Source organism: Pseudoalteromonas rubra, assembly GCF_001482385.1.
In the GTDB taxonomy this organism is placed as follows: domain Bacteria; phylum Pseudomonadota; class Gammaproteobacteria; order Enterobacterales; family Alteromonadaceae; genus Pseudoalteromonas; species Pseudoalteromonas ardens.
On sequence record NZ_CP013611.1, the window covers coordinates 576,714 to 633,248 of the forward strand.

General features: G+C 48.1%; 62 protein-coding genes (2 of these 62 running past the window's edge). 31 read left to right on the plus strand and 31 right to left on the minus strand.

Features of this window, described 5'->3' with window-relative positions; translation table 11 throughout:
- From AT705_RS02505 to AT705_RS02525, 5 genes are all read left to right on the plus strand, one after another.
- A protein-coding gene (locus AT705_RS02505; protein WP_058795344.1) for a 6-carboxytetrahydropterin synthase crosses the window boundary here: on the plus strand, positions 1-357 show its end. Its footprint begins 498 nt before the window's first position; only the last 357 of its 855 coding nucleotides appear in the window; the start codon falls outside the window, past its left edge; the stop codon is at positions 355-357.
- Positions 358-400: 43 nt separating this feature from the next.
- Positions 401-1,198: a M23 family metallopeptidase gene (locus tag AT705_RS02510; RefSeq protein WP_058797888.1), complete on the plus strand. Its 798-nt coding sequence runs from the start codon at positions 401-403 to the stop codon at positions 1,196-1,198.
- Positions 1,195-1,626 (plus strand): acyl-CoA thioesterase, encoded by a 432-nt coding sequence (locus tag AT705_RS02515; protein ID WP_049864149.1) that lies wholly within the window; start codon positions 1,195-1,197, stop codon positions 1,624-1,626. The genes AT705_RS02510 and AT705_RS02515 overlap by 4 nt, the downstream gene beginning before the upstream one ends.
- A 276-nt stretch (positions 1,627-1,902) precedes the next feature.
- Positions 1,903-2,436, plus strand: a complete 534-nt coding sequence (locus AT705_RS02520; RefSeq protein ID WP_058795345.1) for a GNAT family N-acetyltransferase — start codon at positions 1,903-1,905, stop codon at positions 2,434-2,436.
- A gap of 153 nt (positions 2,437-2,589) precedes the next feature.
- Positions 2,590-2,937 (plus strand): hypothetical protein, encoded by a 348-nt coding sequence (locus AT705_RS02525; RefSeq protein WP_058795346.1) that lies wholly within the window; start codon positions 2,590-2,592, stop codon positions 2,935-2,937.
- A 47-nt stretch (positions 2,938-2,984) separates the two neighbouring features.
- Here the strand turns inward: AT705_RS02525 and AT705_RS02530 are convergent, their stop codons facing one another.
- From AT705_RS02530 to AT705_RS02550, 5 genes are read right to left on the minus strand one after another with little or no spacing between them, the layout of a single operon-like run.
- On the minus strand, positions 2,985-4,322 hold the full coding sequence (locus AT705_RS02530) for a Na+/H+ antiporter family protein (RefSeq protein ID WP_058795347.1): 1,338 nt from the start codon (positions 4,320-4,322) through the stop codon (positions 2,985-2,987).
- A 4-nt stretch (positions 4,323-4,326) separates the two neighbouring features.
- On the minus strand, positions 4,327-6,273 hold the full coding sequence (locus AT705_RS02535) for a transglutaminase family protein (protein WP_058795348.1): 1,947 nt from the start codon (positions 6,271-6,273) through the stop codon (positions 4,327-4,329).
- Positions 6,263-7,213: a DUF58 domain-containing protein gene (locus AT705_RS02540; protein ID WP_058795349.1), complete on the minus strand. Its 951-nt coding sequence runs from the start codon at positions 7,211-7,213 to the stop codon at positions 6,263-6,265. The genes AT705_RS02535 and AT705_RS02540 overlap by 11 nt, the downstream gene beginning before the upstream one ends.
- Before the next feature lie 2 nt (positions 7,214-7,215).
- Complete coding sequence (locus AT705_RS02545) at positions 7,216-8,127, minus strand: AAA family ATPase (RefSeq protein ID WP_058795350.1); 912 nt, start codon at positions 8,125-8,127, stop codon at positions 7,216-7,218.
- Positions 8,124-8,507 carry a response regulator gene (locus tag AT705_RS02550; RefSeq protein ID WP_058795351.1) on the minus strand — a complete coding sequence of 128 codons (384 nt, stop codon included), beginning with the start codon at positions 8,505-8,507 and terminating at the stop codon, positions 8,124-8,126. Before AT705_RS02550 ends, AT705_RS02545 begins: the two co-directional genes overlap by 4 nt.
- A gap of 168 nt (positions 8,508-8,675) precedes the next feature.
- Here AT705_RS02550 and AT705_RS02555 point away from each other — a divergent pair, with 168 nt between their 5' ends.
- Positions 8,676-9,338, plus strand: a complete 663-nt coding sequence (locus tag AT705_RS02555; RefSeq protein ID WP_058795352.1) for a hypothetical protein — start codon at positions 8,676-8,678, stop codon at positions 9,336-9,338.
- 1,209 nt (positions 9,339-10,547) lie between these two features.
- On the opposite strand, the gene AT705_RS02560 is transcribed toward AT705_RS02555, so the two are convergent.
- The 17 genes from AT705_RS02560 to AT705_RS02635 all read right to left on the minus strand — a co-directional run bounded on the left by AT705_RS02560 (position 10,548) and on the right by AT705_RS02635 (position 20,025).
- Complete coding sequence (locus AT705_RS02560) at positions 10,548-11,687, minus strand: phage head morphogenesis protein (RefSeq protein ID WP_058795353.1); 1,140 nt, start codon at positions 11,685-11,687, stop codon at positions 10,548-10,550.
- Positions 11,687-12,217, minus strand: coding sequence for a hypothetical protein (locus tag AT705_RS02565; protein WP_058795354.1), 531 nt, complete (start codon positions 12,215-12,217; stop codon positions 11,687-11,689). Before AT705_RS02565 ends, AT705_RS02560 begins: the two co-directional genes overlap by 1 nt.
- A 7-nt stretch (positions 12,218-12,224) precedes the next feature.
- Complete coding sequence (locus AT705_RS02570) at positions 12,225-12,839, minus strand: DUF3164 family protein (protein WP_058795355.1); 615 nt, start codon at positions 12,837-12,839, stop codon at positions 12,225-12,227.
- Positions 12,840-12,841: 2 nt separating this feature from the next.
- Positions 12,842-14,317: a phage portal protein family protein gene (locus tag AT705_RS02575; protein ID WP_058795356.1), complete on the minus strand. Its 1,476-nt coding sequence runs from the start codon at positions 14,315-14,317 to the stop codon at positions 12,842-12,844.
- Positions 14,310-16,049, minus strand: coding sequence for a hypothetical protein (locus AT705_RS02580; RefSeq protein ID WP_058795357.1), 1,740 nt, complete (start codon positions 16,047-16,049; stop codon positions 14,310-14,312). Before AT705_RS02580 ends, AT705_RS02575 begins: the two co-directional genes overlap by 8 nt.
- Positions 16,049-16,552 carry a DUF1804 family protein gene (locus tag AT705_RS02585; RefSeq protein ID WP_058795358.1) on the minus strand — a complete coding sequence of 168 codons (504 nt, stop codon included), beginning with the start codon at positions 16,550-16,552 and terminating at the stop codon, positions 16,049-16,051. Before AT705_RS02585 ends, AT705_RS02580 begins: the two co-directional genes overlap by 1 nt.
- Before the next feature lies 1 nt (position 16,553).
- Positions 16,554-16,805, minus strand: coding sequence for a hypothetical protein (locus AT705_RS02590; protein ID WP_058795359.1), 252 nt, complete (start codon positions 16,803-16,805; stop codon positions 16,554-16,556).
- Positions 16,802-17,215 carry a glycoside hydrolase family protein gene (locus AT705_RS02595; protein WP_058795360.1) on the minus strand — a complete coding sequence of 138 codons (414 nt, stop codon included), beginning with the start codon at positions 17,213-17,215 and terminating at the stop codon, positions 16,802-16,804. The genes AT705_RS02590 and AT705_RS02595 overlap by 4 nt, the downstream gene beginning before the upstream one ends.
- A gap of 363 nt (positions 17,216-17,578) precedes the next feature.
- Positions 17,579-17,734: a hypothetical protein gene (locus AT705_RS25145; protein ID WP_157576638.1), complete on the minus strand. Its 156-nt coding sequence runs from the start codon at positions 17,732-17,734 to the stop codon at positions 17,579-17,581.
- Between the two features lies 1 nt (position 17,735).
- Positions 17,736-17,939, minus strand: a complete 204-nt coding sequence (locus AT705_RS02600) for a hypothetical protein (RefSeq protein ID WP_058795361.1) — start codon at positions 17,937-17,939, stop codon at positions 17,736-17,738.
- A complete protein-coding gene (locus tag AT705_RS02605; protein WP_058795362.1) occupies positions 17,936-18,163 on the minus strand; it encodes a hypothetical protein in 228 nt (75 codons plus the stop codon). Before AT705_RS02605 ends, AT705_RS02600 begins: the two co-directional genes overlap by 4 nt.
- A gap of 2 nt (positions 18,164-18,165) precedes the next feature.
- On the minus strand, positions 18,166-18,474 hold the full coding sequence (locus tag AT705_RS02610; protein WP_058795363.1) for a hypothetical protein: 309 nt from the start codon (positions 18,472-18,474) through the stop codon (positions 18,166-18,168).
- The gene (locus AT705_RS02615) at positions 18,471-18,665 is read right to left on the minus strand and encodes a hypothetical protein (RefSeq protein WP_058795364.1); all 195 of its coding nucleotides are present in this window, start codon (positions 18,663-18,665) and stop codon (positions 18,471-18,473) included. The genes AT705_RS02610 and AT705_RS02615 overlap by 4 nt, the downstream gene beginning before the upstream one ends.
- Entirely contained in the window at positions 18,666-19,100 is a 435-nt protein-coding gene (locus AT705_RS02620) for a Mor transcription activator family protein (RefSeq protein ID WP_058795365.1), read from the minus strand.
- Positions 19,093-19,296, minus strand: coding sequence for a hypothetical protein (locus tag AT705_RS02625; protein WP_058795366.1), 204 nt, complete (start codon positions 19,294-19,296; stop codon positions 19,093-19,095). The genes AT705_RS02620 and AT705_RS02625 overlap by 8 nt, the downstream gene beginning before the upstream one ends.
- Entirely contained in the window at positions 19,289-19,669 is a 381-nt protein-coding gene (locus AT705_RS02630; RefSeq protein ID WP_237113771.1) for a regulatory protein GemA, read from the minus strand. The genes AT705_RS02625 and AT705_RS02630 overlap by 8 nt, the downstream gene beginning before the upstream one ends.
- A complete protein-coding gene (locus tag AT705_RS02635; protein ID WP_058795367.1) occupies positions 19,666-20,025 on the minus strand; it encodes a hypothetical protein in 360 nt (119 codons plus the stop codon). Before AT705_RS02635 ends, AT705_RS02630 begins: the two co-directional genes overlap by 4 nt.
- Before the next feature lie 66 nt (positions 20,026-20,091).
- Between AT705_RS02635 and AT705_RS02640 the strand changes: the two genes are divergently transcribed.
- On the plus strand, positions 20,092-20,583 hold the full coding sequence (locus AT705_RS02640; RefSeq protein ID WP_058795368.1) for a hypothetical protein: 492 nt from the start codon (positions 20,092-20,094) through the stop codon (positions 20,581-20,583).
- 65 nt (positions 20,584-20,648) lie between these two features.
- Here AT705_RS02640 and AT705_RS02645 read toward each other — a convergent pair whose 3' ends face one another.
- The 5 genes from AT705_RS02645 to AT705_RS02665 all read right to left on the minus strand — a co-directional run bounded on the left by AT705_RS02645 (position 20,649) and on the right by AT705_RS02665 (position 25,316).
- Complete coding sequence (locus AT705_RS02645) at positions 20,649-21,893, minus strand: AAA family ATPase (protein WP_058795369.1); 1,245 nt, start codon at positions 21,891-21,893, stop codon at positions 20,649-20,651.
- On the minus strand, positions 21,893-23,545 hold the full coding sequence (locus AT705_RS02650) for a Mu transposase C-terminal domain-containing protein (protein ID WP_058795370.1): 1,653 nt from the start codon (positions 23,543-23,545) through the stop codon (positions 21,893-21,895). The genes AT705_RS02645 and AT705_RS02650 overlap by 1 nt, the downstream gene beginning before the upstream one ends.
- Entirely contained in the window at positions 23,545-24,456 is a 912-nt protein-coding gene (locus AT705_RS02655) for a hypothetical protein (RefSeq protein WP_058795371.1), read from the minus strand. Before AT705_RS02655 ends, AT705_RS02650 begins: the two co-directional genes overlap by 1 nt.
- Before the next feature lie 63 nt (positions 24,457-24,519).
- On the minus strand, positions 24,520-24,948 hold the full coding sequence (locus tag AT705_RS02660; RefSeq protein ID WP_058795372.1) for a hypothetical protein: 429 nt from the start codon (positions 24,946-24,948) through the stop codon (positions 24,520-24,522).
- Between the two features lie 35 nt (positions 24,949-24,983).
- Positions 24,984-25,316, minus strand: a complete 333-nt coding sequence (locus AT705_RS02665) for a hypothetical protein (RefSeq protein ID WP_058795373.1) — start codon at positions 25,314-25,316, stop codon at positions 24,984-24,986.
- A 141-nt stretch (positions 25,317-25,457) separates the two neighbouring features.
- On the opposite strand from AT705_RS02665, the gene AT705_RS02670 reads away from it, so the two are divergent.
- Genes AT705_RS02670 through AT705_RS02680 form a run of 3 tightly spaced genes read left to right on the plus strand, consistent with a single transcriptional unit; the run spans position 25,458 to position 29,219 of the window.
- Entirely contained in the window at positions 25,458-25,955 is a 498-nt protein-coding gene (locus AT705_RS02670; protein ID WP_058795374.1) for a helix-turn-helix domain-containing protein, read from the plus strand.
- Between the two features lie 12 nt (positions 25,956-25,967).
- Positions 25,968-26,489, plus strand: a complete 522-nt coding sequence (locus AT705_RS02675) for a hypothetical protein (RefSeq protein ID WP_058795375.1) — start codon at positions 25,968-25,970, stop codon at positions 26,487-26,489.
- 51 nt (positions 26,490-26,540) lie between these two features.
- Positions 26,541-29,219, plus strand: a complete 2,679-nt coding sequence (locus tag AT705_RS02680) for a sensor histidine kinase (RefSeq protein ID WP_058795376.1) — start codon at positions 26,541-26,543, stop codon at positions 29,217-29,219.
- A gap of 601 nt (positions 29,220-29,820) precedes the next feature.
- Here the strand turns inward: AT705_RS02680 and AT705_RS02685 are convergent.
- Positions 29,821-30,507, minus strand: a complete 687-nt coding sequence (locus tag AT705_RS02685; RefSeq protein WP_058795377.1) for a hypothetical protein — start codon at positions 30,505-30,507, stop codon at positions 29,821-29,823.
- A gap of 329 nt (positions 30,508-30,836) precedes the next feature.
- Positions 30,837-31,580 carry a potassium channel family protein gene (locus AT705_RS02690; RefSeq protein WP_058795378.1) on the minus strand — a complete coding sequence of 248 codons (744 nt, stop codon included), beginning with the start codon at positions 31,578-31,580 and terminating at the stop codon, positions 30,837-30,839.
- Positions 31,581-31,751: 171 nt separating this feature from the next.
- On the opposite strand from AT705_RS02690, the gene AT705_RS02695 reads away from it, so the two are divergent.
- The 12 genes from AT705_RS02695 to AT705_RS02745 are packed head-to-tail and all read left to right on the plus strand — an operon-like array spanning position 31,752 to position 41,104.
- Positions 31,752-32,903 carry a hypothetical protein gene (locus AT705_RS02695; protein ID WP_058795379.1) on the plus strand — a complete coding sequence of 384 codons (1,152 nt, stop codon included), beginning with the start codon at positions 31,752-31,754 and terminating at the stop codon, positions 32,901-32,903.
- On the plus strand, positions 32,896-33,282 hold the full coding sequence (locus tag AT705_RS02700; protein ID WP_058795380.1) for a hypothetical protein: 387 nt from the start codon (positions 32,896-32,898) through the stop codon (positions 33,280-33,282). Before AT705_RS02695 ends, AT705_RS02700 begins: the two co-directional genes overlap by 8 nt.
- A 9-nt stretch (positions 33,283-33,291) precedes the next feature.
- Positions 33,292-34,227 carry a hypothetical protein gene (locus tag AT705_RS02705; RefSeq protein WP_058795381.1) on the plus strand — a complete coding sequence of 312 codons (936 nt, stop codon included), beginning with the start codon at positions 33,292-33,294 and terminating at the stop codon, positions 34,225-34,227.
- A gap of 42 nt (positions 34,228-34,269) precedes the next feature.
- Positions 34,270-34,740, plus strand: a complete 471-nt coding sequence (locus AT705_RS02710) for a phage protein Gp36 family protein (RefSeq protein ID WP_058795382.1) — start codon at positions 34,270-34,272, stop codon at positions 34,738-34,740.
- A 23-nt stretch (positions 34,741-34,763) separates the two neighbouring features.
- Positions 34,764-35,099: a hypothetical protein gene (locus AT705_RS02715; RefSeq protein WP_058795383.1), complete on the plus strand. Its 336-nt coding sequence runs from the start codon at positions 34,764-34,766 to the stop codon at positions 35,097-35,099.
- A gap of 3 nt (positions 35,100-35,102) precedes the next feature.
- The gene (locus tag AT705_RS02720) at positions 35,103-35,546 is read left to right on the plus strand and encodes a phage virion morphogenesis protein (RefSeq protein WP_058795384.1); all 444 of its coding nucleotides are present in this window, start codon (positions 35,103-35,105) and stop codon (positions 35,544-35,546) included.
- Positions 35,547-35,557: 11 nt separating this feature from the next.
- Entirely contained in the window at positions 35,558-35,995 is a 438-nt protein-coding gene (locus AT705_RS02725; RefSeq protein ID WP_058795385.1) for a hypothetical protein, read from the plus strand.
- Complete coding sequence (locus AT705_RS25150) at positions 35,992-36,156, plus strand: hypothetical protein (protein ID WP_157576639.1); 165 nt, start codon at positions 35,992-35,994, stop codon at positions 36,154-36,156. Before AT705_RS02725 ends, AT705_RS25150 begins: the two co-directional genes overlap by 4 nt.
- Positions 36,153-37,049 (plus strand): hypothetical protein, encoded by an 897-nt coding sequence (locus AT705_RS02730; RefSeq protein ID WP_058795386.1) that lies wholly within the window; start codon positions 36,153-36,155, stop codon positions 37,047-37,049. The genes AT705_RS25150 and AT705_RS02730 overlap by 4 nt, the downstream gene beginning before the upstream one ends.
- A gap of 5 nt (positions 37,050-37,054) precedes the next feature.
- The gene (locus tag AT705_RS02735; RefSeq protein ID WP_058795387.1) at positions 37,055-37,378 is read left to right on the plus strand and encodes a hypothetical protein; all 324 of its coding nucleotides are present in this window, start codon (positions 37,055-37,057) and stop codon (positions 37,376-37,378) included.
- Between the two features lie 20 nt (positions 37,379-37,398).
- Complete coding sequence (locus AT705_RS02740; RefSeq protein WP_058795388.1) at positions 37,399-37,743, plus strand: DUF1799 domain-containing protein; 345 nt, start codon at positions 37,399-37,401, stop codon at positions 37,741-37,743.
- The gene (locus tag AT705_RS02745; protein WP_058795389.1) at positions 37,703-41,104 is read left to right on the plus strand and encodes a tape measure protein; all 3,402 of its coding nucleotides are present in this window, start codon (positions 37,703-37,705) and stop codon (positions 41,102-41,104) included. Before AT705_RS02740 ends, AT705_RS02745 begins: the two co-directional genes overlap by 41 nt.
- Here the strand turns inward: AT705_RS02745 and AT705_RS02750 are convergent.
- Positions 41,101-41,496, minus strand: coding sequence for a hypothetical protein (locus tag AT705_RS02750; protein ID WP_058795390.1), 396 nt, complete (start codon positions 41,494-41,496; stop codon positions 41,101-41,103). The genes AT705_RS02745 and AT705_RS02750 overlap by 4 nt on opposite strands.
- Positions 41,497-41,654: 158 nt before the next feature.
- On the opposite strand from AT705_RS02750, the gene AT705_RS02755 reads away from it, so the two are divergent.
- The 9 genes from AT705_RS02755 to AT705_RS02795 all read left to right on the plus strand — a co-directional run bounded on the left by AT705_RS02755 (position 41,655) and on the right by AT705_RS02795 (position 56,027).
- Positions 41,655-42,533, plus strand: coding sequence for a DUF2971 domain-containing protein (locus tag AT705_RS02755; RefSeq protein ID WP_058795391.1), 879 nt, complete (start codon positions 41,655-41,657; stop codon positions 42,531-42,533).
- 157 nt (positions 42,534-42,690) lie between these two features.
- Complete coding sequence (locus AT705_RS02760) at positions 42,691-43,704, plus strand: hypothetical protein (protein ID WP_058795392.1); 1,014 nt, start codon at positions 42,691-42,693, stop codon at positions 43,702-43,704.
- A gap of 75 nt (positions 43,705-43,779) precedes the next feature.
- Positions 43,780-44,385, plus strand: coding sequence for a hypothetical protein (locus AT705_RS02765; protein ID WP_058795393.1), 606 nt, complete (start codon positions 43,780-43,782; stop codon positions 44,383-44,385).
- Between the two features lies 1 nt (position 44,386).
- Positions 44,387-44,977 (plus strand): hypothetical protein, encoded by a 591-nt coding sequence (locus tag AT705_RS02770; RefSeq protein ID WP_058795394.1) that lies wholly within the window; start codon positions 44,387-44,389, stop codon positions 44,975-44,977.
- Positions 44,961-45,368, plus strand: a complete 408-nt coding sequence (locus tag AT705_RS02775) for a DUF6950 family protein (RefSeq protein WP_157576640.1) — start codon at positions 44,961-44,963, stop codon at positions 45,366-45,368. Before AT705_RS02770 ends, AT705_RS02775 begins: the two co-directional genes overlap by 17 nt.
- Positions 45,361-46,638 (plus strand): phage tail protein, encoded by a 1,278-nt coding sequence (locus tag AT705_RS02780; protein ID WP_058795396.1) that lies wholly within the window; start codon positions 45,361-45,363, stop codon positions 46,636-46,638. The genes AT705_RS02775 and AT705_RS02780 overlap by 8 nt, the downstream gene beginning before the upstream one ends.
- Positions 46,639-46,679: 41 nt before the next feature.
- The gene (locus AT705_RS02785) at positions 46,680-52,706 is read left to right on the plus strand and encodes a hypothetical protein (protein WP_058795397.1); all 6,027 of its coding nucleotides are present in this window, start codon (positions 46,680-46,682) and stop codon (positions 52,704-52,706) included.
- A gap of 5 nt (positions 52,707-52,711) precedes the next feature.
- Complete coding sequence (locus AT705_RS02790) at positions 52,712-55,510, plus strand: hypothetical protein (RefSeq protein WP_058795398.1); 2,799 nt, start codon at positions 52,712-52,714, stop codon at positions 55,508-55,510.
- Between the two features lie 10 nt (positions 55,511-55,520).
- The gene (locus AT705_RS02795) at positions 55,521-56,027 is read left to right on the plus strand and encodes a DUF4376 domain-containing protein (protein WP_058795399.1); all 507 of its coding nucleotides are present in this window, start codon (positions 55,521-55,523) and stop codon (positions 56,025-56,027) included.
- A 175-nt stretch (positions 56,028-56,202) separates the two neighbouring features.
- Here the strand turns inward: AT705_RS02795 and AT705_RS02800 are convergent, their stop codons facing one another.
- Positions 56,203-56,535: the 3' portion of a hypothetical protein gene (locus tag AT705_RS02800; protein WP_058795400.1), read on the minus strand. The gene runs 39 nt beyond the window's last position; 333 of the gene's 372 nt are visible here — the last part of the coding sequence; its start codon lies off the right edge, out of view — the gene reads right to left on this strand; its stop codon occupies positions 56,203-56,205.

Genomic DNA, 56,535 nt, shown 5'->3' on the forward strand with positions numbered 1-56,535 from the left:
GGCCACCGCTCTGATATTGGCATCTACCTGGACGATATTAGTATGCCGCGCCTGCAAAAAGAGTGGGCAGAGCGCTGGCAGGATATCTACCTGGGCAGTCGGGAGGATCTAATCGATGTGAGTGACTTACAATACATTAAACCACACGATGATGATTATGCATTTGCCTATACGGCCTCTCAGGGCTATTTTGAATTAGCTATCAGTAAGGCGCGTTGTGATTTGATACCCTGCGACAGTACTGTAGAGTGCTTAGCCGAATATCTTGCTGGAGAGATCAAGGCTCAGTATCCTGATAGAAAAGTTAAAGTTAAGGCGTTTGAAGGCGTCGGAAAAGGAGCGATCGCTTATGCCTGACTGGCTGAGTAAAGCGAAAAAGACCAGTATAATACTGGCCGGTATGTTGGTGAATATAAGCTCGGGTCATGCCGTTGAACTAAAAGGCTCGCTGACCCAGGGGGGGTTGGTAATCGCGGAGTTGGCTGGAGTACAATCAGCCAGACTTAACGACAAAGAATTGGCTATCTCACCTGAAGGTAAATTTGTTTTTGGTTTTGGTCGAGATGCTGAAACAGAACACACCCTAAGCTGGGTTGATCAAGGCGGCAAAGTACATTCAAAAACCTTGATGATCACTACGCGCGACTATGACATTGACCGTATTACTGGTGTAGAGAAAAAGTATGTATCTCCGCCAAAGGACGTTTTAGCCCGGATCCGTAAGGAAGGTGCGCAAGTTAGTGCTGCCAGAAGTAAGCTAAGTACCTTATCTTATTTCGACGATCCGGTTTATCGGCCAGCAAAAGGCAGAATATCGGGTGTTTACGGCAGCCAGCGTTATTTTAATGGTCAACCCAGAAGGCCACATTTTGGGTTGGATATTGCCAATAAAACGGGCACGCCAGTACTTGCTCCCGTAGCTGGTAAAGTTGTATTTGCCAACCCTGATCTCTATTACAGTGGTGGTACGCTGATCCTGGACCATGGATATGGCATTACCTCTACCTATATACATCTCAACAAGCTTCATGTTGAAGAAGGGCAGATAGTTGAGCTGGGCGATCATATCGCCGATATAGGTGCCACTGGCAGAGTAACCGGACCACACCTGGACTGGCGTTTTAATTGGTTTAATGAACGCTTAGATCCTCAACTTATTATGATTGATAAACTCGCAACGAAAAGCAGTAAAGAATGACACAAACAGATAAAGACGCAGTAATTGCACAAAGAATTAAAGACTCGCAAACCTCGGTTACCAAAACCGTTTTCCCAGGTCGAACGAACCACCACAATACGCTGTTTGGTGGTGACGCACTGGCATGGATGGATGAGGTTGCGTTTATCGCAGCGACGCGTTTTTGCCGCAAACCTTTGGTTACCATTTCATCAGACAGAGTCGACTTTAAAGAAGCTATCCCGGCTGGTACATTTGCCGAATTGGTTGCTAAAGTAGCCCATGTAGGTAATACCAGCTTAAAAGTCGAAGTTCATATCTACCTGGAGACCATGCATAAGGACGATAAGCACCTAGCTATCTCTGGTAGCTTCACGTTTGTTGCTGTTGATGACAATCACAGACCAACACCTGTTGTATGCGATCAAATGCTAAATGGGTTTAGCTAATCAATTTTTAAATCTTTAAGTTACAACAGCCAGACAGGAGTTTTTAACTCCTTTATATCAAATAGAACACATCATACTATAGGTGATGTTATAAATATCTTTGCACCGGAGGGGTTATTCAGATAAATCCTTACAAAGGAAAGCTGCTTCGACTTTACTTTTAAGTTCCAGATTGTGAACATCTTTCATAGACTTTATGAGAGAATAGACTTAACGTGATACTAGGGACAACGCTAATAACCAAGAGCAATAAGGAATATTATCCAGAAGGACATTATGGAACACCGCATTTCAACAAATTTATACCTCACTCCTTTAAATACTGAACATGCAGGCACATTGTTTGATGCAGTTGAAACGAGTCGTGAAAGCTTGCAAAAATTTTTGCCGTGGGTGGAAAAGTTAACAGTGCTTCGGGATGCAGAAAGTTACATTGCCGAGCGCACTCAGTTAGCAAACACAGAATATTTTGCCATCATGCAACGGAATCATTTTATTGGGGTATTTGCGATTAAGCCCGCTGAAGCCCACAATTCTTGTGAAATAGGCTATTGGCTCATTGATAAAGCACGGGGAAAGGCGGTAATCAGCCGGGTATTAGGCTTAATCTTGCCTTATCTGAAAAACGTTCGCCAAGTAGATTATGTAGAATTTCACTGCCTGGAAAATAACGAGGCGAGTATAAAAATAGCAAAGCGAGCAGGCGCCTCGCTTATCGAGTGTTATCCGAGCAAGTCAGATATCAATGCAGCACCAAGTATGATGTACCTTTATAGGACTTACTTGCAGGAGTGTGAGTCTTTATGCTGAGGTTATACGAGTTTTCATAAATCTCAGGTACAATTGCGTTCCTTTTTTAAAAACAACCCGCAATTATGGGATGGTCATAACCTATAAAGCAGTGGAGATAACTGCTTATCATTTAAATTAAAGGCTAAACAATAGGAATTTCAGGATAAATTCATGATAAAAAAAACACTACTATCTTTGGGCTGTATACTTGCACTAAGCAGTTTTGGCGCGTTTGCCAGCGGCAAATGGCATACATCAAAAATCAATTCAGTATACCCAACCTCTCAAGGCGGTTTTGTGCTGACCTTTAAAACCAATGCGCCTGATTGCTCACAAGCAATTAATGCAGTAAATAAGTATCACTATGTTGAAGTAAATAAACACAGTATGACTATAGAAGGCGCCAATAAGATTTATTCATTAGCTCTGATGGCAGCAGCGTCAGGTAAGGCAATGAGTTTCTACTATGATAGTACAAGCGACAAGTGTTACATCAACAGAGCCCACGTGCAGTTTTAATTAAAGCTATGCTCAAAAAAGTCGACCTTTGGTCGACTTTTTCGGTATTATAGCACCATTGCAGCTATCCAGCCAAAGATTAACAATGGAATGTTGAAATGAATAAATGTGGGAACCACTGAATCCCAGATGTGATCATGTTGACCATCTGCATTTAAACCCGAGGTTGGGCCTAATGTAGAATCAGACGCCGGTGACCCTGCATCTCCCAGTGCGCCGGCTGTTCCGACGAGAGCAACTGTGGCCATTGCAGAGAACCCGACTTCCATAGATAAAGGAACGAACAGAGTCGCAATGATAGGCACGGTCGAAAAGGAACTGCCTATGCCCATAGTGATAAGCAGGCCTACCAGTAAGATCATGGCTGCTGCGAGCGGTTTGTTCTCTCCAACAAAGTCAGCACAGGCGCTCACCAGGCTGGCCACATCACCGGTTTCTTTCATAACGGAAGCAAACCCTTGCGCTGAGATCATAATAAAACCAATCATGGCCATCATAGCAACACCTTTGCTAAAGACGTCTGAACTTTGATCCCATTTGACAATTCCAAACAGGCTGAACATCATAACCCCAACAAGGCCACCTAATATCATTGAGCCGCTGACGTTTTGTGCGAGTAGCGAGCAAATGATCGCTAGGGTACCAGCAACAATGACTTTACGTTTTTCGGCATTATTAAGTCGGGGTTTGTCCGCCAGTTCTTTCGCCTGAGTTTGCTCATCGTAAGTATAGTCGCGCTTTTTTCGGTAACTCACAAACACAGCAATAATCAAACCTGCCAGCATACCCAGAGCAGGGATACCCATAGCGTAAGGCACCTGTGTATTGACAACCTCAAGACCATTATCAACCAGGTTTTTATGCAAGATAGAGTATAAGTAAATACCACCAAAACCATAAGGCAAAATCATATATGACGTTGCTAATCCGAAAGTTAAGATACATGCTATGGCACGGCGATCAATATTTAACTGATTAAATATCACCAACAATGGAGGTATAAGGATCGGGATAAATGCAATGTGTACTGGGATGAGGTTTTGTGAGGCAACCGAACAACCCAGAATAATGACCATTATGAGCATACTCAGCAACTGGCTTGAGTTTTGTTGATTGCCATGGACCAGAGACAGTAATTTATCCGCCAGGATTTGGGTTAAACCAGACTTAGATATCGCCACTGCAAAAGCACCTAACATCGCGTAGCTAAGGGCAATCTCAGCCCCACCGGATAACCCGGAGTTAAATGCATTCAGCGTATCTGATAGCCCTAAACCTGCACTCAAACCAGCAACCATAGCACTAATTGTCATTGCAACAATCACGTTCACTCTAAATAGTGTCAGGCCGAGCATCAGCAAAACACCAATAATAACAGCATTCATAATGTTATTTTTTCGCCTTTTTTATTATTAAACGGCCAAGCGCTTTCATCCTTGTAGCTTCTGCTTTGGTTAATTGCGCTCGGGAAAATCTTGATTTTACAAAATATTGGTTAAATTCTTCCAGTTCCTGAGACAAGCCAGGATACTGTGACTTTAAACTCAATAACGCCTGTGAGGGCGTCAACTTATGTAACTCATCTCCTGCTATTTTACAAATGGCATGATGAAGCTTGACTGCCTCAGGTAATTTTACCAATTGCTTGCGTTGCAGATACCAGAATCGGGCTATAAATATGGCTATTAGCAATAAAAACACGCTCAATGCCGGCAATAACCTGTGGTACTGCCCAAATAGATCTCGCAATAATCTGGATTGTTTTTGATGATCAAAGTTCAGTACCCAACGGGTCCACTGATAATCAAGCTGCTCAATCTGAAGCCTTATCCAATTTACCAACGCCAGATTAGAATAGGTCATCAGACTCAGGCCAAGATTGTCTTTAAATTCTTCTTCCAACTGGGTTAATTCAGACAAAGATCCGATAAGCCTGTCCGGTGCTACCCAAGCAGTAGGGTCCAAACGATACCAACCTTGCTGAGGAACATAATACTCTACCCAGGCGTGCGCGTCGTATTGATAAACACTGTAATATTCGCGCTCTTCATTATATTCTCCGCCTAGGTATCCCGACACGAGCCGGGCAGGGATACCAGCTGCTCGCAACATAAAGGCGGCACTTGCAGCGTAATGACCACAGAACCCCTCACGCGTCTCAGTTAAGAAAGTGTCAATACTGTCTCGGTCGCTTATCGTTGCAGGCTTAAGTGAGTAACTAAATCTATGTTCGATAAAGTACTGCTTCATCAGCTCTATAAAATCAGCGGTATTGTCTGTCGCATTATCCCATCGCATTGCCATGGCTGTTGCAAGCGGATTGATTTCTTCTGGTAAAGCGGTATTGAGCCGATATTGCCAATTGACCATACCTGCCCCTGAAACATGAATAGGCGTCACCTGATATTCCATACTACTACTCAGGTGATTCTGCATAAACAAGGTACCAAAATGATTGGTATTCACACCCCGTGTGGCAGACTTTGCCTGGCCCAGATTGTATAACCAGGTTTTACCTGATGGCCTGGCGATGACAGTGTAACTTGCGCCGACTGCACGATAAGGTGCTTGTAAGGGGACGTCGTGATGTGCTGAAACCCGCCAGCGCTTGCCGTCAAACTTGTCATGGATTAAGGTTCGCCAGTAAAATGGCGGTTTCATCTGAGCGTTTTCAGGAAAAATCGCCCTGAAAACTAACTCGTCAGAGCGAGATAACTCTGATATTTCAAACGGGTCTATGTCCTCAGAAAGTCCGGTTTGTGTTTTTTTTGCGCCGGGGAGCTGCCAAAATGGAGAAACTTTCGGCAAGAGTACCACCATAATTGCGGCCAGAGGGAGCGCGAGTAGCAAATGCTTTGTGGCTTGTTTCATTGCGCTGCGTAATTCTATGTCATGTTCGATCCACAACATTTGCGCCAGGTTGATCACTAGAAGTGCAAGCACGAATAGTAAAGACAGAACATTCTGAGAGAAGATAAAAAAGCAAGGGTAAACGAAAAAGTTGAGTAACTGCACAGACATGGCTTGTTTTTTTGTTTTTGCCTGAATGGTTTTTAATGCGCATGCCCCCAATAGTAATGAAACGAACATTTCTACCAGATTAGAAAAGCCGATTGCGACAAACACAACCAGTATAATCGTGAAGGCCAATAGGTTAATCAACTTTTCGGATGGGCCTTTAACCAACTGTTTATGAATAGAGAGCTTGAAAAGCACGATAAGCAACATGGCACAGGTAAATACCAGGCCGAAACTGTCCACAAGCAGGATGCTGACTAAGCCATACAGAAGTGTTGTCAGTAAGGTTTGAGACCCCAGCAGTTTGTCAGAAATCACTCAACGCCTCCAGACACTTCTCTCTATGCTTATCTCCTCGATCAGCGCCCACCTGAGCGGCATTGCTCAATCGCAGGGCAAACATATCACCTTGCTTATCTGCTTCAAGTACCTGATAACACAATTTCGACAAACGACTTTCCTTGTTGCCATCGTGTGCTGAATAATCAAATGTGTGCTGAGAATAATAGCTATCACCACTGTATTGCTTCACCAGAAGTTGCTGACTCTTCGCAAAATGCCGCCAGGAAATACGGCTTTTACTGACTCCTGGCCTAAAGCGTTCTAAACCATCGAAGTTCTCTTGACTTTGTGTGCTTTGATGTACGTACTGACCCTGTTCAGCCGTTGCTTCTTGCTCACTGAATGTCAGCTGACAAGCCAGCGGAGCAGGGTAGACACAAAATGTCTTGTCTGTGTTCAGGTAAGTCCAGACGCGGACCAAGCCGAAAGGGTAGCTACTCGATAGTTTAAGCCTGCCAAGCTGGTAGCGTCCACGTAACTCAGGGTGCAAAAACATAGAAACCACCTGAGTACCTTGCTTATGGTTTTCATTACAGTCGCTAAAATCAAAGTCCTGGCTGACAATATCCAGTGAGTAGCAATCATGGGGCATATTGAGCTTTACCAAAACTTCTACCGGTTTTGAAGCAAAGTTGTTCTTAACATCCAGCAACTGAATCGTCAGGCCGTGCAAGTTAAGGTAACCGTATATCAAAGCCAAAACCAGAATAAGCAGCATCACATAAGCGACCCCAAGGATCAGATTATTCTGATAATTACTACCTAAAATAAAATTGAGGATCACCATGCATAAAAAAAATGCGCCCTGTTTAGAGGGAACAATATAGATGTTATGGTGAGAAAGGGTAAGTTGCGCAGTGCTGTGCTTACGCTTGATCATGTCAGCCAGCCAGGACTGTAACCAGTCACTGCCCATGATTACAATACAACCGCAACGTTATCAAAAATCCCTTTAACTACATCATCGAGCTCATTTGCGGAAATATTCAAGCGGTGTCCTGCGACTGCCGCAAACACAGCTTGCACATCATCAGGTAATGCGTAATCGCGCCCTTGCGTAAGTGCATAAGCACGCGTGGCAAGGCCTAATGCAATACTTGCTCGTGGTGATAGAGGATCACTAAACTGACCACTGTAGCGCGTGAAATTCACCAGGTTAATGATATATTGTACTACTGAGTCAGACAGATTAACGGCGACTACGGTTTGCTGCAGAACTGCCAGCGCAGTTAGATCTAATACGCATGACAACTCGCTTAGGTGCTGTCTTTGCAGGTTATTGCCCAATATCAGGGTTTTCTCTGCATGCTCATCAGGGTAACCCAGGCTGATCCGCAGGAAAAAACGGTCTAGTTGAGACTCAGGTAAAGGGTGCGTACCTGACTGATGCAAGGGGTTTTGCGTGGCAATGACAAAAAATGGTTCTGGTAATGGGTGCGTCTTGCCATCAACTGTCACCTGGCGCTCTTCCATTGCTTCTAGCAGGGCACTTTGCGTTTTTGGGCTGGCACGGTTGATTTCATCTGCCAGTAACACCTGGCTAAAGATGGGTCCTGGGTGAAAATCGAAACTCTGTTGCTGAGTGTTAAAAACACTCGATCCGGTAATATCGGCGGGCAACAGATCACTGGTAAACTGAACGCGTTGATAACTCAACCCAAGTACATTAGCAAGGCCGTGGGAGAGGGTGGTTTTACCCATTCCGGGTAAGTCTTCAATGAGTAGGTGCCCTTTACATAGTAAGCAAACAACGGCCAGCCGGATCTGCTCTTCTTTACCGAGAATCAGCTCTGATAGCTGATTGATTATCGCTTCTGTGGTTTTATTCATGCAATCATTTCAAGTCTTTTCATTACTGAATCCACTTTTTTCGCGTTAAAGGGCTTAGCAATAAAGCCTTTCGCTCCCAATTCCCAGGTGTTTTGCACATTTTCCAGGCTGTTGTGTCCTGAACACATAATGACATGCACATTGGGGTAGTTTTCATTTATATATTCAAGGATCTGTGTACCGTCGGTATCAGGCAGCTCAATATCCAGGAAGATAACATTAGGAGATTTTTCTGCCATCAATGGCATCGCTGATTTAAAGTCCTCGGACTCATAGACTTCTTCAAAACCCAGGTTTTCAAGAATCTCTATCAGGTAACTGCGCACATCCTCAACGTCATCGATGATCAAAATTGGTTCTAGGGGTCTGACAAGTTCCATATTGTATTTACTTCTTTTGAACGACAAGGCTAATACTAAGACAAGCGCAATGTGAGCTCAATGGCAATTTATAAATTAACGGTAAATTCATCATAGCGATAAGCTCGTGAAATCATCTCATCACCTAGTCCAAAATTGAATCCACCAGAAATGTACACTAAAAGAGATATGGAGTTTCTGCAACAACCAGGGGGCGCTTGGATACTTCATAGTATGTTCAGAGCGAAGAAACAATATTTAGCTTTGTTACAATATCAGGATAACTTAACTGCCGATCATATTGCCAATGCATTCCATACTTTAAACCTGCAGGCCATTGGTGACACTATGTCTGAAGACGTAAAACGTCGACTTTACCTTGGCGCCAGCATTACCACGGCAGTGTTAGGGGCGATAACGTTTACAGGTGTAGGGACAGTAATCGCCCTGATCGCAGCAGTAGTAGCGCCTTTGCTTATATGGTTCGCGATTAAATCCAAACGAGACTTCCTTGGAGCAATGGTAAATTTTACATCGACAAACTTGCTATGTCAGAACTTTACGAGCAAAAACGGGGATCTACACATGCATGCGGGGAAAATGGAAGAGTTTCCCAAAACTACCTCATCCGGGGTAAGTGCAAAAGAAGTCACTCTGAAAGCTATGAATAATGGTTCTGATGATGAAGGAAATATTGTTGAATTAGTCTATGTTGCACAGTTCTATGCGATAAAGAAAACAGGCTTTTTTGGTGCAGAAGGTACATTTGCCTTAAGACCATTAGATAAGTCGGGTCCTATTTTAACATCCTTGTTTGCATCCCCTATAAACACTTCGGTGGTGTACATGTAACAACCGGACACGCAGGCGCCGCACTCAAAGCTAACTGGAAAACGATGTGGGGCAGAAGAGGTGCATCCAGCTCAACTGAATCAGAGGGAATTGTTGCGAAGTTCGATGCAGATTTGACTCAGGAAAATAAAGTGTTCGGTGTGCTTTTTATAAATCAATTTCCAAACGGTTAGGAAAATATGTGAAGCCCATAACTTATCTAGATTTGGACATCTATTTATGCACAAGAAATAACTATGATTTTTTTTAAAAATCACACATTTTGTCAACGCTGACATGCCTTAATTATTCGACAGAAAGCAAGTTATCAGAAGATGGCTCAAAGGTATTGAACCTTGCTCACGGTATTTCTTCAAACTGCTGTAAATCATTATTTTAAAGAGTACAAAACATAAACCTAATCAGATACCAGGTTTTTAAGAACGTTTGTTTGCCAGACAACTGCGCTCGCGTTCAGGTAACCACTGAGTAAGAGGTTGCTTCTGTATTGGGTTCAGTTAATTCATATGAAAGATAGCCAAAACTCAATATTGATTGAAGTTTAATTAGAGCAGTTTTTCTAAAGCATCATACAACAGTTCTAGAACACCATCAAAATGTCCGATACCGTCTAGTATAGGACATTACTGTATTTATTAAGCAATCTGAAGAGCGCTTGTGACTATCACAGTTAACATCCTATAATTTACGTTATGTTAAATAAGGTATTTTTACAAATCTACAAGAACATATAGTCATTTTATAGGTTAAAGCTTAATTAGCTGATTTTGCCAGTTCATCTTTTATATATACAACATGACTCCAGTTCGTGCCTAACAAACTGAAAATGACAAAAGCACTACCGCCATCTATAAAGTCTTCATTTGGAATGTACTGCGCTTTTAGATTCCCGCTGCTAAAGCTGAAATTATTTCTCTTTGTTCATAAGCGAACTGTTTAAGAAGCTTAAGTGTAAGGGGTCGTTCATTTCTAGATTTAGCCAAGGTGGGAAATTCGGTCGCTCGTCGTTCTGAAAGCCCTATTAATCAAGGCCTGAGAAGATCCTACTTAAAAAATCACCTGTTGGCAAATTACGTTTGTTTTTAGACAAAAACCGCTCATTCCATATCATTCCGCGCTCATTCCTGCTCACAATACGTTTAGAATTAGATCATTAATCGCCGTTTTAAACGAGCTTTAAACATACTTTAAAACGTCTTTAAAGCTCGTTTAAATCTGCTGCACGGCCACTACGCGGTTTTGGTCTGGCATTACCTCAATGATGATCAGCACATCGTTAATGGTTAACTGGATCACGCTTTGGTTAAACGTGCTCAGGCCATTAGCCTGGACAATATCCATCATTGAGGCTGCTTGCTCGTAGCCTAGAACCTGAATGGTTGTTTTGATCATGGGCTCGTCTATGACTACCAGTGTGCTTTTGGTTTGCGGTGCTTTGGTCAGTACGTTGTTAAACACATCGCTGTGCAAATGACCTAACGAGAAAACACGGCCTGTCTCTGGTTTGTTGAGTGCCTGGCGAGCTGCTACAGCGGCAACCTGCTTTTTGTAATAGCGTTCGCCTTCCTTTATTGCGCCGTTGAATAACGGCGTTGTGATCTCTCGCAGGTTTTTGTCCAGGCCAGCGAGCATTTTACCCGTCGACTGATCAGCACCCAGCCATGCTTTACCAGGATTGTAATTCCAGCCGAGATCAATGCCTGGTAATTTTTCTAATTCTTCGCCCGTTTCAGGATCCACGACCTTAAACGGTTTTAGGTGGGCATTAATGGCTGAGTCTGGCGTAACCGTTAGGCCCATGCGCTTGATATCGCGCTCGCTCAGGTTGACCACTTTGCAACGGCACATCCAGCCATTTGGTGGATAATGTGTATCCCAAAACTTATGCTCCAGTGGTAGTAATATATAGTGCCACGTTTGGTGCTTGGGTCTTACGCGTTGATCACCTGCTGTCAGATACAGCAAATACGGTCGGCGCTCTTTTAGCCTGGTCTGTTGCTCCCAGCGACCTGCAGCGCGTGCTGTATTTTTGTTGTTTTGGTAAATAACCTGGGTGCGCCAACCTCGCTTACCATTATACGACCAGCCGTGTTTAGCCACGGTCTCGTCGAACCGCTTACGAAACTGAGTGATCGTCTCGCCGTCCTCGATGGCCTTTAGTACGTCTGTATAGAGGTCGTTTAGCAGCTCGGTTTTGGTTGCACCGGCAACAGTAAACGCACGCGCATGGATATGGCCCATCAGGTCTTTGTATGACTCTGTTGGGATTTGAACTTTGTCTTTAAAATTGTTTATGGCCTCGCGGAATTGCACCTTGTGGCCATATTGAGGATCAGTACTGACAGGCATTATTGCTTATACCTGCCAATCAGATCGGTTTTTGATTTTGAGCCCTGGCTGGAACCGTAGAAAAAATTGAGGATAGCGCCGAGCGTGGTGCCCAGCAGAAAACCCAATATCGTATCGGCAAATCGCTCTGAGCCATCGGGTATGTCTACAAACGTTATTGCTGCTATATATAGAGAGGTTGCGATAGCCCAGAACCAGGAGAAATAGTAAATAAACCGCTTGGCCACCCTATCATCCTGCTCCAGTGCTGCCTGCTGCAGTTGCCTGGCACCTTGTACATTTTGTAGGGCGATAGTTGCCAGCTCCTGCTCCTTATTAAGTACGGCCAGCCGAAACTGCGTTTGTAATGTGTCATTACTACTTAACGCATCGACCAGGTTGGCGGGGTCTTTGGTACCGGTAACCGTTTTGGCTATATCAATAACTTTGTCGGCCACACCAGCGGCGTTGGAGCCTGACAGCCAGTTACCTAGTTTTTCGTCCAGGCCGGTGAGCTTTGCCAAGCCCACGGCAATCGCTATTGGTCCCATAGTCACCTCAGAGCTTTGCTATATCCAGAGAAATTGCCTGATCAGCGCCCTGCTCATCTTGCTCATAGAAGCGGATGAATCTACAGCTATCAATTGCTGTGACTGACTCGGCAATAATGTCCATTGCCTTTTGCCATTTACCTGTATCGTCCGAGATTTCCAGGCGGCGCAGGCTTAAGATACGTTGTGGGTTTAACGTGCCTTGCTTATCAGTGGCGAACACTTTGTTTACGATGGCCTTGATGTTTTGGTTGCCGCCTTCGGTCCATTCGTTCAGGCATTCGTCTATAACTTGTTTGGCTACTTGTAGCTCTGGGCCCAGCTCGATACGTTCTTGCACCTGGATTTTTACAGACAGCGAGTGGTCAAACGAGCGCAGCGTAATGTTGCCTTTTTTACCGCCAAGGTTTACGTCATACTCCTGTGCCAGCAGTTCCAGAAAATCGTCTGCTTCTTCCATTTGCTTTTGCTTGAACTCTGCTAGTTCAGCTTGTTGTTTTTTAGCTTTCTCAACAGCCTTGCGCACAAACTCGTCCTTTATAAGGTCCGTCTGTTTGATGTTGACGACTGCAACCAGGTTGCCTTTGCCGTCTTTCATAAAGCCTTCAGGTATGCCATTCATTTTTAGATTTCCTCTTGATTTGCTTCGTTCATCCCCGCCAAAAACTCATGCTCAAACGCCTGGCCTGCAATGTCGGCCAGTGCGCCCGATGTAATGTTGGGGAATTGTGCTTTTATCTTGTCTGCCAGCGCCTGGACAGAGTCCGATTGCTGGGCAAACTCAAATATCTTTGCTATTTCCAGGTCGGTTGCCTGGTCAAACGCATCGAATGTGGGAATGTCGGTGGTAGGTTGATCTCCTGTGGCAAACTCCACCTTGGCAGCGGTAGCTATGCCAGCGCCATCGTCTTTTACTTCCAGGATTTCTTGGTCTTCCTGGGGTTTCGGAATGCCGAACACCTTATAGGCATGATCCTTACTTACCGGGATCAGTTTTGCTGCTTCACGTACCACGTTCACAGCGTCCAGGTTAATCTCTTTTTGGTCTCGCCAGATGTATCTCGGCGGCTCGCCGCCATCAAAATTAACCTTGTGAATAATTTCCAGGATCTGGTTGCGGTATCCCGACACCAGCGCCCTGTCCGCCCTTTGGTTTTCGCCCGCTCTTTTGGCGTGGGTCTCACTGGCCGCACGGGCACCCGATTTTTGCTCAGTTGCCAGAGTCTGCGACGTTAGTGCTTTGCTCATCTCGGCATTACACAGGTCGATCAGCTGTTTTTGCACCGGCTCGCCACTCATTTTGCTTTCTAATATCTCCAGTGAGGCGTCATCTGGAATAACGGCTATGCCGTCTGTTAAGAGCTTAGCCAGGCCTTCCATCAGGTCGTCGATTTCTTGGTCTTTTGTCCCCGGCGAATACTTACCAATAGGGAATGGCACGCCGAACCGCTCACATAGCTGAACAAAAAACTTGAACCCACCGTGTTTGAACGTCCAGGGCCAAAAACAACTGCTGAGTAGCGCGGTACCATAAGGATTTTTGGCTGTTGGCATATGGCGAACACATGTCCAGCGTTCGGGCATAATGGGCTCACCTTGTGGGTTTTCGCGGGTCCTTACCAGTAGCTCATGATCAGGTGTAAACACAAACCGGCCAGCTGGCCACTGCTCTACGGTGGACGGCAACCAGCGTCCGTCGGTCTTTTGGAACTTGCCAAGGTGCGTAACCGCAAACCCATGCAAAATAGCGCTGTAGTTGTGCCAGTCGGTGTCCATCCACTCTGTCATGGCTGCCGGGCGTCGGCCCATGAGTGCTGTAGCTAATTCGAAACTCTTTTTGCTTGCGGTGTCATCACCACCTGGTACCAGCTCAGCACTAAACGCAAACATGCCTGAACGCAGGCTACGTAGCTCGCCGATCACATGGGCGTCCGTTGCAATCTCGTCATAGATAAACGCGCTTTTGCCTGCTTTGCGCAGGATCGGATCTGGGTTCGGCAGCTCTCGCATTAGCCCAAACATATTTGGGTCTGTTTGCGACATATTGAACATCTTTTGCAGGGCTCTATATCCCTTATAGCTCAGGTGAGGTTTAGACATGGTAGCCCCCTATTGATTTGGTCACTTTGGTACTGCGGACCTTTGGAATGCCACCGGCTCCGGTGCTGGCAATCATCCATAAAATGGTTAAACAACAGCTCAGGTCGTAGTGATGGTTACTTTGTTTTTCAGGCCAGTTCTCCAGCTCGTCGATCAGTAGCGGGGTTTTGGAGTGAAACAGAATCTGCGCCGGTTGATTGGTCACATAGGGCTCCAGCCCTTCAATGCGTTCTTCCTGGCTTACCGTTGCTGTGATCCCGCGCAACGGCAGTGGCACGCCCTCCTCAATGCCCCGCTTTACGTAGTCCTGGCGCATGTACTCGAACGCGTTGTTGTTCTCAAACCCCCACACCAGGCATTTGTACTCGCGCTGCAGGCGGATCAGGTCATTGAGCAATTTGCTGGGGCCACGCACTTTGCGGCTTTCATACTCCAAATGAAGTTGACTTAACTCTTTGCAAAACAGGCCAACCAGCAACGCGCTGGGGTCAGCCCCCGCAGTCCTGCCCATGCTGGGGTCGCAGGCACCGTAGGGGGTCCATATCCTGGGCAGATGCACCCAAAACTCCATTGGGTGGAATATCATCTCGTCATCGGCTTTGGCTATGCCCTGCATCTCGCGGTTAAACTCGCGTTTGTTAGATGCCCACATCACCATCAGGTCGTACAGGGAACGCACACTGGGCCAGCTGGTTTTTGCGCCTTTAGACATTTGCCGCTTGTTCTTGAGCCAGAACTTGAATGAGGGCTTGTCTTGCTTTGCAACAGCCTGACCTTTGGCTGCGGCCTTTTTCTCAAACTCTTTGTCTTTGTAGATCATCAGTTCGCGGCATTCTTCCCACAGGTCCATGCGTTCGGGGAAGTTACCGATCGCTTTGAACCTGTGTACCAGGTGGCCGGGGGCATGCTCGGCGCGTGAGATAGGGTCGTCACTGTTTAATACCGTGTTTACGCCCAGGAATTTAACGGTGCCGTCTGGCGGGCCGAGGTACTGCACCGCTGCCTCCAGGAACGCCCAGCGCGAATCCCTTTCGGTAGCCGATCTGGCCTCTTTATCCGTGATAATGTCATCGGCCATGAGTAATTTAGGGCGGCTGGCACCATGGAATGCGCCCCGTACGGACTGCTCAGCGCCCCGGCTTTCAAACCGCACGCCCTGGGCGGTAACAAACTCGCCGATTTTCCAAACTGGTGACCCCTGGCACACCTCTGGAAAGTCCAGCATCAGGTTGTTGTTTTGCAACAGCTCTGTTTTAACCACTTCCAGGGTTTTGGCGGGCATTTTGGCTTCTGCGCCAAACAGTATGGTGTAGTCTATGAATATGTCGGGCTTTGCCAGGTCCAGCTCTTTGCATACATCGTCATCCTGGAGCAGTGCCAGCACTGCCACATACATCGGCGCTATCTTTACGCCCAGAGTCGATTTACCTTCGCCCCGTGGTGCTACAAACCAGTTTTTCCAGCCATTGGTCAGTTTGAGTGCCTCTGGAAACCAGTTCATAAAATACGACTGGAACTCACTGGGCTTCTGGCCTTCATCTAGCCACATGTGGTGAGGAAAATACGTATACACGAAATACTCAAAGTCACCGCCCAGGACACGTTGGCGCCTTGCTTTTATGGCTTCCGGGCTTGTGTCCATGTCTCTTTGTTTGGCCTCAATATCCAGACGCAGACCAGCGGTGATCTGCTCTATCTCAGCCAAAAACTCTTTGTTATTTAAGTCGCCCATCAGTCATCCATCATTGCTGAAAGCTGAGGGGTAAATGCTGTGAGTATCTCGACTAATTGAGAGGAATAATCGGGGTGATTTTTGCTAACGAAATTGGCCAGGGCCTTGATAACCTCAGCTGCCACAGTGCGCTTTTCAATTTTCTTATTGCCACCACTTAGATTCATGACCTTTGAGTACATATCACTTAGTGAAGTCAGTACTTTCACGCGCTCTGCTAATGAAAGGCCGTTTTCAGGGTCTCTTATTAGCTTAAAGGTTTCACTGGTTTGAATGGTAAATTCTTCTATAAACTCTTGGGTAAACTCTCCGGCTGGACCTGTAGCTTTACGAGCTGCAGCCCTGGCTAAATCCCAGTCGTCTCCATTTGCTTTAGCATCTGATTTCCAGCGTCGAGCTGTGCTTTCTTTTACAGAATGCTTTACGCAGGCAACAGTAAGGGCCAGTAGCTCATTTACATAGCTATGACGAATAGCGTTCCTTGTGTCTACCGAGTGCGCCATATCAGCCCCCGGCCTTTAACTTCACTAGCTCGACAGCAATTGCTACCGCGAGGGCCGTCAACCCGCTAGTTTTAGCTACTTTCACACGCGTATTCGTGACATTGTCTTCAACCGTAGTCAGGCGCTTCTCAATGCTATCTACACGCTTGTTGAGATCGGCTTTAATGTCTGTTAGCTGTTGCAGGATTGCAGTTTGCGTGCCTTGTATTTCACCGATAGATCTAAATAGCTGATGTTCTTGTTCTGGTGTCATTTGAACCACTCCCCTGATTGCATCTGCTCGGCCAGTTCGTCGGCGCGTTTGCCTACCTGTACAGCCCAGCGGCTATCTAACATTTCGATAGCGGCGGTTTCCCAGTCCGCTGCCTCAACTGCGGCGATGGTATTCTGGAATTTGAGCAGGCCACTAATGCCCAGGTTAAATGCCATGTTGATCAGCACGGCTTCGCGGGCCGGGCTGCAGAGAGAGGTATCAATATTCGACCGCACCTGGTCGGTAAAATAGGAGATGTCATTACTTAACAGGTAGTCGGCTTCGCGGTCGGTTATGCCGCGTTGTTCCAGGTTGCGGCCTACGCCAATTGTCTGGTGCCCTGCTGGGCAGGTGTACACCAGTAAGCGCACGCCTTCATGTTGTTTGAGTTGTTTGATCAGCTTTTCCATTCGCGGCCCTTAGTTTTTGTTTAGCGATTTGAAAACATGTGGGCACAGGTCGGGGTGCAGGTACCGGAGCGCGTTGCTTATCCAGCAGTGTGCGAACGGCTTTGCGTAGCAGTGCAATGAGGTTGGGCTGGCATTCGCGGGATATGGCTATTTTTGCCTCCCGGGTTGGGGCCGCAACTATGCGTTTTGCTAGTGACCAAACAGGCTCAGATGTTTTGCTCATGGGCCGAGTATGGCGGGTTTGTGGGGTTAAATTAGCTGTAAAATGTTTTACACAGGGTGTGCGGTGGAGTGACTATTTAGGCTAAAACAAAAAACGACCTACTGCAATAACGGTCGTTTAAATTAGGTTTAAACTGAGTTTTAATCTGGCTGGATTGGTCCCAGTGCCGGTAATCCATTTTTGAATTTCTGGCCTGGCTGAATGACCTGTTCAGTGGGCTCGTCGATGGTAAACGCGCCACCCAGTAGCAAAATCAACCCGACCAAAATCAACGCGGTTTTTAGGTGTTTTTTCATATCATTTCCCCGCATACGTCAAATGATCCACAGAAAAACAGCCTGATTTACCCTGCAGCTTTACCACGACTTCACCACTGCACATGGTCCAGGCATCGCTGGCGGTTTTAACCGCTTCGCCACCTCTAAACGCAGCCACAGATTGGTAAATAAATCCACTTCCGACAGGGTACTTGTCGTTAAATTGTTCCGCTGTTAGTTTCATAAGTCCTCCTGGCCAATGTCCAGCCTTGGTAAATTGGCGTACATTTCGCTTGTGTCACTCACAACACCACGTAGCTCGCAGTGCTGGACCTTGTTGCCTGTTAGCTGTGTGTATTTTTCAGCGATTAGCCGAGCAATGTCGTGCTGGTCTACTTCAACAACCCCGTAAACCTCATTGGTTGCTACCCGTGCGTCTTTCCAAAGCAAAATCACGAATGTTTCCATGGTTAGGCCTCTTGGTGTGGATGCTGAATAGCGCCTGCAATAATACCTGCAAGGCGATTTAGCTTTTGTTGTTTAATCTGCTCAAACTTCGGGCCTGCTTCTAACATAAATTTGAGTTGGTCGATCATAATAGAAACATCTGCCATTTCATCCAGCACCTGGTCGCGTTTGTCTGTACGGCCTTGGATAAAAAACTGGTTAACTGCGGCGGTAAGTTCTCCGCACTCCCCCATAACCATACAGGCCTGAGCCTTATAACCCCATTTCTCGATAGCTTGCGCGTATAATTGTGTTGTTGCTGTGATATTCATCTCAAATCTCCTAACTCTTTTTTTGCCTGGGCTAGTTCGGTATCCAGGCCGTACAGTGGCAGCTTTAACGCCACTCTGTGTTGTATATGCCTCTGTGCAAACCCCAGCGCCTCGGCATAGTGCTCCTTTTTTGGTTTGCCGCTCCATGCCAATTGCTGGGCGGTCACCAGGACAATGTTATTGCTGTCCATCTAAAACAGCTCTTGCTGCAGGTGGCCATCACCCCTTTGGCCTAACCAGTCCTCGATGGCGGCTGCGTCTGGCTCTGCCTGCCTAACCAGGTTGGTTATGTGCTGCCGGGTCAGGCCAAACTGCTCAACCAGCTGGTTTACGTGGGCACCGGCTTTGTACGCCTCAATGATTTGGCGGTTGCGGAGCTGAGCCAGCACTTTACCGGCGGTTGGCACCTGGTAGCTTTTGCAGCCGTGTTCCTGGGCTATGCGCATTGCCAGGTCGGTACCAAACACTTTACTAAACTCGTGCTCTGGCCCTGGCTCTGCGGGGATGTAAAACATCCGGTTCTGATGTTCCTGGAGCAGCTTTAGCGCTTTTTGCACACCCAGCACCGCAACATACACCCGCACACCGTGAGGCAGCACGGCCAGGTCAATTGTTAGCTCAGCCATAGTCGTCATCCTCGAACAGGTAACCCAGGCCAGAGTCTTGCGAGCACAGCGCGGCAAACGCTTTTTCCTCGGCCAGTATGTCTATTTTTCTACGTGCTGCGCCTTTCGCTTTGTCGCGTTTACTCAGCTCAGGATAAACGCCCTCGCTGTACTTGGGGCGTTCTGGGTTAATCGTAATCTCTGCACCTCTAGCCATTGGGTACCTCCCGCGCCAGCCACTGTTTTAGCATGTTGATCAACTTGCCCCAGTGGTTGTTTGCTTTATACAGGTTGGTGCCGTTGGTGTAGGTGTTACACCAGTTTTCGCAGGCCTCCTTACTGTCTTCGTCCACCTTACCGGCGCGGGCCAGCTGGCCCCACAGGCTAAAGATTTTTCTTAGTGATTTTGAGAGAGGCTTTTTACCTGCCATACCGTTGTAGCGGGTCAATAGAGCCTGTTGCTGCTTGGGTGTAAGCCCAGTGCAACTGTTGGTTACGTTGTTGCTGATCTGCAAAACGTTAGCAACGTGTTCGTCCTGGCCTATTCCGGCCCGGCTCTGCGCAGCTTTGATCTTTCGAACCATGTTCATGCTGCCACCTCCGCTTCCTCGATTTTTACCGTCGGAAACGTCATATACTCCAACAACTTAAAATCCCAGGGCTGATCGTCGCCCTGGTACAGGCGGGCAATGCGGTCAAATCGGTTCGTAAATTCCTGCGTAAAATTTACACCTAATTTAACCTTGGTAAGTTGCTTGCACTCGTATAACCTTTGCCCAAGGAATACGCAGAACGCGCCTTTTACGTTGCCGTCTACCTCGTCCAGGATAACGCCCTCGGGGTCGTTTTTGCCGAGGTGGTGCAGCATGGTGCGTTCGTCCAGGTTGTCATTGAGGACAAAGTGCCCTGAAAAAAATGCTTCGTGTACTTTTACTGATATAGCCATTATGTTTACCTTTTGGTGATCACAAGCCTTGTTGCAGCAAGGCTTTTACTTTTGTTAAGGGTTAAAATGGATTTCTCTAAAATTACTGAGCTTTGCGGCTCCCTGAAAACAGCACTTGCAGACGCGCTGCCTGCCGAGCACACCAATGTGCTAAGCAAAATAATTTCAGGAATGTGCCCACGTGAATTTGTTGAACTGGAGCAAGAATACAGCGCGCAGTCTGAGGCGTTGATTCAAGGAGTTTTGAAAGCGGTGCATGACTTTGGGTTAGGTTCTCAAGTCTTGCAATCCGCTTTGCAGACCGTAGTTCCAAAAGCACACGACTCGAAATCTTTGCTGGTTTACTATTATGCGCTGTGCCAGCTGTGCGCTGCTCAACGGGTGTATGAGTCGTTGATGAATGAGCCAGATCTGCTGGACACAACAATGTTTTATCTAGACCGCATTCAGTCAGCTTATCGGGTGTCGCTGGACGCTCAGCCTGCGGGTGTAATTGAGTGGCCGTTTGCAAGTGAGCCTCCCCTTCGTGCTGGTGCTCAGCATGGTGTAGTGCATTAGTAGTCATTTTTTATCTCCTGTTGTGGTTGCTGAGTGGGTTTTACAGCAACCCACTCTTTTAAAAATCAGATAGTTTGTTTATTCAAAATGGTCGCGCAGACGCTATTCAGCATCAGCTTGTCGACCTTCTTGTTTGGGTTTTTGCGTATATGAGAGATCACGTGTGGCATCACGTTCTCGACCAGCATGCGGGCGTTACCTTCAACGCGTGAATGCAGCCATTTCCAGAATTGCTCGGAGTCATCAGCCAGTGGTAATGCGCCCTGACTTAGCTCCATGAATAAGGTTTTGATGTCTTCGATAGGCAGCTCGCCAACTGCGCGAGGCCAGAAACACACTCGGCTGGCGATCAGTTCGTAACGCTCCTGGCTTTGTAGTTTGTCTACCAGTTGGATATTGCCGATCAGCACCACGCCAATTTGTGCGCGGTCCGAGATAGTACGCAGCGGATCTAGCGCATTGGGTTTGCACTTGTCGGCCTCGTCCAGGATTATGATTTTGTTGGTGCCTTTGAGGGTATCCACTATTTTGTCGCGTAATTTACTGTTACCACCGGCTTTGGATATACCGAGGCGATCAGCCAGAGTCTTTAGTACTTGGCTAGAGGTGGTGTCCTCGTCGCCTTCAATTAGCAGCACATGATCGTTGTTATCACGATAAAACTCCGCGCCTTTTGATTTACCTATTCCAGCCTGACCAGAGACAACTGCAATACGCCTGCGCTCCTGTGCATGTTCGCACGCCATTTTTATTAATTTTGGTACCGACGTTTGTACATAGGGCACATCGCCATAGCGGATGCGTATGTTGGCTAGTACATCGCTGTTAGGTGTTTTATTGCCTGTTTGCACCTCCATGTCGGTGGGCTCCAGGATGCTCCAGATTTCGTGCAGCAGTTTGGTTGGGCTTGCGGCATATTTGCCGTTTAGCAGCTGACTGATGGTGCCCGAACTTTTATTGATGCGGGTTGCCAGGGTGCTGCTCATAACACCCTGCCCCTCAAGCTCCCGCTCTTTCATGCGGCGCTTGATACGCGCGAGTATGAGTTTGTCATCTTCGGTGTAGGCTCCCGACATAGGCGCATCGGCCATAAACATTTGCGGGTCAAACTCACCAAAAAACCGCTGCCACAGGGAGTCAATCACCTTGGTTGGCTTAACAGGGCTTTGGCCCTCCAGCACAGCCTGCACACTCTCCAGTGCCCAGCCATTGCAATACTCTGTGGGCGGTATGTTAAATAGCTCAATCTCGTTGTTGATAATGCGGGTTTGCAGCTTCTGCAACTCGCTGTAGTGCTCAGTAAATTTCATTATTTGTCATCCTCTGTTACTGCAAAATCGGTGATTTTTAGTGCCTCTGTGTCGTGCTGTTCAATTGCAAAATCATCCAGTTGCACGGGCATTAAGTTCGGTTGTTTTACTGGCAGTGCCGCTGGTGTATCTGCCGCCAGTTGCTCTACCTTTTGAACATCCACCACGCGATTAACAGCAGCGCGGGCTTGTTTCTCAGCCAGATGTTTTTGCAGGCGTTTGGTTTGGTTAGTGAGCCGCTGGGCTTGTTTTTCTTCAATGCGCGATGCTGGGATGGCCTGCTGCTTTTCTTTGAGTTCGCAGATCATCAAAAACTCACCGCTGTGCTCGTACAGGTTTAGGTAGCTGTCGTCGTGAAGGTCGTAACCGGCTATCAGCTCCTGGCCATTAAACTGGTGCAGGTTATCTGCACGGTAGGTGCGGTTGTGCAGGCGCACACGGCCACGGCGTACATTTACCTTTTCGCGCGGTAAAATCACAAAGTCGGTGCACGGTGGCGCGTCTTGCTGCAGGCCTTCTTGCCATACCTGCAGGCGGGTTTTGCCTTTAATCTCCGGGTGTGGCGAGTTGTGATAGTCGTCCAGGAACGCGGTAAACTCAGCCACCCACTCGTCTACAGATGGCAACCGGCGCTTGCCCTGGCTTGCCTCTTTTAGCATCAGTTGTTTGTGCCGGTCGTTGTGGTCGCGGCCGCAATAGGTTTCAAACCGTTTGCCCACCCGGTCCTCCATGTGCAAAAAGAACCGCTCAATCCATTTAGCGCGGGCATTACCTGGTATGGCAAAAATGGTGTCTATATCAAACTGGGCGTACACACCACAGCACTCGTCGGCCATCATCTGGCTTTTGTAGCCTGAGCCGTTATCCACATACAACATGCTGGGTATATGGTTGTGCGTACGTATGGCTCGGGTTAGTGCCGTTAGAGTACTGATTGAGGATTCGGCCTCGCCCAGCTCCCACCCAACAATGCAGCGGCTGCCAACATCCTGGAATGCTGTTAATTCAGCACGCCACTGCTTGCCAGTGTTTGGGTGTGCCAGGTAAACGTCAATCTGATGGCCATCAGCGTTATACAAAAATCCTGGTGGGATATGGTCAGTGGCACGGATCAGGTGATCCTTGTGCTTCTCTCTATATAGTTTGGTACCTAACCGATATGGGCTTTGTGGGCCCAGTTCGTGCGGTAGGCTGTTTATAAACCGCCGCACCTGGTACGCTTGGGCCTTGTAGTTTTCTTTTACCAGCTGGTCTGCCACCTGGGCAAAGCTGGGTGAGTTGATGGCGTGGTATAGCTCCAGCGCACGCAGCGACCAGTCGGGTTGTTTAGCCGCCCTGCCTTTGTGGTTTGGCAGCAGCCCTTCCATGCCCTGGTCTTTATACGCCTTTATCCAGTTATATAACGTGGCGCGTGATGGCAACTTGCCCAACTCAGCAACAGCCTGATGTATAGCAGGCGATACCAGGCCGCTGTTCAGGTTGTCATTTAGCTTTTCCAGCGCCTTATCCAGGGCGTTGTCTATGCTCGACAGATGCTTAACCAGCGTAGCGCGTACCTGTGCGGTTTTGCGTGCTTTATCTCCTGCTTTGCTCCAACTGGTGGTGCTTTGCAGGCTGGGTAAGTTGTTGTATTTGGCAACAGCAGGATGCATTATTTAATCTCCTTGCTTTGTTTCTCTAATAAAAAAGACTCAAGCAATCGGCCACGCTCTGTATCTATGTACTGCCATTCGGCTTGAGTGAATTTGGGAAGGTGATCCAGCCCTTCAATTTGGCCTGAAAACTCATTGCTTAAACGTTCGAGCATATTGCCGATCTGGCAATAGATACTCGCCCAGGTGTGGTGAACAACTTGCGCAGCCGATACCCTTGAATCGCTTGGCAATTGCCGGTTATCACATAATTGCTGTACTTGCGTTATTGTGCTGGCCAACGCCTCGTCCAGCAGCTCTGTATTACAAATTGCGTCTTTTCGCATTTCGCTTATAAACACAGGCATTTCAAAGCGGATCTGTGGCGCTTTTCTCAGCTTTTCATGTTCAAGTTCGTTTATGGCTCGGGCAGCAGATTCAAGTGCTTCATCCTTTTCCTGCATAAGGTCGGCAACCTGCTGTTTAATGGCATTGCCTGCGGTCTCTGCCAGTACCTCGTAGTCTTCGTCATCAAGGGCTTTAAGCGTCTCGATTGGAACATTAGTTAGTGCGGTTAACTGCCTTTGGCTGAAATTCAAAATGGACACTGTGTCCACTTTGGATTTGGGTAAAGCCTGCAGCATTTTTGCTATAGCCATAGCCCTGCTTGCTGTACGGCGATGAATTTTGCGATTGTTCAATAAGGAGTTAAATTGACCATGGCCCGCTTCGGCCTTAACTCTTAACAGAATGAAGCCCATTTCTGCGGCATCACAAAACTGCCTATTCGCAAGGAATGCCACCCTGTCCATGCACTCGTCAATTGTGTTAGGCATGACAACGTTCAGTGTGGATTCCAACAGCTCAACCTGATGCTGTACTTCATCCAATGATTCCGTACAGATTAGGTCCGATGTTTTCTGCTCAGTCATAACAACCTCGAATTTTGGGCAGATCTTGGTCTTTGATAGGCATTGTCATAGCTCCGGGATTAGTTAGGACTTAGGCGAGAGTTGTTCTAGCAGCCGCTGCTTATGCTTTTGTAGTTCGGCGATCTGTAGGTCTGCTTGCGCCACATCTTGCATCATTAGCGCGTGTTGATTGACCGCCTTATATATAATGGGCTCAATAAGAATGTTTAGCGGCTCAATGCTTTTTAGCGCCCACAATAAGGCAGGGAGGTATTGAATAGGCATATTCGTCGGCTGGCTAGGAGCAAACCAACGATTTAAGTTTCCTTCGTTTACTTTTACTTCATGTACCTGTAGCGCGCGATTCATTCTGTCTGCTAGCCCTGCACGAGTGAAAGTACTTCTGCGCATGCATGCATTTACAGCATGAGAGAAAGCTGCCAACACGTCACAATCAGGTGGCGTTTGACTTTCGAAAATATTGTTTTCCTGTTCAGAGTCGTAATTTTCCATGCGAAAATCTCCTGTTATTTAATGTGGTGTTAGTGCTACTTATGATCCATTCTTGGCCTAGGGACTGGCTTGCCCTGCTTTATTGCTTCGACAATTTGTTGTCGCCTAGTTTCTCGATTTTTTGGGCCTCGCTTTTTGCTTGTTGTGTATTTGTCACCAAACACGCTCGAAAGACTTTTTCCGAGCGACAGACAAATTGCTGTAGCTATATGTTTTGAAGTTGAGCTGCCTGTAGCAACGTTGTACACATGTGATACGGAGCAGCCTTTGGCAGCAGCAATATCTGAAAACTGGACATCGTTTGCTGATAGGCCATTGCTGATGTCCTGGATAGACATCGGTTCAAATGTTTTTTCTTGGTCAGTCATGTTAGATTTACCTTTATGCTTAAATTGTTTCGCTAAAATTATTTTGCACTTAGTGTTTTTTCAAGTTAGCGCTAAATAAATATAGCGTCAAGTTTAACTTTTATTTTTTATGCTAAATAAATTAGGTGTTGACAGCTAAAAATGTTTACCGATAGTATGGCGGTGTCTGAGATAGGTGACGTGATCTCAAAGCTGCAAAAAAAATTTGGTGTGAGTAGTGATCGGGCTTTGTCAGAAGAGCTTGGGCTCTCTCATAGTGGGATAGCTATGGCGAGGAAGAAAGAGACGCTTCCATACGCAGCTATAGTTTTAGCTTGCATCAAAAAGGGTGTCTCTCTTGATGAGATCTTTGATATTGAGAGCAAAAGCAAATTAAATGACGCTACTTTCAATGAAAAAAAGGCAACTGTTGAATCCAGCGGTAGTGTTAGAAATAGTACCGAAGATGCATTGGCCGCATTGGCCTTAGTTGAAGAAATAATGGATGATTTGTTGGAACCAAAACACCTTGACGCGGAGCGTGAACTCTTAATTCGGAATAAGTTACGGCCAATGTTAATTGAAAAAGCATTCGAACATAACTTTAACGAAATCATGGTTAAAACCATTGCTGAGGGAGCGCTTTTTATGGCCTACTGAAGGATAAATAATATGAAAATTAGAATTGCCCCATTAGCTCTACTCATTGGAATACTGTCTTCATCAGCAGTAGCTTTAGAACCTTTACCCGACAGAGCGCAAGTCCAGCGGATGAATGCTGATCTGTTGTTGCCAGATGGCAGCACGCTCAATGTCGATGTCTCGTTTGACTGTGGAAGCGACTACAAAAACACAGCCGTAATGGTTATGAGTAATTCAGGCGCACAATTAATCGCTGCTGCTTACACCCACCTGTACGGAGAGAGCGCTGGTCAATCAGTTATGGAAGCGTGGCAAAATAAGCAAAACGAGTCGGACCCAAGAAAACCCACCTACCTATTTATTCTTGCTCCCCGCGAGCAAAACTTCGATTGGCAAAAACGCCAGCAAAACAAATTTAACAAAATGCTTTCACGTGTTAGTATTAGTGAAACGAGTGTTGATAATTTTGAAATGGATTCAGCGTCGCCACTCCCTCCAGTTGTATTGGCGGGATGTGGTGTACGAAACCACAACCCGCAAGCAGTAGAATAATTAGGGCCAAGGGGAGGTATCGCCTCCCTTTTTCAAAAGGAATTCTTAGCTATGTTTTCAGCAAGGATTACATTACTGGCGTTAGCTTTACACGGTGGAGCAGCAGCCTTGGAGGTTGAGCATCTTAGCAGTGTTGCTCAGGATAGCCGTGATTACGTTTATTTCCCGTCTCATGAAGGTTTGCTCAGATATGATGGCGAGCACCTTCTTAATTTGAGCGTGTTCTCGGCTTTGCCTCCTGGTCTTGCAAGAGATATTGAGATCAGTGACACCGACATAGCGTACGTTTTATATAATTCCGGTCTTGTATGGGCGATTGACCTTAGGAGCCTTGAGGCTCGACTATTTGCTGAAACATCTGCAACCAATATAGCTATTACCCATGACAGTTTGTTCACTCAAGAACCCAACCGTGTTCTTGAGTATAAGTTGCGCACAGGAGAGTATGCAATCCGGCTATCAGGGAAATCTGAGATAATAGATTTAGAATCCGGGTATGGTAACGTTTATGCACTAGCAAATGATGGGCTCTACCAATTTCAAAAAGGCATGAGCACAAATGTAGTGTCACAGACTGTTGAAGTTGGCGACATAGATGTTACGCCACATGGTGCGGTGTATTTCGCAAATGATCATCTCGGGTACTATTCAAGTTTACAAGGTACTGTACATACCAATGACTCGATAAAGCGTGCGGAGAACCTCACATATATCGCACCTTACTTTGTTTATTATACTGAAGGTGACAGCGTTAATGAGGCTTCGTTAACAACTCTGGAGCGGACTCGTACGCAAGTAAACTCTACCCGGAAAACGTATCTATCCTTGTTTGCTGATAGCAAGCAACAGCTCTGGGGTCTAAATATCAACGAATTCGGAATTGTAGAGGGCAGCAGCCGAGCAACTACTCTTACTATTGGCTCACCTTACAACATTTTAGAGCGCGTAAATAATTCATGGTGGGTGGGAACAACTAAAGGTGTTTATAATGACGGAAAGCCTGTTGATTGGCTCAATGATCAGATAGGAACTGATTTTGAAGTCACGGCGTTTTCTACTTTTGCGGGATACCTGATTGTTTCGACTAATGATGGGGCCTACTCTGTTGACGTTGCCAAACGTGTCGTGGAACCGATTTTTGAAGGCTATGTGATCAACTCAACAGTAATTGACGAACAATTATATCTGGCAACGGATGAAAGCGGGATTGTTCGTTTTAATTCCAAGCTTGAATATGATGATTTTCATATTATTAACTCGATGCTAATCAGCAACGAGATATTGAATGTTACAGAGATTGACAACTACCTTTACATTAGTACAGCTGCCGGATTGGTCCGGGCCAATGAGCCGAATTCTGTATTTCATGAGTATCAAGGGCAGTCTAAAGTTACGGACGTCGCAAAACTTAACAGTGACATTTACATGGCTACCTACGGCGACGGGCTGTATAGAAAAGATGGCGATGGCTGGTTGAAAGTTCCGTCACCGAAATATATCAAAGAGATCGTCGAGGCCCAGAATAAAATTTATCTATTGACAAATAATGGCATTCATTTTTTGGAAGCTAACAAATTTGCGACTCAGCTAGTTCGAGAAACTCAAGACCATGCCTTTATGATCGGTAGTGTCAGACTTGTCGGCGAGCGTATCTATGCTGTTAGCGATAGCGCCTTTCTGGAACTCACGGATTTCAGAGAGTTTGAATTAGACGCTCCAATCGTGAGCTATGTTAAATCACCCAACGGAATAACATTAGGTGGAGATAGTTTAACGTTGGATGAGGACGGGTGGCTTGATATTGCGGTTTCAAATTTACAGTATGCATATAATGAGCGAGTTAAGTACGAATACCGTTTCAATGGTGGTGAGTGGTTAGCTTTGCACAGCCCAATGCTACAGTTGAACGAATTGGCTCCTGACCGCTATGTAGTTGAGTTCAGGCAGCGGCTTGGGGAGGCTTGGAGCGAGCCAGTAACGTACAGGTTTGAGATTAAGTCAGCTTGGTACAACTCCCCTACAGCAATTACAGTTTATATTACCTTGGTTGTTTCTATCTTGCTTGCTGCTGGTCTTTATGTTCACTTTTGGATTCAATCGTTTCACAGGGTCTATCGCCAAAACCGAGAAAAATTACAGCGGAGTAATCTTACTCATGCGGCTATGTTAGCTGAGCAGGCCAGAGTTCTTTGCTCAGGTGACGACACCATGTTGACTGAAGGGTTGGTTAAATTAGATAAAGTATTAGAGCTGCTTGAACCGATTGCTCATAACGGACCGTATTTAGGCGATCAGAAACTTAAGTCGGGCTTAGATTTACTTCAGGTGCAGTCAAATCTGCAGGCAAAGATAAAAGTTCATTTTGACGTTACTCTAGGCCGACTCAAGATGGATAAAGAATTGGAGAACAACGTCTACTCTGTGGTATATCACGCGTTGCATAATGCGATACTTCACTCAGAAGGTACGTTTGTGAAAGTTAATATTCATAAGCTGAAAAACCAGCTTGAGGTTTGTATCGAGGATGACGGTATAGGGATCCCACTTAAATCACGACTGCACTTTGGTGAGGGCCTATATACGATGAGGGACATAGCCAAGGCATTGAATATTAAGTTGCGTATTAAGACTGGTAAGAAAGGTACGAGTATTTCAATGATGTTCCCTCTCATAGAACCTGAGTGCCCAACCAAAGACGAAATCCAGCGAGATATGCTGGCAAAGATGTAATAGATAGAAGCAGCCCAGACCGCTTCTATCTTTGTTGGTGCACAAAAAACACACAGTTGATTGACTGCAAGAAAAAATAAAAAAAACCTAAAAATAGCCTGCTTAGATTTGTTTTATTTTTTGAACTTATGTGCTAGGTCTTGGGGAGTTAGTGTCCACTAACATAAATATTATATCCCTATGTTATCCACAATCCGTAGAAAGTTGCTCTATTGCAAAACTGAACGGACCGCCCTATCTTAGTGACTTGTAGCGATATTTGTTCTTCGGGAAGTTCGGAAGGCAAAGAAAAAGCACCATGGTGGAACATGGTGCTTTCGCGAAAAGGTCGTTGCAGTTTGCAATTGGTTTTCGCAGTTTCAACAAAACAAAGCGTATAACAAACCGATTCAGACAGCAATATGTGTTTAATCAAATTTGATGGAGGACATTATGAAAGTAAATGTCTCGATTGAAATTTCAGATGCTGTTGCTGCCGGGTTTATCAACCTAGCTGTTGCTGTGATTGGAGCGATAGCTTTATAAGAGAACGGGGCCTGATGGCCCCTTTCTTCTTTAGTTATAGTTATCAACAGAAAATGTGACTAAGGTGTGAGCAACCTCAAGCTTCCAGTTTGATATCTTTATTGGCCATGTAGTGCGCCATACGTTCGCTGTACTTTGGATAGGTATCATCTAACTCCGTTATCGCTGCTTCTACTCTCTCAAACCCTTCTATTAGCTTTGTAACACGGCCATTGTTTATGTCGATTTTGTCGTGCTGCACTTTCATGTTTGGGTGGTTGTACAGGCTCCATGCCGTTTCGCATACCTGCATTGTGTTCACGTATTCGAGTAGCTCACTTTTGAGTGCTGGATTTTTAATTTTGCTTTTAGCCAGTAAGCTGACGATGGTTGTTTCGTAGCAAGACAGCGCTATGTGAAATGTCCAGCGAGTGTCTGGGTTCTTCATCTCTACTGAGGTAATTGCCGTGGCTTCTAGCAATAGTTCCATGTAATCAGGGTGGCGCAACCAGTTGTAGTGCCAGCTGGACATATAGGATTTGTCGAATTTACCCTTTCGATACTGGTTCAGTGTAAATGCTGCACCACCTATAACTAATATGACAGCAAGCGTTATGTTCATCGCCATTTCCTGTTCTGCCAGGTATTTGGCTTGTTCTTCTGGCGTCATTTTTTCGAACTCTGCCTGCATTTCTTCCAGGTCGGGTTCAAGCATGTATACAGAAGCGAGTGGAGAAAATGAAGTTAAAGTTATAAGTAGCATAAGGGCGAGTATTGAACGCATGCCTACTCCTTGTTAATGACAATGCAATTTAATGCAGAAACTTTAACATTACGCGCACGCCCTCACAATGAAATATTTCATACGTGTAACTTTAACTGGGCGTTTTACACCCAAAATACAAATTCGCTCAGACGCGCCCTGAGCGCCTTTGCGATGATTTTGCTGTAGGTATTGTTGCATTAAAATCGTTTAAACTGTTTCAGGCGTTTTTAAACCGGTTTTAAACTGGGTTTAAACTCGTGTTTGAGGTGGTTGGTGTTGCGGGTGGTAATTTGGCTGGTAAAAGTTACGATGTGGGATCAGGCCCGAGTGCGGACCTGCAATTATTTCTAGTCCCTTTCTCGTGCTAATGAGTTAAGGAACAGACCTGCAAGCACAATTCCTAATAGAGCTTCGAGCCCAACTAAGAATCTATTTAGCTCCGTTGTTGGCACTATATCGCCATAACCTAAGGTTGTTATTGTGACTACGCTTAGGTACAGCATGCGAAGGAATTGACCTTCGGTGTCTATAGGCTGGCCCTCAATAGCGTCAGCCAAGTCTTTCCATTTGAAAAACGTTACTCCGTCAATGGGAACAGATGTTTTACCGAGTTTAGAATCAAAAATAAGACTATTTGGGTGGTTTAGGGTGGCGTAAAAGTGACATTCGATTGGAAAAAAGAATCCATCATTGTCTCTATCTTCACAACTAGGCTCCAACTCGTAATTATGAACTAGCGCGAGCTCTTCCCTAACGTATTCACCATCATTAGTGGCTACAACAATTGAGAAGCCGATACTAATGTCCTTTAGCTCGCCTGGCTGTATGTTAAATCTTACAAGAGATAAGTTCTGGCTTTGTATTGTAGATTTTCCAACTAATTCGTCGATATACCTTTTGATATCCCCAGAAAATTCACTTTCAAGTTTCTGAACATTAAATTCAGCATGTGAAGTGGAGTGATAAAACCCTCTTGAATTCAATAAATACAAGAAAGCAAAGCCTATTATTACAACAAAGTAGCCTAACGCCCAAACAGAGCTAGGTACGCGACCCAGATTGCTAGATATTGTTCTAAAAAAGTTTGCCATGTTAATACCTGAGATATGTTCCTTTTTAATTGGGTTGCATGATACAGTAATTTCTGGCTAAGAAGTATTGCTAGCACTTAGTTACTCTTTGTTATGTAAAATGTTTTACACCTAATTTAACCCCACTCCCCCGCTAACATCAGCTCATATCATTAACCGTGAGTGAGCACGATGGCCGCTAAAAAAACCAATACCAATTTTGACTGGTTCGAGATTTTCCGGGCTGGTACGCATACCGATTCATCCGGGCAAACCCAGGAATTTACCGAGGCTGACCTCAATTCTGTTGTTACCAACTTTACACCCAAAACCAGCCCGCTGGTAATTGGCCACCCAGATATGAACGCCCCGGCATGGGGCTGGACCAGCGAGCTGAAAGTAGAAGATGGTGCGCTGTTTGCCCGTGCTGAGGATGTGGCCGTTGAATTTGCAGAGGCGGTAGAAGACAAACGCTACCCCAACCGCAGTGTACGCCTAGAAGGTAAAGCCGGTAACTACACACTCGGCCATATTGGCTACCTGGGTGGTAAGCCTCCTGCTGTTGCTGGTATGCCGTGGCAGTTCAACGGCGATGAACCTGGCGTTGTTTTTGAGTTTGCTGCCAGTGATGCGGACGAGCGCGTAGATGATGTTGCATTGCAGGCAGCCCGCACCCTTACCGACTTTATGGGCAATCTGCGCGAATGGTTTATTGAGCAGTACGGTAAAGAGACTGCTGACCGCGTTATGCCCAACTGGGATGCGGACTGGCTGAAACGCCAAACCGCCATTGCCGACCACGAAAAAGACAAAGAACGCTATGGCGACCACCGCTTTAGCGCCCCCCCACCAAAAGAGGAAACCCAAGTGAGTGAACCGACAGATCAAGAGAAGGCATTGCAGGCCAAGTTGGACGCGGCCGAACAGCAAAATGCGAAACTGCAGTTTAGCCAGCGAAAAATTGCAGCACAGACGTTCATTGACACAGAAGTCAATGGCGGCAAAGCGCCGCGCGTTACCAGCACAGACGGCCTGGCCGATTTTATGGCAAACCTGGAAGCTGGAGACGATGCAACATTTGAATTCGCCGCAGCAGATGGCTCTGGCACTAACACGGTTAAACCGGCTGAGTTTTTCAAATCGTTTTTAAAGTCCCTGCCGGAGCAAGGCGGGCTAATGAAAGACTTTAGCGCGCACGACGGCCAGGAAGGCGACGGCGAGCTGACGGCTGAACAGCTGGCGTCAAAAGCCTCAGACTTTCAGCTGTCTGAGGCCAAGCAAGGGCGCACTATATCTATCAGTGCGGCAATGGCGCATGTAAAACAGGAGTCTAAAAATGGCTAGACCAGGATTAATTAAAAACTACATTGCAGACGGTGCGCTCGGCAAATATCGCATTGCGGCCGTTTCAACCGGTGCTGATTTTACCGCTACGCAGGCCTCTGGGGTTAGTAGCCCTATCCTGGGCCTGACAGAGCTTGGGAGCGACAACGAAATAAATCGCGTTGATGTCACCATGACACAGACAGGCGAAGTGACCTATGGCGGTGATGTGATGCCGGGCGACCCGCTGGTGTCGGATGCTGAGGGCCGTGGCATTAAACTCGATATGAGTTTGTATGCCGAAGACAACGAGATTTGGGTGTTAGGCACCGCGCTTGAAAGCGGCAAGCTTGGCACGGTGGGCAGTGCAACCATCTCTCCCTATTTAATTGTGAAGTAAGGATCTGTTATGAGCAACGGTTTACCATTTACCCCCAACACCGAGCAAACCGCCATTGCGATTGCGTATCGCAACCACAAAATGATTGCTGACGATGTGTGCCCTCGTGTGCCGGTTGGTAGTACTAAGTTTGAGTACAGTGTGTTTGACTTAGCTGAGCGCCTAACTGTGCCGGATACACTGATTGGTCGTAAGTCTGAGCCTAACCAGGTTGAGTTTACAAAAACAGAAACAACTGCCAAAACAGAGGAACACGGCCTGTCGGATGTTGTGCCAAACAGCGATATTAAAGAAGCTCCGCCACACTATGACCCACTAAACCACGCCGTCGAAGGGGTCACCGATTTGGTGATGCTAGCGCGCGAACTGCGAGTAGCCAAGCTGTATACCAACCCAGCCAACTATGCCCACAACCATGACCTGAGCAGCGCGGGCTTTAAATACCTGGATGACGCGAATAACGATGTGCTGCCATTTTTACAGGAGTTAATGGACGACATGCTGGTCGCGCCCAATACCATGGTATTGCAGCGTAAAACGGCAACAAAGCTGCGCTCTAACAAACATGTGATCAAGGCGTACAACGGTAGCCTGGGCGACAGTGGGTTGGTGCCTATGGCATTTATCCAGGACACGCTCGGAATAGACAAAATACATATCGGCGAGGCGATGGTAAACGGTGCTAAAAAAGGCGAAAACCCTAAGTTTGAACGTGCCTGGGGGAATGCCCTATCACTGACCTACATTGACCAGCTCGCTAGCACCAAAAACAGCCGCATGACCTTTGCTATGACGGCCCAGTATGGTGGACGCGTTTCGTCTCGCCGTGACGTTTCTGCGGGCCTGCATGGTGGTGTTGAGGTGCTGGTCGGTGAGAATGTGCGTGAGCTGGCTATCGCCAAAGAGTACGGCATGTTGCTAACGAACCTGTTTACGCCAGCCTAACCCAGCCGGGGCTGCGGCCCCTCTACTTATATAGGAGGTTTTATGTTTGTAGACCCATCACACGTATTAAACAGCATTGGGGTTAATGGGTTGCTTGCGTTTGCAAATGGGCGGTTTGCAATTGGCTATGATGCGCAGCAAATCACTGAGGACGACTTAAACCTGGCGCTGACTGCTACGCCCGAAACGGATTTGCAAACCACCGTTGCCAACTGGTTTAAAACCGCTGCTGCCAATGTAAATAACACCATTTTTGGTTATGTGGCGAGTTATGAGCTAACACCTGCAGAGATAGACAGCTCGCCCTTGCGCGGCATTGCCGCCGAGCTGATGCGCTACGAATTGTGTAACAACGATACCGACGAGAGCATTTTGGCCCGCCGAAAAAATGCCATGCAGGAGCTGGATAAGATTGCCAAAGGCGTTATCCAGGTAAAGGCACCTGCGCCTGCATCGCACGGGCCTGTGCGCACAGCTGCACCTGGTAGCCAGTTTAACTGGCAGGCGTATTAATTATTTAACGGGGAGGTTTAATTATGTGGAATTTAATTAAAAAGCTGTTCGGGTTGGGTAATAAAAAACGATATACACGTCGCCGCACACATAACCGCAGACGGCAAGTATTCGATACTCAGACTGATTCATGGGTGTACGTATGTTCTCTGGATATGACAAACGACGAATACGAAGCGCTGGAAGACTTTGGAAGTGCAATCAGTGATTCATCACCTGCGTTTAGTGACACAGGGACATCCGCTTTTGAACCAGACACTTCATCGAGCGTGAATTCTGGTTTCTCCGGCTGTTCTGACGGTGGCTCTTGGGGAGGATCATCAGATAGCGGTAGCTCCAGTTTTGGCGGGTGGGATTAAACCATGGCAGGCGTTTATATCAATATAACCGGCGATGGCATCGAGACACTGCAGACAATTGAGCAGCGCAGTAAAGCGCCCGACGACATGCTGGACGATATAGGCGCGTTCCTGGATATGGATGTAACCAAGCGCTTTTTAGATGAGCTGGCACCGGATGGCACCCGCTGGCAACAGTCGGAGGCAGCGCGAACCGGTCAAGGTCGAGATCCTGAGGTGCCAGGCCTTACGCTGACGGATAAACGCAACCTGGCGGGCTCGGTAACCCACAATGTTGATAACGGCGTGCTGGAGCAAGGTCTGGGTGAGGAGTATTCGGCTATCCATCATTTTGGTGGTAAAGCAGGCCGCAAACACAGTGTCACCCTGCCCGCCCGGCCCATCATTGGTATTGAGCAATATCAGGCCGGGGAAGTTTTAGGCATCGTTAGCGATTGGCTGGTTTAACGGAGGTTTAAATGCAGTTTAATTTTGATTTAAACCAAATTGAGGCCGCTTTAAATAGAGCCGGTATTAAAACCCATTATGCCGCTGATTTTAGCGAGGCCCGCCGCAAACCTGTACAAAACACGCTGTTTTGTGTGTTGCCACTCGATGATGACTACGAACTGGCCAGCAGCATTAATGGCCAGGACGAGTACCAGGTAACCGATATTTTTGCGGTGATGATCATTGTGCCTGTTCGTGTGGCCAACCGCCAGGCAGATGCCGAGGTACGCAAAGCCCGTGAGCAGGTTAAACACACTTTAGCCGGGCTGACCATACCGCCCTATGAGCCCATAAAATTACACCGGGGCCGCATTGTGGAGTTTAACCCGGACACCAAAAACCTGATTTACCAGTGCCAGTTTAGTGTAAGCGGGCTGGTAACTGTTAACGCAAAGGTGCATGTATGACAGACAAAAAACAGCAACCAAGTGCCAAGCAAAAGCCCCTAACCCCGGCAGCGATTGCTGCCCAGGTGCAGGCCGCACTGGCACAAAAACGACGTAACCATAGCCAGGCCAAAGGCTGCCTGGTACTCGACGGCGATAGACTATCGGAGGCTAAAGTATGAGCTGGCGATTTAAAGACAAAATACTACTGGCCGCCAGTGCCGGTACCACGCTATTAGGCAGCCATGCTGTGTACGCGTCTGATGTGGAGTTTAGCATTGAGACGGAGACCGAAGCCGACGAACTGGAGCGCGCGCACTCGGGGGCTACCATGGAAATTTACTACGGCCAGCATGTATCCATAAACTTTAAAACGCCGCTGGCTGTGAGTGGCACGCCGGGTAATGCCCCGGCCATTGGCCCGCTGCTGCTGGCCTGTGGCCTGGTGCAGGTGTCGACCTCGACGGCAGTCACCTATACCAAAGGCGAAGCCACCGCCGCTAAATGCCTGCTGCGATTTGGCAATAACACCCATGAGATTGACCAGATGATGGGCAACATGAGCATTAGCCTGGAAAAAGGCCGCCCGATGATTAACTGGCAGTTTAAAGGGCTGTTTAGCTCGCCGATTGCGTCGAGCGCGCCGCCAGAGGCCAACTGGTCTAACTGGGCCAAACCCAGCACTTTGGGCGTGACCAATAGCAGTGCGTTTAAACTGGATGGTGCTAACCGGACGCTACATAAACTCACGGTTGATCTTGGTAATAACGTGATCTTTGACCGGGCTATTAACCATGACGAGATCATGATCACAGGCCACGAGAGTACGGCCAATATGACCGTATCCGCAGAAACCCTGGCACTGTTTAACCCGTTTAACGCCACCGGCAGTATCCAGACATTTGAGTTTAACCACGGTAGTAGCGCCGGTAATCGGGTAACCATTTTGGGCCGCTACCAAATGCCGGTACCAAAATACACCAACCTGGACAGCGAACTGACTGGCTATGAGTTTGACGGCAAACTGGTGCCCTCAGACGCGGGCTATGATGAAATAACGTTAGTATTTGAGTGATCCCTATGAAACTAAAAAAATTAGCAAACCTGAAAAACGTACGAATTGAAATGCCCATAGACTTTGAACTTGGTGGGGTAGCTTTTAAGTTTACCGCCCTGGTAAAGCTCGTTACTCAGGCTGATATAGACGACATAAACAAGAATAAAACGTCCGACCCTGAAATCGTTAGCCAGTTATTAGTTGGCTGGACTGGGTTTACTGACGAAGGTGAAGACGTGCCCTACTCACAAGGTGTAAAAGCTGAAATGCTGGCCTTTCCGGGTATTGCCAATCGTTTGGCCACAGCTTGTTTACAGGCGCAATACGCCGTACAGGAAAAAAACTAATCGATGTTGCCAGGTGGTTTGTGGGGGACCTGGCAACAACAACCAGCCAAACGGTAGCCGATGACCTGGCGCATTTTGGTGCGCCGGTTGAGCCACCCAAAGGACTAACCGATTTAGCCGTGCTGCCCGATAACTGGGTGGCAGCTACTGCCCTCACCACTGCCGGTAGCCAGTGGCAGTTTTGTAAGGACGGCGTGGAGGTAGCGCTGGATTACGCCCGCGCTGACATTGCCTGGCGCTACGCAGGCCTGACACTGACCCCCGCAGATTTTACAAAGCTCCAGCTGCTGGAGCGCACAGTTGTAGGACTGTTAAGGCGACCCGATGAAATCAAAACTGAAACTGGCGTTACGATTACAGTATGACGGCAAAGCCGTAACTGACGGCACTAAAAAAAATATCGCGGACCTGCAACGGATCCCTAAAGCGCTTGAAGCACAGCGCGGTGCCAATACCCGCCTATCTGAGGCGGTTGGCCAGGCGACTGCAGGCCAGACGGTTGCCATCCAGGCCATGCAACGGGGCAGCCAGGTTGCTATGCAGCAAAGCCTGGTTGCGCAAGGTGTTATTGCGGCTAATCGTGATGTGGCAGTGACCGCAACTCAGTCAGCAGCCAGCCAGGACAAAGCGGCCTACACCGCAAAGGCGCATGCTCACGCAGCGGCCAATCAGGCTCAGGTTGTACAGCAGGTAGCCACAAGCCAAAAGACAGCAGCCGCTGCGCACGGCCAAACCGGCCAGGCCATTAAAAAAACAACCGACGAAACCCGCAAGCAAACCAACGCCAACCAGAAAGTTGCCCAGTCAGATAACCAGGTTGCTATTGCGGCCAAGCGCCGTGCGGCCAGCGAGCAACAAGCTGCCCGAGTGCAGGAACTGCAGCGCAGCGCTACACGCCGCCTGGTTGCAGCTAACCAGCAGTTAAGTGCCTCGCAGGCCAAAGTGGCTGCATCCCAATCAAACGCCACTCGGCAGGTGTCTGCGTTAAACACAGGGTACTCTCATCTGGCCATTACCCTGTCTGGGTTGGTGGGGTTAGGGACTGGCGCGATGTTTGTGCGTGATACGGGCGCAGCTCAGTTACTGGATACGCGTCTGAAGGGGCTGACAAAAACGACTGAAGGCTACAACGCTGCACAACGCTATTTGTTTAGCACAGCAGATAGGTTAAACATTACGTATCAGACCTTAACCACAGGTTATAGCAAAATGCTAAACCTGCAGGAGTCGGGCTTGATCACCCAGCGTGAGGGTATAAGCATCCTGGAGGGATATGCTAACGCTGCTGCACGTTTGGGAGCGAGTAATACGCAAGTTGAGCAGAGTTTATACGGGTTTGAGCAAGGCTTGGGTAACGGAGTCATTAGAGCAGAGGAATTTAACCAAATTACGGACCCCATGCCAGGATTGTTGCAGCGCATTGAGAAAGCGGCAGGCCTCACAGGCGGAGGCCTTCGCCGAATGGTTAATGCAGGTATGGTAACCAGCCAGATGTTTAAAAAGTACCTGATCGCCGCATTAGAGGACTACGCCAGAGCGGCAGAGGCGACAGAGGGCAAGATCAACGCCTCGTTTGCTGAGATGAGCAACGAGTATCAACGGCTGATCCGCCATTACGAGCAGCCGATTAACTTTGCGGTAACCGGTGTTGTTGACCTGCTGCGCGATGGCATGCAGGAGCTACGCGAAAACGCGGACCTGGTAGACGGGCTGACGACCGCAGCAACGGGGCTGGCCCTGGTGTTGGGTGGTCACTTGGCAGCGGGTGCCGCACGTGCAACAACCGCATTTACGGCTCAGGTGGTTGCTAAACAGCGTGCGTTGACTGCTGATCTGGCTTTGGCAAAACAAAATCAGGCGGCTGCTGCTATTGAGCACCAGCGCTCGCTCCAGGCAAAAACCTATGCCGCGCATACACTCAATGTGGCACATACCGAGCAAATGCGTACCACTGCCGTTGCTCGCCTGGCGGCTGCCAACCAGCGTGCCCTGGTAACACAGCAGGCACTGACAACAGCCACCGCAAACTATACGGTTGCTGCCCGCAGCGCATCGGTAGCCGCTCGCGGCCTGAGTGCTGTAATGGGTGTGTTTGGTGGCCCAGTTGGCCTAGCGGTTACTGCGGGGTTAGGCGTGGCCTACTTTGCGATGCAGAGCGATAATGCGGCCAAGAGTAGCAAATCCCTTAAAACAAACCTGCTAGACCTGGCCGGAGCGTACGACTCGGTAAATAACGTGACGGCCCGTAATGATATAGACAGAGCCAATCAGCGCGCTGCTAACTATACGGCACTTATTGACCGCGCCTATACCAAACTCAAGCGCCTGCAGACGCTCCAGGATAATGCGGGCTCTGACCGCTCTGCGTTTGTTTACCGTCAGCAGATTGAGCAAACTCAAAAATACATTAACGAGCAATCTAAGCTGCGCGACGAGCAGCTAAAGCTGGCAGCTGCAACCGCCAACACCAACAAAAACCTGGAGCAGAGCCCCTGGCAAACGGTCATCGAGCAGGCACAACAAGCAGCCGCCGCCCTGCCCCAGAATATCCAGCAGCTGCAAACCAGCCTGCTGGACGAGGAAGGACGGCTGCAGGCCAGCTACGAAAAGCGCCGGGCTATGGTGATCACCGCCCGGGACAACGACCAGGCAAACAAAGCAAAGTACAACGCCCTGCTGGCGCAACTCGACGCCAAGCATGCTGAGGATGTAAAGGCCATCGCCACTCGGCGCGAGGCCGAGAAAACCCGCATACAAAACCAGGCTGAAGAAAAACGGCGTAACGACCTGCGCACGGAACTGGAGAACCGCATTGCCCAGATGCGCGGCTTTAGTGGGCGCGAGACACTGGCCGCCTACAACAATGAGATGGCCGTTGAACAGGCCCGGCAGCAAGCACGGGTAGATGCGAAACGCCGTGGCCAGCTTGGCCTGGCCGCCAATGATGAAATTGGCGAGCTAAAGCACAACTCAGACAATGAGATTAGAGATTTAGAGCGGCAGCAGGAGCTACTGGCCGCGCAGGGTTACCACAGCCAGCGTGAGGCTAATGAGGCTGCACACCAAGAGCGGCTAATGCAGATCCGCTCACGCCATACAGGTGCCCTGCAATCCAACATTCTGGCATTTGCGAATTTTGAGAAACAAACACAGGCCGAAAAAGCCAATGCCGTTGTTGGCCTGGGTGCCAACATGTTTAAACAGCTGGCCGGGCAAAGTAAAACCGCGTTTAAAGCTTACAAGGCGTTTGCTATATCGCAGGCATTGATCAACACCTACCAGGCAGCAACCGGCGCTTATACAGCGTTGGCCCCTATCCCAGTAGTCGGCCCTGCACTGGGTGTGGCTGCAGCCGCCGCCGCTGTTTTATCTGGTATGCAGCAGGTTAGACAGATAAAAGCGCAGCAACCAGCAGGTATCGCCCACGGTGGTTTGGACTATGTGCCCAACGAAAGCACTTACCTGCTGCAACGGGGTGAGCGTGTCCTGTCACCAAAACAAAACGTCGAGATCAGCGCCATGGCCCGCCACTATAACGCCGGTGGCCAAAGCGGCAGCCAGGGCAACATCAGTTTTGCTATAACCAATCAAATCACTGTCCAGGGAGCGCAGAATGACGGCAAAGGTGAGCTGGTCGCACAAAACATTGCCAGCCGTATTGAGGCTGTGGTGATCGCCAATGTTAAATCTAATGGCAGTATCATACGGGCGATTAAAGCGGCCTAGCGCAGCTTGCGAACGCGCGCAAGGTTAATAACAACACCTGGCGCTTTTTTGGGCGGTGTGTAATCTTTATCCTCAACCGGATAGCCCGTTGCATCCAGTGCCAGGTACACACCGTCATCACACCACACACCAATATAATGTCCCTTTAAGTCTACCCAACCCGATAGCCCTGTCTCATCGCCGGTAATGCCCGTCACATCATGCATCGTTACACGCTCAAAATGATAAGCCCGCAACTCGCTGGTAAACCCCCGAAACAGTAGGTAGTGTTCCTGGTCATCTAAGTCAGTACATCGGACACTGCCCCTGTTGACGCACTTTGTGTTGCGCAGCAGCCCCCCCGTCGTGAGCAGGATGTGACCATAGTTGTGTTTGTAGCGGATGACGGGCATAGACAACTAATGCTGTATATTAATACAGTTATGGTAGCATCTTACTTAGAGCCCGCAAACGAATTAAAACTTGAAAACGCATATTCCTTATTTGCATATGTATATACTATTATGCTATATATAAATTAGCTATGAACATACTTAATTTGGAGAGAGCTATGACCAGCGTATTTAAGTTCCGAGCAGCGACAGAAGACCATGACATTGACGCGTTAGTACAAGGATATTTATGGTTTTCCAAACTGAAGGACCTGAACGACCCGTTTGAGGGGGGTTACTACCTAGATGACCAAGCTTCGAAGGAATTATTATTCAAGTACCATGCAAACGTCTTAGCTAAAAAGCCCTTACGATCTATGTCTCCAGACGAGGAAGTTGTTGACATGTATATAGATAAGGAAATGGTAAGCCCTGGAGGTTATGAACAATGGCTTAAGCAGCTTACAATGGAAGAGATTGATGAAGAGCTTTCAAAACTACGCGATGTTTATAGTATTTTTAGCTGTTCTTTGTCTAAGGAAGACCACCCAACATTACCCGCACCATTAAACAGTATGTCTATGTGGGGATACTATGCAAACGGGTTAAAAGGGTTCTGTATTGAATATGATTTGGAGGTTCTTATGCAGAGTCTCAATGAAACGAATGATTACTTTGAAAGTGCTAGGGTAGCATATACAAAGCAAGATACAGCGCCAACAATAGTTTTAGAGGATGTTCTTAATGATGCAATAAATGGCACCGTCGATACTCATAAGAACTACCTTAGAGCCATTATGACGAAATGTGATAACCCTTGGCACCACGAAAATGAGATGAGGATAATTGGTGAATGCAGAGACGGTGAGTTCAAGCACTCTTTGAACGCTATTAAGGCTATCTACATAGGTGGCAAAATGGAGAATCATAAGCAAGAGCAAATTAAGGGTTTTGCCCTTAAAAACAGTATCCCTACATTCCGCGTGTTTCATTCTATCCGTGATAAAGCCTACGGGTTTAAATTTGAGCTGCTCAAGCCAAAAAGTAAATTGGTTTGAGAATAATTTTTTTAAACAGCCCAAAGGCCTTACTTCAATATAGCCCTGAACGATAATTGAACAATCTTAAGGTTGGGGTGAATTGAATTTCATCTCCTTAAGGAGATTTGGGAATAAATTATTGATATCATGAGGATGAAATATAAAAGGATATCTTATGATCGACACTGAAATGTTATTTACATTAGTGGCTCTTGTACTGATGTGGCCAGCACTCTATGTAGTAGTGAGGGTTATAGCAAATGTACACTCAGTGGTAGCCAACGCACATACACGCCTGCGTAACAAAGTAAATAAATGCCTATCAAAAGAAGCACAGAAGGTGGTTGCCATTCTTTTCTTTGGGCTAGCGTTTACTTTACTACTTATGTACATTTTTGGTTTTTTTGATAAGTCGCTTGCACATTCCATAGAACTAGCAACAATAGCGATAAATAACTTCATAACACCCACACTGCTCGCTTTGAGTGTTTTTTTGCTTTATAAAACTTGGTCTACAAGTAAGGAAGATCTTAAAGAAACAAAAGATATTCTTAGAAAAAAAGAAGAGTTGGATCTTTTAAGGTCAAGGATACAACTGCTGAACAAAACCCTTGATGCAACGCCTTCTGATTACTTGGACTTTAAGTCTGATTTAATGGTCTTGAATATCAACAGCGAAACGAACGGGATAGATTTTTGGAATGACTTACGGCCTTTGTTAGATCGCACAAAGCGTTTACTCTCAAATGAAGAGTCGCTATTTATATTTGACGACGCGCGCATCTTCACAGCATTAAAGGCAATCAACACATCATTAGGGAGTAACGCACCAACCTATAGAGATATCTTCAGTACTCCGATTAAGCGCGAGCCGGCGGTTTATATGAGACTGATGCGATCAGGCTTGGAAGAAAGAACTGATGAGGAAATAAAGCGCATTCTGAGTAACTTAGTGAGACTCCTTTATAAAGAAACATATTTTGCTGAGTGCCGAGACAATAAGGATTACGAAGTTGAAATTGCACCAATTAAACATCAAGATATGTTAGTTAAAGAGATGGCTATAAGCATAATCCAGCTTGTTAAAAACTCAAAATACGAAGGTGAACTGTTCAATGAATATAGATTTCACTTCTCTTCATTGGAGTTCGCAGGGCTGCAGGAGCTTACTAACTTCAACTCTTTGTAAAACGTTTTACACCTAAAACTCAGCTCCATAATTTTTACACTCGCTCCCACAGTAACCGACGAGCGATGAAAAACTATGGAGCATTTGCCCCTACCAAAACCCCCAAAATCCTGCGTATTCCGGCTGGTTCCTAACAGCCAGGTGCATGTAAGTAAAGCGAATAACGCGTCAGAGGTCTATGACCTTGAAGGTGCATATTGGGAATTTGAACTCGAATTGGCCAACGTTCGCGAGGATGAAGCATTAGCGCTCGATGCGTTCCTGGCCAAACTCCGTGGCCGGGTTGGCAAATTTCTGATGCATGACTACCGCCGACCACAAAATAGCCTGACTGCCGCTGGCTACGTAAATGGCAGTAACCAGGATGGCAATTTGTTTAACGTCCGGGGCATGCCAGTTAATCAGACCTATGCCCCTGCTGGTACCCGCATCCAAATTGGACTGGGTGAGACTGCCGAACTCAAAGTGCTGACCGAGGATGTTGTGGTTAACAGCCATGGCCATGCGCAACTGGTATTTGAGTCACCTGTTCGCTCTATTCCTGGCGATTCGACTCCTGTCTATTTCAACCGACCCTATGGCGTGTTTCGCCTCGCTGACAACAAGCAAGGCCTGGCAGACGCACAGGTCAAGGATGGCCTGGTCACATCTTGGAAAATCAAAGGTCGGGAGGCGTTTTAGTATGGAGGCACTTAACGCTGGCCTGGTCCAGGACTTGGCATATGGCCGCCCCAGGTATTTTGTGCGCCTGGCGTTTGAAAGTGGTGATTTGCTACTGCATACCGGTGTTGGTGAGCGCCGGTTTTTAAACCGCACCTGGCATGGCCTTGGGATGCTGGGCCAGGTGGGCGAACTCCCCGCCAGCGATAAAAACAACAGTGCGCGTATCAGTCTGACACTGCACACCCAAAGCGGCACCGTGCTTGGTGAGGTTGCTGTAAACGACCCGATTGGCGTTGGAGTGCAGATTTACCTGGTCACCGTAGATGGGCATTACCGCGTATCGCAATACCAGATGATTGAAAGTGGTTACATCGTCAGCTGTGACGTAGAGCGTGGCAGTGTCAGCAAAGTTCAACTGCAGGTGGCCGGTGAGGCCGAGCGCTGGAAACAGGCCCGCTTAAACCAGCGTTGGAATGACGCCACTCAAAAAGCGCTCCACCTCAATGACGAGTTTTTTAGCGAGATTGTTGCAGCAACCGCAACCTATCTGCCAGACACCCAGCCAGGACAAATAATCGGACCGAGACGCGACTATGAATATGAACCTTGATTTACAGGACTACCTGGACCAATGCGCTGAGCGCGAATTTGCCTGGGGTGAGTTTGATTGCTGTTTGTTTGTGGCCAACTGGATATTGCGCCGCACGGGTGTTGACCTGGCGCGCGATTTCAAAGGCCATTACAAAACCGAGCTGGGTGCTAAGCGGCGTTTAAAAGCACTGGGCTTTGATGGCATTGAAAGCGTGTTTAAAGCGCGTTTAAAGCCGGTTTTAAACTCGTATGCACGCCGTGGCGATTTGGCCCTGGTTAACTATGATGGCCAGCTGGTTGGCGGTATTGTGGGGCTGAACTGTGTGTACTGCGTTACACAAAGTGGCACCACCGCACTTGACCTATCAATGGTCTACAGCTGCTACAGCCTGGAGAGTGCCAATGTCTAAAGTTGTAGATGTCGTTGTTGACCCAATATTGGACCTCGGCGAAAAAATCTGGGACGAAACCGTTGGTGTTCTGCTGGACAAGTTAGATCCCGATCTCCCTCAGGAAGACATGGCAACGCTGGCCAAGGGCCTGCAAAAAGGGATTGACCAGCCAAGGCGGATTACATTCGGACGCGACCGCGTTGGCGGTGTTATCGCGCACCAGGCAACCGTGGAGCGCGACGAAAAGAAGTGGGTGCAGCTGATTGTGCTCATTAATGGTGCGCCAATAGACGCCCTAGAAGATATTTACATTGCCAACAAGCTGCTAAGTGACTACCCCGCCGATAGCTATAACTACTCCCTGAGTGATGGACGCCACACCACGGCTAATAGTATGGCAGTGTCTAAGATGGCAGGCTGGACCAGTAAACACGTTGGTTTCGGTCAGGCTCACGTTTTCATTGAGCTGGAAAACAACCGTGAGGTATTTCCGGACGGCATAAGTGATTGTGAGTTTTTAATACGCGGTATACGCGTATGGGACCCGCGTGATGGCCTTCAGGACCCGGAAGACGAAAGCACGTGGACTTGGTCACAAAACGCGGTGCTGTGTGCCCTGCACTATGTACGGTTTTATGGTGCGCATCAGGTGCCAATGCACACTATCCCACTCAACTGGTGGATTGCCGCTGCGAACGTAGCGGACGAGGACACCGAGTACACAGATACTGACGGTAACACTGCTACAGAGCCGCGCTATACCTGTAATGGCACATTCCAGTTTACCAGTCGCCCGAGCGAGGTGCTGAGCCAGCTGGAGCGCACCTTTGCCGGTAAAATCTTCCGACAGATGGGTCAGTGGTTTGTCCGTGTAGGTGCCTGGTATGGCAACCCGACTTACACCATTGGCCCAGCAGACGTGATGGGCAATGTAAAAATAAAATGGCATGCAGATTTGCGCGACCGCGCCAACACGGTACGCGCCCAGTTTGTTGACCCGGACCAGCATTACGAGCGAACAGATGCACCTCCGGTTGTGGCTGAGGGGTATATAGCTAAGGACAACCAGCCGCTTGAGACCTCGGTCAGTTTGCCCTTTGTCCGCAGTGTAACGACCGCGCAGCGCCTGGCTAAAATCCATCTTGAGCAGACCCGCCTCGGAACCATTGAGCTGCCATTGCGCCACACCGCCCTGCGTGCCGCTGTTGGCCGTACAATCTACGTCGACCTGCCCGTGAACACATCAGTAAAAAAGTATACCGTGTTGTTGATCGTAAATTTAGATTAACCGGTGGCATTACCCTGGTATGCATTGAGGATGGGCCCCTGTTGTGGGCCGATGATCTAATCCCCGGGGCCGTGGATATTACGCCAAACAGCGATTATGTAGCCGGTAAACCGGGCGCTGTTTTTGATGTACGGGTAGCGGTGGATGGTGACGGCAATGGACTCATTAAATGGGCGCACCCTACTCCACTGGCTGTACATGAGTACGATGTTGAGTTTTATTTGGGCAGTACTCTGGTTTACCAGGACGCGGTCACCTATACACAAATGACTGTCCCAACACTGGCATTGGGTACGTATACCGCCCGGGTGTATGCCCGCAACATATTTGGCCAGCGGTCTACGTCTGTGGCTGTGCAGTTTAGTGTATTGCAACCCTATGCCCCGCAGGTGAGCGTTGAGGTAGATTATAACCAGGTAACGCTCACTGCCTCCCTGCCCGCGATTGGTATTGGCACACGGTTTCAGTGGGAGTTTTTGGGCACCGCTGAGAGCCCGGCCAGCGGCCAGCGAGTATTTGCCCAGGTGTACAACCGCATTGGCCTGCAACCGCTCACCACCTATCAGTTCAGGGTGCGTGCTGTTAATCACCTGGGTAACAGTGACTGGGTTAATGTGAGTGCCACCACAACCACCGTTGACCTAACCGAGTTTATTAATGAGATACCGCTACAAAAACTCAGCCAGGAGGCACAGGACCTGATAGCGGACATTAACCAGCAAGTTGACCGATTGCGCCCGGAGACCAATAACAACCTCCCTTCACTGGTCGCAAAAAACATAGACCAAATTCAGGGGTTGCAGGATGTTACCGCTACCCTGGATGACTCGTTGGCCAATGGGCTGCCCAATCAAGTGCGCCTGGCCAACATCAAACTGGATGAGACAGCGCTGGCGCTCACAGACATGCAGCGGTCGGTGTTTGACGTAACGGGTAACTATACGTCGTTCCGGCAGGAGTATGAACGCCGGGCATTGGCCAACGAGCGACTGATAGATGCGATTGTCTATGTGGACCCGGACAATGGCACCATTGTTAACCGGGCCTATCAGTATACCGACAGTCAGTTTACTCTGGCCCAGGCGCATATCGATGGTGTAGATGCCCGGGTATCGTTTGAAGCCCGCCGTATTAAACAAACTCAGGACCAACTTACAGAGGCCACAGCACAGATAGTGGTGCAGGCGGGGTTAATCAATCAGCGTGCTACGTATACAGAGGTGGATGCTCAAATTGCCGGAGCCATTGCAGCGCTAACCCCGGCCTACAGCTGGCAGTTTAATACCAGCGATGAGGGGTTTACTGGCCATAGCAGCCATAATGCCCTGGGGTATGTGGTATGTGGTAATATCCTAACCAGCCCGGCCATTGGGTACAGCGGCAACCAAAACCCTGTTTTTAGGTTGCGCGTGCGCAAGCATGCAAACAGCACCTGGCTGGGACTGATCCACTTTGGCGGGGCTCAGCCAATCCCATTGCCTGAGCCAACCAGTACCGACTGGGAGGTGGTCCAGGTAGATGCAACCGGCACAGCTGGGTATGCCGGTACCATAACGGGGCTGACCTTTGAGCTGGGTGCCTGTGATGTGGATTACATCGAGGTGGGCAAGCGCGGTGCTAATGACCTGGCCCTGCGTGATGTGACGGCGCGAACCAGCACTATTGAGCAGGAGCTGGACGCCGGAACCGGCCGCATGGCCCAGTATGCAACGACGGCCTGGACCAATGCTCAGGGCTACCAGACACAAAGCAACGTGCAGGCTGCACTTGACTCGTTTAACACCACCTACGGCATTAGCGCCGTACTGCAACAGCTGGCCGACAACGATGTAATAGTAAAGGCCAACGCAGCACAGACCTGGATTGATGGCGCTAATGCCACAATAAAAAACCAGGTTACGCAGCTGCTCAACGAGGACGGTGGCGTTAATCAAAAGCTGGCAACGGCTGAGCAGCAGCTGGACGCGATAGCCGGTGAGATAAGCCAAACCGTAACGCAGGTGCAAGGCCTGCAGCTGGACCTGGCAGATAAAACCCTGAACGAGGTGCTGAGCGAGTACAACACCTTATTGCGTAACAATGAGTTGGCAGAGCTGGGTGTGACTCTGGCCCATGCTAACAGCAAGCTGAGCGCTGTAACCGACGACGTGCGCGCGGTTGCAGAGCAAACCACGCAGCTCATTGCCATGCAAAATCAAAGTGCTGCGGGGGTAACAGCTCTGGGCCGCGCCTACGCAAATGAGCGCCAGGCAAGTGCTGAGCGTGAGCAGCGCTTACGGGCTGAGATAACCACCGAGAGTGGTAAAGCCGTGGCGCAGGCGATTGATTTTACCCGAGCGGTAACCGGCTACTGTGTTGACGCAAACGGCAATCAGGTAGACGAGCAGGATGCTGTGTCCTGTGAGGCCGCTGGCCACACCTGGATAGATGGCCCGGTTGTAGAGCGCAGTATGATGCTGGCCACCGTTATGGTAGATAACCGGGGCTACCAAACCAGTAACCAGGTAAGTACGGCAATTAATACATTTAATGGCGAATATGGCATTACTGCTGCCCTGCAGACCCTGACTGACAATAATACCTTGGTAAAGGCCAATCATGCGGCTAGCTGGATTGCGGCCGCTGATGGTTACATCCGTGACCAAATTACCATTTATAACAATACTGACGGTGGTATCAATGACCAATTTGCCCATGTTGACCAAACCCTGGATGCGATTGCGGGTGAGATAAGCCGTAACATTGTACAAATCCACGGGGCCCAACTTGCAGACCAGGCGCAGAGCCTGAACGATGTAATAGCTGCCTATAACCAGCTGATGCAGGGTAATGACCTGGCACAGCAGGATGTAAAACTGGCACTGGCCCAGGACAAACTAAGTGCCGTTACCGACGAACTGGAGTCAACTGCCAGCTATACCTTGGAGCTGGGTGCCCTGCACCATCAAAGCCAGGCGTACATTACGACCCTGGCTAGCGCCTTTGCCAGTGAGGTACGGGCGAGTGTGACACGTGACGAGCGGTTTGCTGCGTTTGTGGGTGATACACAGGCCGCGTTTAGTGATGTGACTGAGGCGTTTGCCGAGGTTGATGCGGCAAACATCATACGGGACCAGGCATTTAGCGCCTTTGCTGCCAATACCGAGGCGGCATTTCAGACTGTGACTGAGACGCTGGCGAGTCAGGAGCAGGCACTGGCCAGGCAGCGTACTGATCTGGTCGCCAAAATCGAACAAGACGATACCGCTACACTGGCCAGTGCGATTACCTATACTCGCGTTGCAGTTGGGTACTGTATTGATGCAGCTGGCAACATTACCAATGAGACTGATGCCGTACAGTGCGTCACTGATGGTCATAGTTGGGTAGATGGCCCGCTCGCTGAGTACATCCGTAATCTGGCGATCACAAATGCGGATGGTCAGGCTGTTAGCATTGCCGATATTCGGCAGGCCTTTGAGACCCAGGATGGCCAACTCGTGGCACGTGGCGGCTGGGTGATCAACAACCAGGGCCGCATAGTCTCAATTGCCGGTTACAACGACGGTGACGTAGGCAGTATTGATCTGTCTGCAGACGTTATCCGCCAAGGGGTGATGATTGGTGACACGTTTGTGCCCACCTCATACGTTGATAATACAGATCCGGACAACCCTGTGCATGTATTCAGAGGTCGCCTAGAGCTGGGTGATTACACCGTTAACTCCGTTGATGACATTCGGGCGCAGGACGGTGAGCGCGGTCCGCAAGGGGTGCCAGGTGAGCCAGGCGCTGATGGGCAGACCACTTATACATGGATCAAGTATGCTGAGGGGCCTACTGGTTCAGGTATGAGCGACTCCCCTGCTGGGCGCGACTATATTGGTTTTGCCTACAACAAAACAACGCCTGTGGAGTCAACTAACCCGGCAGACTATATCTGGTCAAAACTGCGTGGTGAGCCTGGAGCGGATGGCCAGGATGGTACAGATGGTGTGCCCGGTGAGCCAGGAGCCGATGGGCAGACGTTATACACCTGGATAGCGTACAGTGATTATCCCCATGGCGCTGATATGTATCAGACACCAAGTGCCGCAACGTTGTATATTGGCATTGCCGTCAACAAGACGACTGCGACAGAGTCAAACAACCCGTCGGACTACACCTGGTCGCGTTTCAGAGGTAATCAAGGCGTACCTGGTCAACCAGGTGCAGACGGCAAGACCACTTATACCTGGATTAAATACGCCCAGAGCATTACTGGCTCAGGCATGAGTGACTACCCCGGCGGGCTCGACTATATAGGGTTTGCCTACAATAAACTCACGCCTGTGGAGTCGTCCAACCCATCCGATTATACCTGGTCGAAACTACGTGGAGAGCCCGGCACAGATGGCACAGACGGTATACCCGGTGAACCCGGCGCTGATGGGCAATCGTTATATACGTGGATTGCGTACTCGGACTATGCCGATGGGCGCAGTATGTATCAGATTCCCACAGACCAAACGCTATATATCGGTATTGCGGTAAATAAAACGACTTCAACAGAGTCAGCCAACCCTGCGGACTATACCTGGTCACTGTTCAAGGGGCCACAGGGCGAGCCAGGATTGCCGGGCGTACCCGGAGAACCGGGAGCCGACGGTCGCACCACCTACACATGGATCAAATATGCGCAAAGCATGACTGGCTCAGGCATGAGTGACTACCCCGACGGGCGCGACTACATAGGCTTTGCCTACAACAAAACAACGCCTGTGGAGTCAACTAACCCGGCAGACTATATCTGGTCAAAACTACGTGGTGAGCCTGGTGCGGATGGTCAGGATGGCACAGACGGTGTACCCGGTGAGCCTGGTGCTGACGGGCAGTCACTATACACCTGGATTGCGTACTCGGACTATTACGATGGCCGCAATATGTACCAGGTACCTAATAGCACCACTAATTACATTGGCATATCCGTAAATAAAACCACTGCTACTGAGTCGAGCAATCCGGCTGATTATACATGGTCACGGTTTAGAGGTGATCGGGGCCAAGACGGCCGCGATGGTCAGGATGGTGTCAGAGGACCTGCAGGATCAACGGGCTCTCGTGGTCCAGGTCAGTACACCATTGGCACTTTGTCTGGCGCATGGTCTGACGCGGTTGCCGTAGGTGTGTGTGATGGCAGCCCGGTACGCAATGACGTTGTAACCATCTACAAAGTCAGCGATCCAAAAACCCAAACCACCAAATACTGGTCGGGCGTATCATGGTTGTCGTTTACGCTGCACATACACGGCAGCGCGCTGGTTGACGGTACAGTGTTTGCCGATGGCCTAGTTGCGGCAACTGGCACCATCGACAGCATAACCGCTGTATCGGGGTACGTTACAATCAACAATGATGGGATTTCTGCGCGTCGCATTAGTTCATATGCCCGCTTTGTCACCACCCCTGGTCAGACCGCAGCAGATAACCCTGCCACTGTAAGGATTAATGGCAACAGTGGCACGGTTGGAAATCTATTTATCTATAACCCCAGCAGCTCGGGTTACGGTGCAACCATTTATACCAATGGAACCTATGCCCTGTACGCAAGTCGCGGACTGATAGGCCCGTTTACAGGCGGGCATGACGGGTTGGTTGCAAAATCTGTACATCTGGAGCCTGGCGACCTGGTCCGGGATATTGACCTGGTTAATATTGCTGATCTGTCTAATGCCATCTGCACTATGGGCCCGACTACAAAAGCCAATGACAGAGCGGTGCGCGGTGTGTTTATTACGCGTACTGCGTTAACCAGTCGGGTGGCTGCCCTACGCGGATATCGCGGGTTTGAGCGATTTATCGAGTACCGTGATACGCACGATGCGATCTCATTTAATGCTCTTGGCGAGGGCGTGCTCAACGTTTGTGGCCAGGGCGGCGACATCGATACTGGCGATTACCTGTGTAGCAGTGCAATACGGGGCAAAGCAATGCGCCAAGCCGACCAGGAATTCGAGCGCCCCTATACCATCGCGCAGGCGCGCCACCCTATCACATTTACACATCCCGACCAGGTCAAACAGGCTGCGGTCATCTATCTACGAGGATAAATACAATGGCATGGTTTAATGCACTAAAAATTAGCGTGACCAACGGCTCCAATGTGGCACAGGTTGTCAGCGGCGAGAGTGTCGCAAACATACGCCCGGGGGATGGCCTTATTGTCGGTTCATTCAACCCGGTTGAGGTCAACCGGGCCTACGCCACCAATCAGGGCCAGTATATCGAGTTGCTGGCACCCTGGGGTAACGCCACCCAATCGCAAGTTCCAGCGCTCGTAATGCCGACCAGTGGCGACTTTAATAGCGCCGTAACTGCACTCAAAAATGCTAACACCATGGTTAACGACAACGTGCGTGCTATGGTCGACTGGCAAACAAAACTGGGCTCAGTTCAGTTTACAGATCTAGATGGTAACGTTCAGACAGTAAAAACCCTCCGGCAAATGCAGAGTGAATTGGACAATGTAAACCCCTACCCTGCTGCAATGACAAAGGCCGCGTTCGATATGATCTGCCAGGATAGGCAGCGATTGTATGCAGGTTCAGGGTTTATCACTATGGGCCGCCATCCGGGGGGCAACACTCCCACGATAAACGATGGTATGTACATTCATGAGTCAAACGCGAGCTATAACACGTATTTGAATATTGGACGTGAGATTGATGGGATCGGTCCATCCGACACGGAAGCAGCGATTCTGCTTATTAACGGTGTAGTACACACGTTGAGAGGTCTACCTACCCAAAATCGTGCAAACTACGAATTGTTTTCCATCAGGCTGCCCGATCCGCCTGATGGTACAGAGACGTTTGACTCAGTTTCAGGCGCCTTGTTGAAGCACGCAAGCCCAGAAGTGGCGTTTGCAAGCGAAACTAGTACGACTACAGTTGTCGAAACACGGCAGGACTTTATTTTTATAGAGCAATTTCATGAGGCTATATCTACAACTGGCGAGATTTTCCCATACGGAAATGTCCATTATCAACACAGTAATTGGGCAGGCATCCAATTATCCAAAAGCTCAGCCGCTCAGAGCTATTTTGCTTTAGGGACCTGGGACACAGAAACGGACGCATACAGCGCAAAAATATCAGAGCTAACTATTAGTCAGTTGGACCAAATATTACAAGACAGCAGTAATAACATTTACCATGACGCCGCAAATGACGAATTGGTACAGGTTAGATATCGGGTGCATGTTATCCGTGGTAATAGTGGCCGCTGGGATACTCTATATGGTGCTGGGGGATTGCCGGTTTGGGGCTATTGTGGTGGCGTTAGTTGGATATCCGCGCAAGGCCAGCAGGCGTCTCCGAGTAACTCTGTTTTTGTAAAAAGCCAACATGACGATGCAACATTAGCTGACAGTGATTCTGTAGCTGTTGAAGGTGAGCAAAATACCGTAGGCGTTTTGTCCTATGGGCAAACTAAGCCTATTGCTGTCCCAGTTGCACTAGTACAGCGTCTGAGTGCGTCTGCCTATCATCCTGTTTATAGCCCATTTGGTGCTGACAAATGTGCCCGTTTAAATGGAGCAGCTAGTGACTGGGATGATACGGATAATCCAATAGTTTCCAAGTCAGATGCGTATACAAAACGAGCCGCTGGCACGAGTCAGGCAAGTGGTCTGCATGCAGGGCAGGTAATAGATCTAAGGCTGAATGTTAAAAAAGTCGACAGTGCGATAGTGCACTCTGCGATGAGCAAACTCATAAATGGCACATTTCGAGGCAAGCAAAGTCCACTTTGGTTGCATACAAAGCACGGCGGCCAATTAGTACAGATAATTAAGACTGGCGAAGCCCATTATGACTCAGTTAATAACCACACAATCAGCTTCGATGTACAAAATGAAAATAGCTCTAAAGTATTTAGTAACATAACAGCAGAATACTGGTTATTTCAAGGTGATAATGGAGCAGCTATGAAGGTTAAGCGTGTCGACCTTACTGTGGACCATTTGCATGTGGGTGTAGGCTCAAGGGCTTATATATATGGATCTGGTGACATTACTAGTGAGTTCAATGCTAAGTTTCCAAATGGCACTACAATAACCATCATGGCTCAAAGTAATTGCGTGCCCGAACTAGACCGAGTCCCTTGTGTAGACATAGTTGGTAGTCTGGCTGATATCGCTCAGACATTTCCAGATGGCGTATGTGGTTCGTGGGTTGCTGCTGTCCCGCGCGGAGATGGACAGTTACAAAGTTTCGCGGCCAACTACAAAGCGATATCTGTGCCTAAACTTTGCTATACCCTAAACCATGGTACGTCATGGATATCGTCTGACAGCTCAATAGACAGTGTTACAAATAAGGTTACGCATTCGTCAACTAATGTGCCTGGCCTCGTTTCGATGTGGCTTTATGAGACTGTCGCCAAACTAACTACTCCATCTATTCAAACTCGCTTTTACGATAATCCAGAAAACGTTTATGTAAGTAGCGCTCACAGTATTGGCTTAGGCAATAGGTTGAATCAGTCTTTACTCGGCCAGCCAACAACAGATAGCAGCACTGCAAATGCTTATCCTAAGATGTTCCCTCTCACTTCTTACAGTTTAAACCCAACTCTAGGAGTGTTAGCTACAAGCGGTAATATTCATTCCGAGCTTTCGCTAAGCTTGCCCACAAACAATTCAAAAGCAGTCAAGGCTTTATATTCAGTGGTAAGTACCAACGGCTTACTTTACTTACAGTTCAATGGATCAGAGCTACAGCATTCAGGTACAAACTGGGGAGATAATCGTTCAATTGTTGGGGCTGATGGAGAGCATACTAAAACGGATTCTAACGGCAATACGGTTAAATCATTTTGCCACAAAACAGAGCTACCTATTGGGATCGCGTAAGGAGATTTATATGTCATCAGTTACCTTTAATGATGTATTACTCGCTATTGAACTCGGTAAAGACATACAAGATATCCAAACTCTGTTGCAAAAAGCGACTGAGGTTCAGTCTGATAGGCTTTGCGAGTGGAACAAACTACGCAATATTGCCGAAGAATATGCAATTGAACATAATATAGATGTCAACAAGCATCTCTCGAACTTCGATATCAGTAACCCAAAGCCAGTACCAACTATAGCTGTTAGCTTTGATTACCTATCAGGTGCTATGAGAAACCGAAGCAAAGAAAATCGCTCGCATGAAGTTGCGCGCATAGTCGTTGATTACAATAACATGAGATTTGACGGTGATGAGACAAGTCAAAACCGTATGGCGAGAGCATGTTTGTTTATGTCCGATACTGAACAAGTAGACTGGATATTGGCTGATAATACGGTTGTTAAAGTAGACAAAGCTACGTTAATGCATGTTGGTCGTTTGGCTGGGCAAAAGCAAGCTGCGCTTTGGATAAAATAGCTTTTACAGAGGGTTTAAACGCCCTCTGTTTTTAAATTCGGCAAATCTAAAAACAAATGTATTTTTATCCAAAATCAAACGGCGCGTTACATTAAGAGCCTCAATGTCATAGTTAATTAGTGATTCAACACCGCACCATCTATCTCCGATCCCTAAATAATAGTTAGCATCAGGGTTAGATGCTCAAATCACTGGTATTAAAAATCGCGACAGTAAACTTATGTGAGTCGTCTTGCTTTACTATTGTGATTTCTAGATCATTCATTAATAGCGTGATATCTGTGACAGTTGTTGCCATCAAAGCATCATCAGCACTAGTTGCATCACTAATAAACCCCAATACCTCACTAAGTTTCAACGCGTTATTAAGCTCTAATCGAAACCCGCTAGGAACTTCTATTGGTTCTATAGTTAGCCTGTAAAAATATCCGTTATCTTCAATAACGAAATCAGCTTTGCTTATGTCAAAATCATAAGCTCCGAAAGCCATAGCCGTCCAAAGCTTTTT

What these genes read in the sequence shown, in the direction of transcription:
- AT705_RS02605 (WP_058795362.1), bottom strand. Translation starts at nt 18,163, where the DNA reads ATGGAAACATTCGTGATTTTGCTTTGGAAAGACGCACGGGTAGCAACC.
- AT705_RS02655 (WP_058795371.1), bottom strand. Translation starts at nt 24,456, where the DNA reads ATGACTGAGCAGAAAACATCGGACCTAATCTGTACGGAATCATTGGAT.
- AT705_RS02600 (WP_058795361.1), bottom strand. Translation starts at nt 17,939, where the DNA reads ATGAAACTAACAGCGGAACAATTTAACGACAAGTACCCTGTCGGAAGT.
- AT705_RS02710 (WP_058795382.1), top strand. Translation starts at nt 34,270, where the DNA reads ATGTTTGTAGACCCATCACACGTATTAAACAGCATTGGGGTTAATGGG.
- AT705_RS02670 (WP_058795374.1), top strand. Translation starts at nt 25,458, where the DNA reads ATGTTTACCGATAGTATGGCGGTGTCTGAGATAGGTGACGTGATCTCA.
- AT705_RS02580 (WP_058795357.1), bottom strand. Translation starts at nt 16,049, where the DNA reads ATGGGCGACTTAAATAACAAAGAGTTTTTGGCTGAGATAGAGCAGATC.
- AT705_RS02745 (WP_058795389.1), top strand. Translation starts at nt 37,703, where the DNA reads ATGAAATCAAAACTGAAACTGGCGTTACGATTACAGTATGACGGCAAA.
- AT705_RS25150 (WP_157576639.1), top strand. Translation starts at nt 35,992, where the DNA reads ATGACAGACAAAAAACAGCAACCAAGTGCCAAGCAAAAGCCCCTAACC.
- AT705_RS02665 (WP_058795373.1), bottom strand. Translation starts at nt 25,316, where the DNA reads ATGACTGACCAAGAAAAAACATTTGAACCGATGTCTATCCAGGACATC.
- AT705_RS02650 (WP_058795370.1), bottom strand. Translation starts at nt 23,545, where the DNA reads ATGCATCCTGCTGTTGCCAAATACAACAACTTACCCAGCCTGCAAAGC.
- AT705_RS02725 (WP_058795385.1), top strand. Translation starts at nt 35,558, where the DNA reads ATGCAGTTTAATTTTGATTTAAACCAAATTGAGGCCGCTTTAAATAGA.
- AT705_RS02555 (WP_058795352.1), top strand. Translation starts at nt 8,676, where the DNA reads ATGGAGTTTCTGCAACAACCAGGGGGCGCTTGGATACTTCATAGTATG.
- AT705_RS02775 (WP_157576640.1), top strand. Translation starts at nt 44,961, where the DNA reads ATGAATATGAACCTTGATTTACAGGACTACCTGGACCAATGCGCTGAG.
- AT705_RS02560 (WP_058795353.1), bottom strand. Translation starts at nt 11,687, where the DNA reads ATGCCTGTCAGTACTGATCCTCAATATGGCCACAAGGTGCAATTCCGC.
- AT705_RS02510 (WP_058797888.1), top strand. Translation starts at nt 401, where the DNA reads ATGTTGGTGAATATAAGCTCGGGTCATGCCGTTGAACTAAAAGGCTCG.
- AT705_RS02690 (WP_058795378.1), bottom strand. Translation starts at nt 31,580, where the DNA reads ATGGCAAACTTTTTTAGAACAATATCTAGCAATCTGGGTCGCGTACCT.
- AT705_RS02790 (WP_058795398.1), top strand. Translation starts at nt 52,712, where the DNA reads ATGGCATGGTTTAATGCACTAAAAATTAGCGTGACCAACGGCTCCAAT.
- AT705_RS02625 (WP_058795366.1), bottom strand. Translation starts at nt 19,296, where the DNA reads ATGGCTAGAGGTGCAGAGATTACGATTAACCCAGAACGCCCCAAGTAC.
- AT705_RS02640 (WP_058795368.1), top strand. Translation starts at nt 20,092, where the DNA reads ATGGATTTCTCTAAAATTACTGAGCTTTGCGGCTCCCTGAAAACAGCA.
- AT705_RS02685 (WP_058795377.1), bottom strand. Translation starts at nt 30,507, where the DNA reads ATGCGTTCAATACTCGCCCTTATGCTACTTATAACTTTAACTTCATTT.
- AT705_RS02610 (WP_058795363.1), bottom strand. Translation starts at nt 18,474, where the DNA reads ATGAATATCACAGCAACAACACAATTATACGCGCAAGCTATCGAGAAA.
- AT705_RS02630 (WP_237113771.1), bottom strand. Translation starts at nt 19,669, where the DNA reads ATGAACATGGTTCGAAAGATCAAAGCTGCGCAGAGCCGGGCCGGAATA.
- AT705_RS02530 (WP_058795347.1), bottom strand. Translation starts at nt 4,322, where the DNA reads ATGAATGCTGTTATTATTGGTGTTTTGCTGATGCTCGGCCTGACACTA.
- AT705_RS02525 (WP_058795346.1), top strand. Translation starts at nt 2,590, where the DNA reads ATGATAAAAAAAACACTACTATCTTTGGGCTGTATACTTGCACTAAGC.
- AT705_RS02760 (WP_058795392.1), top strand. Translation starts at nt 42,691, where the DNA reads ATGATCGACACTGAAATGTTATTTACATTAGTGGCTCTTGTACTGATG.
- AT705_RS02615 (WP_058795364.1), bottom strand. Translation starts at nt 18,665, where the DNA reads ATGGACAGCAATAACATTGTCCTGGTGACCGCCCAGCAATTGGCATGG.
- AT705_RS02755 (WP_058795391.1), top strand. Translation starts at nt 41,655, where the DNA reads ATGACCAGCGTATTTAAGTTCCGAGCAGCGACAGAAGACCATGACATT.
- AT705_RS02675 (WP_058795375.1), top strand. Translation starts at nt 25,968, where the DNA reads ATGAAAATTAGAATTGCCCCATTAGCTCTACTCATTGGAATACTGTCT.
- AT705_RS02720 (WP_058795384.1), top strand. Translation starts at nt 35,103, where the DNA reads ATGGCAGGCGTTTATATCAATATAACCGGCGATGGCATCGAGACACTG.
- AT705_RS02565 (WP_058795354.1), bottom strand. Translation starts at nt 12,217, where the DNA reads ATGGGACCAATAGCGATTGCCGTGGGCTTGGCAAAGCTCACCGGCCTG.
- AT705_RS02795 (WP_058795399.1), top strand. Translation starts at nt 55,521, where the DNA reads ATGTCATCAGTTACCTTTAATGATGTATTACTCGCTATTGAACTCGGT.
- AT705_RS02780 (WP_058795396.1), top strand. Translation starts at nt 45,361, where the DNA reads ATGTCTAAAGTTGTAGATGTCGTTGTTGACCCAATATTGGACCTCGGC.
- AT705_RS02520 (WP_058795345.1), top strand. Translation starts at nt 1,903, where the DNA reads ATGGAACACCGCATTTCAACAAATTTATACCTCACTCCTTTAAATACT.
- AT705_RS02540 (WP_058795349.1), bottom strand. Translation starts at nt 7,213, where the DNA reads ATGGGCAGTGACTGGTTACAGTCCTGGCTGGCTGACATGATCAAGCGT.
- AT705_RS02620 (WP_058795365.1), bottom strand. Translation starts at nt 19,100, where the DNA reads ATGGCTGAGCTAACAATTGACCTGGCCGTGCTGCCTCACGGTGTGCGG.
- AT705_RS02750 (WP_058795390.1), bottom strand. Translation starts at nt 41,496, where the DNA reads ATGCCCGTCATCCGCTACAAACACAACTATGGTCACATCCTGCTCACG.
- AT705_RS02645 (WP_058795369.1), bottom strand. Translation starts at nt 21,893, where the DNA reads ATGAAATTTACTGAGCACTACAGCGAGTTGCAGAAGCTGCAAACCCGC.
- AT705_RS02590 (WP_058795359.1), bottom strand. Translation starts at nt 16,805, where the DNA reads ATGACACCAGAACAAGAACATCAGCTATTTAGATCTATCGGTGAAATA.
- AT705_RS02695 (WP_058795379.1), top strand. Translation starts at nt 31,752, where the DNA reads ATGGCCGCTAAAAAAACCAATACCAATTTTGACTGGTTCGAGATTTTC.
- AT705_RS02715 (WP_058795383.1), top strand. Translation starts at nt 34,764, where the DNA reads ATGTGGAATTTAATTAAAAAGCTGTTCGGGTTGGGTAATAAAAAACGA.
- AT705_RS02595 (WP_058795360.1), bottom strand. Translation starts at nt 17,215, where the DNA reads ATGGAAAAGCTGATCAAACAACTCAAACAACATGAAGGCGTGCGCTTA.
- AT705_RS02705 (WP_058795381.1), top strand. Translation starts at nt 33,292, where the DNA reads ATGAGCAACGGTTTACCATTTACCCCCAACACCGAGCAAACCGCCATT.
- AT705_RS02585 (WP_058795358.1), bottom strand. Translation starts at nt 16,552, where the DNA reads ATGGCGCACTCGGTAGACACAAGGAACGCTATTCGTCATAGCTATGTA.
- AT705_RS02765 (WP_058795393.1), top strand. Translation starts at nt 43,780, where the DNA reads ATGGAGCATTTGCCCCTACCAAAACCCCCAAAATCCTGCGTATTCCGG.
- AT705_RS02635 (WP_058795367.1), bottom strand. Translation starts at nt 20,025, where the DNA reads ATGGCTATATCAGTAAAAGTACACGAAGCATTTTTTTCAGGGCACTTT.
- AT705_RS25145 (WP_157576638.1), bottom strand. Translation starts at nt 17,734, where the DNA reads ATGAAAAAACACCTAAAAACCGCGTTGATTTTGGTCGGGTTGATTTTG.
- AT705_RS02570 (WP_058795355.1), bottom strand. Translation starts at nt 12,839, where the DNA reads ATGAATGGCATACCTGAAGGCTTTATGAAAGACGGCAAAGGCAACCTG.
- AT705_RS02545 (WP_058795350.1), bottom strand. Translation starts at nt 8,127, where the DNA reads ATGAATAAAACCACAGAAGCGATAATCAATCAGCTATCAGAGCTGATT.
- AT705_RS02550 (WP_058795351.1), bottom strand. Translation starts at nt 8,507, where the DNA reads ATGGAACTTGTCAGACCCCTAGAACCAATTTTGATCATCGATGACGTT.
- AT705_RS02735 (WP_058795387.1), top strand. Translation starts at nt 37,055, where the DNA reads ATGAAACTAAAAAAATTAGCAAACCTGAAAAACGTACGAATTGAAATG.
- AT705_RS02660 (WP_058795372.1), bottom strand. Translation starts at nt 24,948, where the DNA reads ATGGAAAATTACGACTCTGAACAGGAAAACAATATTTTCGAAAGTCAA.
- AT705_RS02770 (WP_058795394.1), top strand. Translation starts at nt 44,387, where the DNA reads ATGGAGGCACTTAACGCTGGCCTGGTCCAGGACTTGGCATATGGCCGC.
- AT705_RS02680 (WP_058795376.1), top strand. Translation starts at nt 26,541, where the DNA reads ATGTTTTCAGCAAGGATTACATTACTGGCGTTAGCTTTACACGGTGGA.
- AT705_RS02700 (WP_058795380.1), top strand. Translation starts at nt 32,896, where the DNA reads ATGGCTAGACCAGGATTAATTAAAAACTACATTGCAGACGGTGCGCTC.
- AT705_RS02575 (WP_058795356.1), bottom strand. Translation starts at nt 14,317, where the DNA reads ATGTCTAAACCTCACCTGAGCTATAAGGGATATAGAGCCCTGCAAAAG.
- AT705_RS02730 (WP_058795386.1), top strand. Translation starts at nt 36,153, where the DNA reads ATGAGCTGGCGATTTAAAGACAAAATACTACTGGCCGCCAGTGCCGGT.
- AT705_RS02515 (WP_049864149.1), top strand. Translation starts at nt 1,195, where the DNA reads ATGACACAAACAGATAAAGACGCAGTAATTGCACAAAGAATTAAAGAC.